The organism is Vibrio mediterranei, from assembly GCF_900088415.1.
Taxonomy (GTDB): Bacteria; Pseudomonadota; Gammaproteobacteria; order Enterobacterales; family Vibrionaceae; genus Vibrio; species Vibrio mediterranei.
In genome coordinates this window covers 57,672-115,342 of the sequence record NZ_FLLQ01000001.1, presented here as the reverse complement: position 1 = coordinate 115,342, position 57,671 = coordinate 57,672, and the positions used below count along the sequence as shown (strand labels likewise).

General features: G+C 43.0%; 58 protein-coding genes and 1 tRNA gene (2 of these 59 cut by a window edge). 18 read left to right on the top strand and 41 right to left on the bottom strand.

Annotated elements, in window-relative coordinates; translation table 11 throughout:
- From VME0621_RS00540 to yihU, 8 genes are all read right to left on the bottom strand, one after another.
- Positions 1–382, bottom strand: the beginning of a protein-coding gene (locus VME0621_RS00540) for an alpha-glucosidase (RefSeq protein WP_062461286.1). 1,637 nt of this gene lie to the left of the window's left edge; 382 of the gene's 2,019 nt are visible here — the first part of the coding sequence; its start codon is at positions 380–382; the stop codon falls past the left edge of the window.
- Positions 383–488: 106 nt separating this feature from the next.
- Positions 489–1,538: a TRAP transporter substrate-binding protein gene (locus VME0621_RS00535; RefSeq protein ID WP_062461282.1), complete on the bottom strand. Its 1,050-nt coding sequence runs from the start codon at positions 1,536–1,538 to the stop codon at positions 489–491.
- Between the two features lie 56 nt (positions 1,539–1,594).
- Entirely contained in the window at positions 1,595–2,884 is a 1,290-nt protein-coding gene (locus VME0621_RS00530) for a TRAP transporter large permease (protein ID WP_038221714.1), read from the bottom strand.
- 10 nt (positions 2,885–2,894) lie between these two features.
- Positions 2,895–3,434 carry a TRAP transporter small permease gene (locus VME0621_RS00525; RefSeq protein WP_006069616.1) on the bottom strand — a complete coding sequence of 180 codons (540 nt, stop codon included), beginning with the start codon at positions 3,432–3,434 and terminating at the stop codon, positions 2,895–2,897.
- Between the two features lie 166 nt (positions 3,435–3,600).
- Entirely contained in the window at positions 3,601–4,461 is an 861-nt protein-coding gene (locus tag VME0621_RS00520) for a class II fructose-bisphosphate aldolase (protein ID WP_006069615.1), read from the bottom strand.
- Between the two features lie 246 nt (positions 4,462–4,707).
- Positions 4,708–5,958 carry an AGE family epimerase/isomerase gene (locus tag VME0621_RS00515; RefSeq protein WP_062461279.1) on the bottom strand — a complete coding sequence of 417 codons (1,251 nt, stop codon included), beginning with the start codon at positions 5,956–5,958 and terminating at the stop codon, positions 4,708–4,710.
- 114 nt (positions 5,959–6,072) lie between these two features.
- Positions 6,073–7,113 (bottom strand): aldose epimerase family protein, encoded by a 1,041-nt coding sequence (locus tag VME0621_RS00510; protein ID WP_062461276.1) that lies wholly within the window; start codon positions 7,111–7,113, stop codon positions 6,073–6,075.
- Between the two features lie 17 nt (positions 7,114–7,130).
- The gene (gene yihU, locus VME0621_RS00505) at positions 7,131–8,024 is read right to left on the bottom strand and encodes a sulfolactaldehyde 3-reductase (protein WP_006069612.1); all 894 of its coding nucleotides are present in this window, start codon (positions 8,022–8,024) and stop codon (positions 7,131–7,133) included.
- Positions 8,025–8,290: 266 nt separating this feature from the next.
- On the opposite strand from yihU, the gene VME0621_RS00500 reads away from it, so the two are divergent.
- Together VME0621_RS00500 and VME0621_RS00495 are read left to right on the top strand one after the other, a co-directional pair.
- Positions 8,291–9,172 (top strand): sugar kinase, encoded by an 882-nt coding sequence (locus VME0621_RS00500; RefSeq protein WP_062461273.1) that lies wholly within the window; start codon positions 8,291–8,293, stop codon positions 9,170–9,172.
- 27 nt (positions 9,173–9,199) lie between these two features.
- Complete coding sequence (locus tag VME0621_RS00495; protein WP_038227024.1) at positions 9,200–9,958, top strand: DeoR/GlpR family DNA-binding transcription regulator; 759 nt, start codon at positions 9,200–9,202, stop codon at positions 9,956–9,958.
- 39 nt (positions 9,959–9,997) lie between these two features.
- On the opposite strand, the gene VME0621_RS00490 is transcribed toward VME0621_RS00495, so the two are convergent.
- From VME0621_RS00490 to VME0621_RS00480, 3 genes are all read right to left on the bottom strand, one after another.
- Positions 9,998–10,564, bottom strand: a complete 567-nt coding sequence (locus VME0621_RS00490; RefSeq protein WP_062461270.1) for a hypothetical protein — start codon at positions 10,562–10,564, stop codon at positions 9,998–10,000.
- 17 nt (positions 10,565–10,581) lie between these two features.
- The gene (locus VME0621_RS00485) at positions 10,582–10,947 is read right to left on the bottom strand and encodes a hypothetical protein (RefSeq protein WP_096442557.1); all 366 of its coding nucleotides are present in this window, start codon (positions 10,945–10,947) and stop codon (positions 10,582–10,584) included.
- Positions 10,948–11,100: 153 nt separating this feature from the next.
- On the bottom strand, positions 11,101–11,511 hold the full coding sequence (locus VME0621_RS00480; RefSeq protein ID WP_062461268.1) for a helix-turn-helix domain-containing protein: 411 nt from the start codon (positions 11,509–11,511) through the stop codon (positions 11,101–11,103).
- A 131-nt stretch (positions 11,512–11,642) separates the two neighbouring features.
- On the opposite strand from VME0621_RS00480, the gene VME0621_RS00475 reads away from it, so the two are divergent.
- Positions 11,643–12,836: a C45 family autoproteolytic acyltransferase/hydrolase gene (locus tag VME0621_RS00475; RefSeq protein ID WP_062461264.1), complete on the top strand. Its 1,194-nt coding sequence runs from the start codon at positions 11,643–11,645 to the stop codon at positions 12,834–12,836.
- A gap of 81 nt (positions 12,837–12,917) precedes the next feature.
- Here VME0621_RS00475 and phnD read toward each other — a convergent pair whose 3' ends face one another.
- The 11 genes from phnD to VME0621_RS00420 form a co-directional block, all read right to left on the bottom strand.
- A complete protein-coding gene (gene phnD / locus VME0621_RS00470) occupies positions 12,918–13,841 on the bottom strand; it encodes a phosphonate ABC transporter substrate-binding protein (protein ID WP_062461261.1) in 924 nt (307 codons plus the stop codon).
- A 97-nt stretch (positions 13,842–13,938) separates the two neighbouring features.
- Positions 13,939–15,153: a BatD family protein gene (locus VME0621_RS00465; protein ID WP_157769583.1), complete on the bottom strand. Its 1,215-nt coding sequence runs from the start codon at positions 15,151–15,153 to the stop codon at positions 13,939–13,941.
- Positions 15,154–15,221: 68 nt separating this feature from the next.
- Positions 15,222–16,838 carry a vWA domain-containing protein gene (locus VME0621_RS00460; protein WP_062461255.1) on the bottom strand — a complete coding sequence of 539 codons (1,617 nt, stop codon included), beginning with the start codon at positions 16,836–16,838 and terminating at the stop codon, positions 15,222–15,224.
- Positions 16,835–17,857 (bottom strand): VWA domain-containing protein, encoded by a 1,023-nt coding sequence (locus VME0621_RS00455; protein WP_062461252.1) that lies wholly within the window; start codon positions 17,855–17,857, stop codon positions 16,835–16,837. The genes VME0621_RS00460 and VME0621_RS00455 overlap by 4 nt, the downstream gene beginning before the upstream one ends.
- Before the next feature lie 9 nt (positions 17,858–17,866).
- Positions 17,867–18,343, bottom strand: a complete 477-nt coding sequence (locus VME0621_RS00450; protein ID WP_062461249.1) for a DUF4381 domain-containing protein — start codon at positions 18,341–18,343, stop codon at positions 17,867–17,869.
- On the bottom strand, positions 18,336–19,271 hold the full coding sequence (locus VME0621_RS00445; protein WP_062461248.1) for a DUF58 domain-containing protein: 936 nt from the start codon (positions 19,269–19,271) through the stop codon (positions 18,336–18,338). Before VME0621_RS00445 ends, VME0621_RS00450 begins: the two co-directional genes overlap by 8 nt.
- A 4-nt stretch (positions 19,272–19,275) precedes the next feature.
- Complete coding sequence (locus VME0621_RS00440) at positions 19,276–20,262, bottom strand: AAA family ATPase (protein ID WP_370736755.1); 987 nt, start codon at positions 20,260–20,262, stop codon at positions 19,276–19,278.
- Positions 20,263–20,281: 19 nt separating this feature from the next.
- Positions 20,282–21,250, bottom strand: a complete 969-nt coding sequence (locus VME0621_RS00435; protein WP_062461245.1) for a tetratricopeptide repeat protein — start codon at positions 21,248–21,250, stop codon at positions 20,282–20,284.
- An 83-nt stretch (positions 21,251–21,333) separates the two neighbouring features.
- Positions 21,334–21,882 (bottom strand): hypothetical protein, encoded by a 549-nt coding sequence (locus VME0621_RS00430; RefSeq protein WP_062461242.1) that lies wholly within the window; start codon positions 21,880–21,882, stop codon positions 21,334–21,336.
- Positions 21,883–21,891: 9 nt separating this feature from the next.
- Positions 21,892–23,196, bottom strand: a complete 1,305-nt coding sequence (locus tag VME0621_RS00425) for an anaerobic sulfatase maturase (protein ID WP_062461239.1) — start codon at positions 23,194–23,196, stop codon at positions 21,892–21,894.
- A 191-nt stretch (positions 23,197–23,387) separates the two neighbouring features.
- Positions 23,388–24,965 (bottom strand): arylsulfatase, encoded by a 1,578-nt coding sequence (locus VME0621_RS00420; protein WP_062461236.1) that lies wholly within the window; start codon positions 24,963–24,965, stop codon positions 23,388–23,390.
- 330 nt (positions 24,966–25,295) lie between these two features.
- Here VME0621_RS00420 and VME0621_RS00415 point away from each other — a divergent pair, with 330 nt between their 5' ends.
- Positions 25,296–25,619, top strand: coding sequence for a DUF3302 domain-containing protein (locus tag VME0621_RS00415; RefSeq protein WP_006069592.1), 324 nt, complete (start codon positions 25,296–25,298; stop codon positions 25,617–25,619).
- Between the two features lie 4 nt (positions 25,620–25,623).
- Positions 25,624–26,817 (top strand): HlyD family secretion protein, encoded by a 1,194-nt coding sequence (locus VME0621_RS00410; protein ID WP_062461234.1) that lies wholly within the window; start codon positions 25,624–25,626, stop codon positions 26,815–26,817.
- Positions 26,818–26,873: 56 nt separating this feature from the next.
- Here the strand turns inward: VME0621_RS00410 and VME0621_RS00405 are convergent, their stop codons facing one another.
- Positions 26,874–27,182 carry a hypothetical protein gene (locus tag VME0621_RS00405; protein WP_231892893.1) on the bottom strand — a complete coding sequence of 103 codons (309 nt, stop codon included), beginning with the start codon at positions 27,180–27,182 and terminating at the stop codon, positions 26,874–26,876.
- Here VME0621_RS00405 and VME0621_RS26745 point away from each other — a divergent pair.
- Complete coding sequence (locus tag VME0621_RS26745; protein ID WP_197498247.1) at positions 27,181–27,411, top strand: hypothetical protein; 231 nt, start codon at positions 27,181–27,183, stop codon at positions 27,409–27,411. The genes VME0621_RS00405 and VME0621_RS26745 overlap by 2 nt on opposite strands.
- A gap of 38 nt (positions 27,412–27,449) precedes the next feature.
- Here VME0621_RS26745 and VME0621_RS00400 read toward each other — a convergent pair whose 3' ends face one another.
- The 6 genes from VME0621_RS00400 to VME0621_RS00375 all read right to left on the bottom strand — a co-directional run bounded on the left by VME0621_RS00400 (position 27,450) and on the right by VME0621_RS00375 (position 34,175).
- Positions 27,450–28,628, bottom strand: a complete 1,179-nt coding sequence (locus VME0621_RS00400) for an OmpP1/FadL family transporter (RefSeq protein WP_062461225.1) — start codon at positions 28,626–28,628, stop codon at positions 27,450–27,452.
- Positions 28,629–28,871: 243 nt separating this feature from the next.
- Positions 28,872–29,684 carry an SDR family NAD(P)-dependent oxidoreductase gene (locus VME0621_RS00395; RefSeq protein WP_062461222.1) on the bottom strand — a complete coding sequence of 271 codons (813 nt, stop codon included), beginning with the start codon at positions 29,682–29,684 and terminating at the stop codon, positions 28,872–28,874.
- A 195-nt stretch (positions 29,685–29,879) separates the two neighbouring features.
- The gene (locus VME0621_RS00390; RefSeq protein WP_062461218.1) at positions 29,880–30,656 is read right to left on the bottom strand and encodes a helix-turn-helix transcriptional regulator; all 777 of its coding nucleotides are present in this window, start codon (positions 30,654–30,656) and stop codon (positions 29,880–29,882) included.
- A gap of 179 nt (positions 30,657–30,835) precedes the next feature.
- Positions 30,836–31,894: a hypothetical protein gene (locus VME0621_RS00385; protein WP_006069586.1), complete on the bottom strand. Its 1,059-nt coding sequence runs from the start codon at positions 31,892–31,894 to the stop codon at positions 30,836–30,838.
- A 297-nt stretch (positions 31,895–32,191) separates the two neighbouring features.
- On the bottom strand, positions 32,192–33,586 hold the full coding sequence (locus tag VME0621_RS00380; RefSeq protein ID WP_062461216.1) for a coniferyl aldehyde dehydrogenase: 1,395 nt from the start codon (positions 33,584–33,586) through the stop codon (positions 32,192–32,194).
- Positions 33,587–33,737: 151 nt separating this feature from the next.
- Complete coding sequence (locus VME0621_RS00375; RefSeq protein ID WP_143696319.1) at positions 33,738–34,175, bottom strand: glycine zipper family protein; 438 nt, start codon at positions 34,173–34,175, stop codon at positions 33,738–33,740.
- Positions 34,176–34,350: 175 nt separating this feature from the next.
- Here VME0621_RS00375 and VME0621_RS00370 point away from each other — a divergent pair, with 175 nt between their 5' ends.
- The 3 genes from VME0621_RS00370 (at position 34,351) to VME0621_RS00360 (ending at position 38,492) form a co-directional block, all read left to right on the top strand.
- Positions 34,351–35,067: a GntR family transcriptional regulator gene (locus VME0621_RS00370; RefSeq protein WP_062461210.1), complete on the top strand. Its 717-nt coding sequence runs from the start codon at positions 34,351–34,353 to the stop codon at positions 35,065–35,067.
- 91 nt (positions 35,068–35,158) lie between these two features.
- Complete coding sequence (locus VME0621_RS00365; RefSeq protein WP_062461207.1) at positions 35,159–37,147, top strand: peptidase U32 family protein; 1,989 nt, start codon at positions 35,159–35,161, stop codon at positions 37,145–37,147.
- Positions 37,148–37,304: 157 nt separating this feature from the next.
- The gene (locus VME0621_RS00360; RefSeq protein ID WP_062461205.1) at positions 37,305–38,492 is read left to right on the top strand and encodes a multidrug effflux MFS transporter; all 1,188 of its coding nucleotides are present in this window, start codon (positions 37,305–37,307) and stop codon (positions 38,490–38,492) included.
- 43 nt (positions 38,493–38,535) lie between these two features.
- Here VME0621_RS00360 and VME0621_RS00355 read toward each other — a convergent pair whose 3' ends face one another.
- Both VME0621_RS00355 and VME0621_RS00350 read right to left on the bottom strand, forming a co-directional pair.
- Complete coding sequence (locus VME0621_RS00355; protein ID WP_124942187.1) at positions 38,536–38,757, bottom strand: hypothetical protein; 222 nt, start codon at positions 38,755–38,757, stop codon at positions 38,536–38,538.
- A gap of 104 nt (positions 38,758–38,861) precedes the next feature.
- Entirely contained in the window at positions 38,862–39,329 is a 468-nt protein-coding gene (locus tag VME0621_RS00350) for an HAD family hydrolase (RefSeq protein WP_062461202.1), read from the bottom strand.
- 611 nt (positions 39,330–39,940) lie between these two features.
- Here VME0621_RS00350 and VME0621_RS00345 point away from each other — a divergent pair.
- The gene (locus VME0621_RS00345) at positions 39,941–40,372 is read left to right on the top strand and encodes a hypothetical protein (protein ID WP_062461199.1); all 432 of its coding nucleotides are present in this window, start codon (positions 39,941–39,943) and stop codon (positions 40,370–40,372) included.
- 215 nt (positions 40,373–40,587) lie between these two features.
- On the opposite strand, the gene VME0621_RS00340 is transcribed toward VME0621_RS00345, so the two are convergent.
- Positions 40,588–40,662: transfer RNA gene (locus VME0621_RS00340), tRNA-Gly, on the bottom strand.
- A gap of 468 nt (positions 40,663–41,130) precedes the next feature.
- On the opposite strand from VME0621_RS00340, the gene VME0621_RS00335 reads away from it, so the two are divergent.
- The 4 genes from VME0621_RS00335 (at position 41,131) to VME0621_RS00320 (ending at position 44,157) form a co-directional block, all read left to right on the top strand.
- The gene (locus tag VME0621_RS00335; RefSeq protein WP_006069561.1) at positions 41,131–42,294 is read left to right on the top strand and encodes a threonine/serine exporter family protein; all 1,164 of its coding nucleotides are present in this window, start codon (positions 41,131–41,133) and stop codon (positions 42,292–42,294) included.
- A 436-nt stretch (positions 42,295–42,730) separates the two neighbouring features.
- Positions 42,731–42,940: a cold-shock protein gene (locus VME0621_RS00330; RefSeq protein WP_006069560.1), complete on the top strand. Its 210-nt coding sequence runs from the start codon at positions 42,731–42,733 to the stop codon at positions 42,938–42,940.
- Positions 42,941–43,084: 144 nt separating this feature from the next.
- On the top strand, positions 43,085–43,621 hold the full coding sequence (locus tag VME0621_RS00325; RefSeq protein ID WP_006069559.1) for a YaeQ family protein: 537 nt from the start codon (positions 43,085–43,087) through the stop codon (positions 43,619–43,621).
- The gene (locus VME0621_RS00320) at positions 43,618–44,157 is read left to right on the top strand and encodes a hypothetical protein (protein WP_062461196.1); all 540 of its coding nucleotides are present in this window, start codon (positions 43,618–43,620) and stop codon (positions 44,155–44,157) included. The genes VME0621_RS00325 and VME0621_RS00320 overlap by 4 nt, the downstream gene beginning before the upstream one ends.
- Positions 44,158–44,184: 27 nt before the next feature.
- Here the strand turns inward: VME0621_RS00320 and hmpA are convergent, their stop codons facing one another.
- On the bottom strand, positions 44,185–45,384 hold the full coding sequence (hmpA, locus tag VME0621_RS00315; protein WP_062461192.1) for an NO-inducible flavohemoprotein: 1,200 nt from the start codon (positions 45,382–45,384) through the stop codon (positions 44,185–44,187).
- A gap of 303 nt (positions 45,385–45,687) precedes the next feature.
- On the opposite strand from hmpA, the gene norR reads away from it, so the two are divergent.
- A complete protein-coding gene (gene norR, locus VME0621_RS00310; protein WP_062461189.1) occupies positions 45,688–47,271 on the top strand; it encodes a nitric oxide reductase transcriptional regulator NorR in 1,584 nt (527 codons plus the stop codon).
- A 107-nt stretch (positions 47,272–47,378) separates the two neighbouring features.
- Complete coding sequence (locus VME0621_RS00305; RefSeq protein WP_062461186.1) at positions 47,379–47,738, top strand: glutaredoxin family protein; 360 nt, start codon at positions 47,379–47,381, stop codon at positions 47,736–47,738.
- 197 nt (positions 47,739–47,935) lie between these two features.
- On the opposite strand, the gene VME0621_RS00300 is transcribed toward VME0621_RS00305, so the two are convergent.
- Genes VME0621_RS00300 through aptA form a run of 3 tightly spaced genes read right to left on the bottom strand, consistent with a single transcriptional unit; the run spans position 47,936 to position 51,531 of the window.
- Entirely contained in the window at positions 47,936–48,676 is a 741-nt protein-coding gene (locus VME0621_RS00300) for a type 1 glutamine amidotransferase (RefSeq protein ID WP_062461183.1), read from the bottom strand.
- 7 nt (positions 48,677–48,683) lie between these two features.
- Positions 48,684–50,180, bottom strand: coding sequence for a CoA-acylating methylmalonate-semialdehyde dehydrogenase (locus VME0621_RS00295; protein ID WP_038227039.1), 1,497 nt, complete (start codon positions 50,178–50,180; stop codon positions 48,684–48,686).
- A gap of 4 nt (positions 50,181–50,184) precedes the next feature.
- A complete protein-coding gene (aptA, locus tag VME0621_RS00290; RefSeq protein WP_006069552.1) occupies positions 50,185–51,531 on the bottom strand; it encodes an omega-aminotransferase AptA in 1,347 nt (448 codons plus the stop codon).
- Between the two features lie 237 nt (positions 51,532–51,768).
- Here aptA and VME0621_RS00285 point away from each other — a divergent pair, with 237 nt between their 5' ends.
- Positions 51,769–52,317: a cupin domain-containing protein gene (locus tag VME0621_RS00285; protein WP_038227041.1), complete on the top strand. Its 549-nt coding sequence runs from the start codon at positions 51,769–51,771 to the stop codon at positions 52,315–52,317.
- Positions 52,318–52,334: 17 nt separating this feature from the next.
- Complete coding sequence (locus VME0621_RS00280) at positions 52,335–53,822, top strand: aldehyde dehydrogenase (RefSeq protein ID WP_062461180.1); 1,488 nt, start codon at positions 52,335–52,337, stop codon at positions 53,820–53,822.
- A gap of 54 nt (positions 53,823–53,876) precedes the next feature.
- Here VME0621_RS00280 and VME0621_RS00275 read toward each other — a convergent pair whose 3' ends face one another.
- The 5 genes from VME0621_RS00275 to potG form a co-directional block, all read right to left on the bottom strand.
- Entirely contained in the window at positions 53,877–54,407 is a 531-nt protein-coding gene (locus tag VME0621_RS00275) for a hypothetical protein (protein ID WP_143696320.1), read from the bottom strand.
- A 209-nt stretch (positions 54,408–54,616) separates the two neighbouring features.
- Positions 54,617–55,159, bottom strand: coding sequence for a cupin domain-containing protein (locus VME0621_RS00270; protein ID WP_006069549.1), 543 nt, complete (start codon positions 55,157–55,159; stop codon positions 54,617–54,619).
- A 50-nt stretch (positions 55,160–55,209) separates the two neighbouring features.
- Positions 55,210–56,052, bottom strand: coding sequence for an ABC transporter permease subunit (locus tag VME0621_RS00265; RefSeq protein ID WP_006069548.1), 843 nt, complete (start codon positions 56,050–56,052; stop codon positions 55,210–55,212).
- Entirely contained in the window at positions 56,049–56,966 is a 918-nt protein-coding gene (potH, locus tag VME0621_RS00260) for a putrescine ABC transporter permease PotH (RefSeq protein ID WP_006069547.1), read from the bottom strand. Before potH ends, VME0621_RS00265 begins: the two co-directional genes overlap by 4 nt.
- A protein-coding gene (gene potG, locus VME0621_RS00255; protein WP_031494535.1) for a putrescine ABC transporter ATP-binding subunit PotG crosses the window boundary here: on the bottom strand, positions 56,963–57,671 show its 3' portion. Its footprint extends 434 nt past the window's final position; the window shows 709 of its 1,143 coding nt (coding positions 435–1,143); the start codon falls outside the window, past its right edge; it ends in the stop codon at positions 56,963–56,965. Before potG ends, potH begins: the two co-directional genes overlap by 4 nt.

Genomic DNA, 57,671 nt, shown 5'->3' with positions numbered 1-57,671 from the left:
CACCACAACCGAAAACACGTTCTTCTTCAGTTGCTGAGATGCGCATCCAGAAACGGTTGAAGCTCTTATCAATCGCCTCAAATTCCGCTTTTAAGCGAGACTCAGCTGTCTCACCAACAATCATTTTAATGACTTCTTTACCATCAAAATAGAAACCGATGGTATGAAAGTCTTGGCCTTCACGAGTAAAACTGTCCACTTTGAATTGACGTAGTGGCAGGCGCTCAGTCACGTAATCCGTGATATCAAAATTACCGCGATACATGTCGAAGTTGCCTTCACCAATACCCAAATAAAGAGCAGGCTTAGACACGCTATGCTCGACAACCGTGCGGCCTTTATGTTGCAAGGTAAAGCCTTGCTCTGTAACGACTAAGTTCATCTTATTAACCCTAAAGAATTCAGAAATCTGAATCGAAAAATCATTTGAAGAAGGCGCTAAAGTCTGTGCCCTAGCGCCCTACTATCGTTAATCAAAAGCTGGCGTATTACTTGAACTGAACTTTGTATTCAGCATCAATCTTCGCTTCACACGTTTTGATCTCATTTTCAAAACGCTGTAGCCATTGCTCGCCTTCTTTACCAGCAGTACTTAGGAAGTAATCTTTCACTGGACCAGCCACTTTTTGGAACTCAGCACGTTCCTCTGCAGATGGGTTATAGATAGTCCCTTTCGCTTTGCGGAACTCTTCGTAAGCTTCAAACTCTTTGTGCTTCGGATAAGCACGTAGGTATTGGTTTTGTGCTGCAACACCATCAATGAGCACTGCTTTCAACTCATCAGGCATAGACTTGAATTTCATGTCGTTGAACACCCAAGCACCGCCCATGTACGCGTGACCGTCAAGGATGATGTAGTCCAAGCTTTCGTGGAACTTGTTTTGAACGATATCAACGATGCCGTTCTTAGTACCATCTACCACACCCGTTGATAGAGCGGTATACACTTCAGGCCATGCAATAGGTGTTGGTGAACCGCCTAGCTCTTTAACAAGCTCTTGTTGAATACGTGCAGGTACAGTACGTAACTTCAAACCTTTCACGTCGTCAGGAGTTTTCACCTGCTTCTTAGTCGTAGCAATGTTACGCCAACCACCAGAGTTCGATACCATCATTAGACGAACGTTAGGCGCTTTCTTAAGAAGCTCACCACGTACATCCCCAATGAACTCTTCGTTGTCGTATACACACTCAGCAACACGGTCATTTGGAAGCATGTAAGGTAAGTCGAATGCGCCAACAGGCTGCCAGAAGTTCGCTAACTCAGGAATTGTCGTTTGGAAATAATCAAACATTCCTGCTTGAACTCCAGCAATACACTCTTTCGCCGTACCACATAGCTGACCTGATGGGTAGATGTCTACTTCAATCGCACCGTTAGAACGAGACTCTACAAAGTTTTTGAAAACCAGTAGCGATTGATGGTTATAACTATCTAGGTTAGACACGTGTGGAACCGTCAGTTTATAGTCTGCTGAATAAGCGGCGCCAGAAGCAAGCATGGCTGTGGCAGCGACGGCTAGTAGTGTTTTTTTCATTCTATGTTCCTTTTATCTTTATAAATTTTTGTTTCACGTATTCTTTTGAATCAGCTCTACATCACGCCCAACAGCTTAGGTAGGCCTATCACTAATTCCGGGAAGAATGAGATGAGGAAGATGATCAAGAACTCTACAATCAAGAATGGAATGATCGCCTTCGAAATTTTCTGTAGGGGTTGTCCGGATACGCCCGAAGCAACGAATAAAACCAGTCCCATAGGTGGTGTCGCAAGACCAATAGATAGGTTGACACACATCACCACACCAAAGTGCACTGGGTCGACACCCGCATTGATCATGATTGGCGCAATAATAGGACCGAAGATTAGGATTGCTGGACCAGCATCTAAGAACATGCCTACGATGAATAGGAAGATGTTGATGATGAAGAACAGCATCAGTGGGTCACGAGTAATGCTATTAAAGAACTCTGTAACCGTATTCGAAATACCTGAGAAACTGATCGCTGACGCAAAGCCACTTGCCGCTGCAACAATGATAAGTACGGCTGCTGCGTTCACCGCTACTTTTGCAAACAACGCATAGGTAGCTTTAATATTGGTCACTTTGATGACATAAACCGACAGGAAGATGGCATAAGCTACTGCTACTGCTGCCGCTTCCGTTGGCGTAAAGATACCGCCATAGATACCACCGAGAATGATGACTGGTGTCAACAACGGCAGAATCGCCAGTTTCAAACTTTGACTGCGCTCTAGCTTAGTAGCACGAGGCAGAGTTTGTACTTCAGGATACTTACGAATTTGCATTCGGTTTACCAGCATCAAGCCAACACAGAAGATGATTCCTGGGACAATACCAGCAATAAACATAGCAGCGACAGAAGTATTCATTACGAACGCATACAACAGCATCAGACCAGAAGGTGGAATGATATTACCAAGTACCGTCGCCGCCGCCGTTAACGCCGCTGAATAGCTCTTGTCATACTTGTATTTGGACATTTCTGGAATCAGCATGTTGCCGATCGCCGATGTCGCAGCCACTGCCGATCCGGTTAGTGCACCAAACAGCGTGGAGGCAAGAATAACTACGTGTCCTAAGCCACCGCGTAGGTGCTGAACTCGAGTTTGAGCGAAAGAGATAATACGTGGCGTGATACCGCCGCTCGACATACACTCACCCGCCAACATAAAGAATGGCAGCGCTAGTAGAAGAAAGTTATCAAGACCAGAGTACAAGCGTTGATAAAGCATGTTGATGAACAGTACTTGGTCATTTTGAATAAATGTGATGATTGGCGACAAACCTAATGCCATCAGCACAGGCACACCCATTAATAGGAATGCTAGAAAATAAACTAGGAAAATTGGGGAAACCATAACGTTACCTCTACTCGGCCGCTTCTACTGCTGATGAATTATGTTCAGCAGGATCGAAATGAATCAGGTTGTGTAATGCGCCAAGTAACTTTTGGAGAGCAAATAGACACGAAATCGCCAGCATAATCGGTGGAATCGCATACACGACAAACATTGGAATAGGAAGACTGTCCGCCATTACCGACCCTGTTTTGTAAAATGCGTAACCGAAGTAAATCCAGACCGCAAACAAGATCAAGCTAGCGACGTGGCCAAATACCATCAAGAGTTCGAAGATACGCGTCCCTTTTAATTTGTCGGTGACGAATGTCATCGCGATATTACGCTCATCCAGGTAGATGATTGGTAGGCACAGGTAAGTCATGTAGATCATCAAGAAACGAGATGATTCATCTGTCCACCCCAAAGGAGTGTTTAAAATGTAGCGAAAGGCTACTTGAATCAATACGATGACAGTCATCACTAACAAGAAGAAACCTGCTATATTTGCTGTCCAGCGCGCTATTGGCGCATTAATCGTATTTAAAGCGTTTTCCATTGCTTTAAGCATAGAACCACCATAAAAAATAATAATTTTTGTTATTTAAACGACATATTGTCCACTCTATTTATATTGATAACCCAGTTAGTAATTTTTAACCGTGAGTGTTTTCACACTGAGCAACAATATGTCGTTTTTTGTAGGGTTAATGTCACATTATGGACATTTGGTCGTTTTAAGCTTTACCGTTTGAGCCAAATAGACGGATTTTGTGTTGAACAACTTCCATCATTGATTCAATACCTGTGTTCATGACATCCGCCAAAATGAAATCATTTTCATTCTGTTTCCAGTGAGCTTGAACACCTTTGATAAAGCCTTGACGTAGCTCAGTATCAACGTTGATCTTCGCTACACCGCGTTTCACAGCTTCGACCACTTGGTCATCAGGTACACCTGAGCCACCATGAAGTACAATAGGTTTTTTCACTGCTTCTTTGATTTCGCTTAAACGGTCAAATTTCAGCTCTGGTGTTGTTTTATATACACCGTGAGCGGTACCGATAGAAACGGCCAAATAATCAACACCCGTGCGTTCAGAGAAGTCCAGAGCTTCTTCAACCGTGGTGATCATTGCATCTTTCTCATCAACAGTGATGTCATCTTCCGTACCACCAATTTTGCCAATCTCACCTTCAGCACCTAAGCCAAGTGCATTAGCTACGTCGACGACAGCTTTAGTAATGCGAATGTTCTCTTCGAAAGGAAGTGCCGAACCGTCAAACATCAGCGATTGGAAATCACGGGTTGCTGCTTCCATGCACTGTTCGAACTTGCGGCTATGATCAAGGTGAATACAGATTGGTACTGAAATCTGGTGATGTTGTATTAGAGAGTCAACAGCATCGCGTAACGGTTTCATGCCCATTTCATTAATCGCTTTTTGGCCGATTTGAAGCATGATTGGTGATTGCTCTTTCTCAGCGGCAAGAAGCACTGCTTTAATTGTTTCTAAGTTGTGTGCAGTAAAAGCGCCGATGGCATAGCCATTGTTCCACGCTTCTTGAATCATTGTTTTACCTGACATATAAGGCATTGTGAGTGTTCCTCTGTATTTGTTCGTTACTGTAGTAATTTACCAGTACAAAACGTCCACTTCTGTTAGTTATGTATCACTTTATGACACAAACGCTCAATTAAGGACAAAAATGAGCTATAGAGCACATCTTTATGTTGTTTTTTGATTTTCTCTATCAAAATGTTAAAGACAAAAAAAAGATGACGGCACTACACCGTCATCTTTCGGAAAGACTTAAATTTAATATCTAATGATATTAGGATGTTATCTCATATCTTGGTCAAGCAAGCCTTGAGATAATGCAGGAGCTAACCCTGGAGTCAGTGGCAATCTAGGAATCACCAAACAATGCATTAAGTGGTAAATATCTTGTTTACCATCCCATACCTTGCTAGTACCAGCTTGGTTATTTACGTCCAGCTCTTGCCACCAAGAACATCCCTCATAATCAATCAAATAGGTACGGCAATAATCCCACCATGTACGATAGTAATCTTCGTACTTCTTATCACCCGTTACTGTATATAGAGCATAGGCAGTACCAATCGCTTCTACAGGAGCCCAGCGGATACGCTCACGAACTACTGGCTTACCATCCCAATCTACCGAATAAACAAAGCCCGGCGCACCGTCGACATGCCATGCGTCACGCACCGTAGCATCAAATAGTCCAATAGCGTCTTCTAACAACCATTCTGGACAATCTTCACCAATTTCAAGCAAGGTCGCACGTAAGTGACAAATCAAACGTCCCCACTCGATCCAGTGGCCTGGTGTACCGCCGTACGCTCTGAAATGACTTGCTGGCGTTTCTTTGTTGTAATCAGGAAGAGGTTTCCACTCAGAGTCAAAGTGTTCATTAACGCGGTAGCTTAATCCTTTCGCTGTTTTGTTGATCATAAACTCGGTGATATTAAGTGCGCGCTGCAACCACTTCTTATCTTTTGTCACATCGTAAACAATCAAGAAAGCCTCTACAGAGTGCATCGCCATATTACCGCCGCGGTAATCTTCTGTTTCAGTCCATTCTCTGTCCCAAGACTCGAAGCACATTTGACGATCTTCGACCCAGAAGTGCTTTTCATATACGGCAATGGCTTCTTCTAGAAGTGCTTGCGCACGAGGGTGACCTGTAGTGACTGCACTCGCTGCGCCAAGGAGCACAAACGCATGTTGGTAGCCTTGTTTTGACTCATCAACAATGCCTTCGCCTTCGTTATCAATTGTCGCAAACCAACCGCCGTGAGCCTGATCTTTCAACGGGCCTTCTAGAGCTTTAATACCGTGCTCGACAAGGTCATAGGCGCCAGGGCGTCCCATGAGTGCAGCCAAGGAATAACAATGGAGCATGCGCGCAGTTATCCAAAGACGTGTGCCCATCTCTTCGCGCACATTGCCGTTGTTACCAATCCAACCAAAACCGTTTGGTACCACAGAGTTTCTGCCAAACTCAAAAATGCGGTCAGTTTCGTTATCTAACCATGTGTTATGGGATCGGGTATTAATCCATTTCATAGGGTGTTTCCTCGTTATTTTTTGTTGCGACCGACCCTATCAGTCCATCGCATTGAATTCAGTATCATTATTGTTATCTAGCGAACGGCAATAGCGGTTCGCTGATTTTTAGGTCTATTTCACCTCAAAACGGTGAATAGTTTTTTCTTCGAACAGTTCACCAGGATTCAAACGTACGGATGGAAAATGCGCTTGGTTAGGGCTATCCGGATAATGCTGCGTTTCCAAACATAGTCCTTCACGATTTTCATACTTATGACCGTTGCGACCATACCAAGGCTTATTCGACAACTTGAAACCGTTATAGAACTGCACCGCAGGTTGAGTAGTAAAGACCGTCATTGCTCTACCACTATTAGGTTCATACAGTTCAGCAGCAATTCGATAACCTCGTCGGTCTGTATCGCCGTTTAATATAAAGTTGTGGTCAAACTCTCTGTTGCCTACTTCTGTGCGGGAGGTAAAGTCGAGATCACTGCCCGTTACCGAACAAATTTCTCCCGTTGGAATCATGGTTTCATCCACTGGAGTATAGAACTCTGAGTGCAATGTTAGTTGATGATTATCAACGGTTCCTGAATCATGCCCACCAAGATTGTAATAACTATGATTGACCAAATTGACGACCGTTGACTGATCGGTATGAGCAGTAAAGTTGTAATGGACTTGGTTCTGTTCATCCAGGCCGATTGAATGTGTCACGACTAAGTTGCCACCAAACCCTGACTCACCGTCCGGAGAGATTCGACTGAAATGAACGAAAATCGCTTCACTTTGCTCTTCTAGCGTGTAATTCCAAACGTATTTGTCGAACCCTTTTGAGCCACCGTGCAAATGCTGCCCCGTCGGAAGCTCATTCGTTTCTAACTGAAAGACTTGTCCATCTAATTGGTAACGGCCATCTCTGATTCGATTTGCAAAGCGCCCCGCGACTGCTCCAAAAAACGGGTGGCCAGCAACATACTTTTCAAGGCTTTCATAACCTAGAACCACATCAGCAATCTGGTCGTTACGGTCTGGGACTTCAATGGAAGAGACAATACACCCGTAATTTGTTACACGTATCTTCATACCGTGTTCATTCGCCAACGTAAAGAGCTTAACCGGTACCTCTTGACCCTCAATGTGGCCCCAGTTTTCTTGAGTCAGTTTCACGTGATTGCCTCTATCCGTTATTTAATTTTTGCTTCAAGACCTGAAGTAACGCGTAGCTGCTCAAATACCGCAGTCCAATCCTGACGACCTCGGCCTGCTGCACGCGCAACACTATATAGCTCGCGAGATGCCGCACCACAAGGCATTGGTACATTCACTTGGTTAGCAAGATCCAAAGCAATTCCTAGATCTTTATGCGCTAAATCCAGCATAAATGCAGGGCTTAGGTCGCCTGCTAATACTTTGCCCGGCCATGTTGTTGTAAAGTGACCCTTACCAGCTGGAGTACCACTCATGACTTTCAATGCTGCATCAAACTCAAGACCAATAGCTTCAGAAAGTGTCGCCGCTTCTGCAGACAGTGCGTTAAGAGCAATGCTCATATAGTTGTTAATGATTTTTACGCGAATACCTTTGCCTGGGCCACCAGCATCAATTGTTTCAGAGCCCATGCAATCAAATAATGGTTGCGCTTTGGCGATTTGCTCTGGAGTACCACCAGCAAGAATCAACAGCTCACCTTTGATCGCATGGTCAGATGTTCGACCTACTGGTGCTTCCATCATTGAGAAGCCTTTTTCCGACATCTCGTTAATAAGCGCATCAGTTTCAAACGGGTGAATGGTCGACATGTCGATAAGTAACGCCTGCTTATCTAAGCCTTCTGTAACGCCACTGTCACCAAAGAGTGTGCTTTTGACCAGTGCGCCATTAGGCAGCATAGTAATAACAAACTCAGCGTCAGATGCAGCGTCTGCTGGTGATGTAGCGGCTGTAGCACCTAACTCAACCATCTTTGCGACAGCAGTTTCGCTGATATCAAACACGCGTAAAGAGTGGCCACCTTTAATAAGGTTTGCTGCCATTGGGCTGCCCATTTGACCTAGACCGATGAATCCTACTGTTGACATGAAAAAGTCCTTAGTTCTGTTATTGAATTGCTACTTACTATAATCATTCGAGATTTAATAACCACAACATTTGTCACATTTTGTTGTTTTATGTCCATTTATTATCTTTTTGTGAGAATACTCTCATCGCAAATCTATTTAGTCCTTATAATGAGCCCATGAGTTGTGAAAGCACTCGATGGTTTTCGACGGAGATTTTTCCTTAAAGCTAACGATAGTTTCACCGCTTTTTTTCCAATGATGTTTGAAACGATAAGAGATATAAAATGGCGATAGCTTGTGTTGGTATTACAGTATTAGACCGAGTGCAATTGGTTTCCCAACTCCCGACTCAGGGCGGCAAATATGTTGCACACGATTACTTTGAAGTTGGTGGTGGACCAGCCGCTACAGCTTCGGTCGCAGTGGCTAAGTTAGGCCATGACGTTGACTTCATAGGTCGTGTTGGTTGTGACAGCGTTGCTGATACCATGTTGACCGAATTGGCCAGCTATGGTGTTGGCGTAGACAAGATGGTGAAAATCGAAGGTGCATCCTCTGCATTTTCAGCCGTCATCGTCGATGAAGAAGGCGAACGAATGATAGTCAACTATCAAGACAAGTCTCTGCTGCGCGATGCTACCCCTCTTAAAAATGTTGATTTTTCGACATATTCCACAATTCTTACAGATGTTCGTTGGATAGATGGCGCAAAATATGCACTACAGCAAGCAAGAGAACTGGGTATTCCCTCGGTTTTAGATGCAGACATAACTCCCGAACCCATTGATGAACTTGTAGAATTAGCAGATCACGTCGCTTTTAGTGAGCCAGGTCTCGAAAAATTCACTGGAACAAGCGATCCTGTTGAAGGTCTCAAAATCGCTCAAAAAAAGACAACTGGACGAGTTTATGTTACAGTCGGTTCAAAAGGATGTTATTGGCTTGAAAATGGCGAACTCGCACATCAAGTAGGTCTGAAAGTAGATGTTGTTGACACCACAGGTGCAGGCGATGTCTTCCACGGAGCACTTGCTGTCGCTGTTGCAGAGCGTATGGAAACGCGTCAATCCATTATCTTTTCCAATACCGTAGCTGCGCTGAAATGTAAGAAACTTGGAGGCCGCGAAGGTATTCCAACCCGAAAAGAAGTGGATGACACTATATAAAACCAATAATAAAAAAGAAGGGTTATCGTGACTAATCCAAGACAAGATAAATTATTACAGTTCGTTAACGACAAAGGTTACTACACCGTCGAAGAACTCGCAGAAATGCTCGACGTTTCGACTCAAACGATTCGTCGTGATATTAAGAAACTCAGTGAAGAGCGCCTTGTAATACGTCACCATGGTGGAGCAAGTTCTCCTGCTACCAAAACGAACCTAGATTACGAAGTCCGTAAGGTGTCAGAGACCGAACAGAAAAACGCTATTGCTAAACGTATTGCGGAGATGATTCCTGATAATTCAACGGTATTCATCACTATTGGTACGACCGCTGAAGTTATTGCGAGTCATCTGCTTAACAAGAGTAACTTGCAGATTATTACTAACAGCTTACGTGTTGCGAATGTGTTACACGGTAACAAGACATTTGATGTTCTGATACCAAGTGGCAAGGTCAAGGCATTTAACGGTGGTATTGTCGGGACTGAAGCATTGGACTTTATTTCCAACTTCCGTTTTGATTTCCTTATTACCAGTGCAGCATCTATCGATGTTGATGGTACCTTATTGGAATATGACTTAAGCGAAACTCTGATTACTCAAACAGTAATGAAATCGGCTCGACATGTGTTGGTCGCTTTGGATTCAACTAAGTTTATCCCAAAGGGGTCCATTGAATTAGGTCCAATTAGTGATGCAAGTTGCTTATTCACTGATGCGCCTCTGACTAAAGAATTAGAGGCTATTGTGAATAAAGGCGATACAACAATTGAGATTTGCGATTAATCTACGTTTGCGCAGCTGAAAATTAAACGGTCAACTTGTCTAAGACAAGGTGGCCGTTTTTATTTGCAGCATCCCACTAGATGTCTTGATTAAGTAACATGACCTGCACTCTAATCCAATCGCATCGAAGCACTCTATAGCACTAACGAAAGCACTAGTAATAAGCGAACTACTTGGCGTGCCTGTTCGTTTCACCATGTTACTAAGCAAATACAAGATATGAATGAGCGTTTGGCGCTTATCTCCCCCCTCTCCCCACATAGGTTCAACATCAAGCGTCTCACCGTATAATGCTGGCTTAATTAGTAAACCATTGCCTTCAAATTCCAAACGGTGCTTTATTACCAAACTGCTGACGATTAAAATTTCACTGTAATGCAGAGCACTATATCGAGAACATCCGCTTAGAAGATCATCTAACCAACCGCAGCCGTGGCTCGGCTCTTGCAGAATCGACTCTTGAAGAAATAGGTTTCGAACATACGTTAACGCGGAATTCACACACAAAGCAGGTACCTTGGGTCGAGATGCTACAGTTCTATTCCGCCACAGCTCAGCCTGCTTATCTACGTCAGTCATCGAAACGTTTATTACTTTGCTCATCATACGCACAACCTACCTACTTACTGATGCGCTGTACGCTTCATTACAGCGGTAAACTTGCTCTCCGTCGTGGCTGTAGAAACAAGCACCCACCCCTGACTATTCATGTAATTTAGAGCATCCATTGGCGAGTTAAACGCAATGGTTTTGCCATTTTCGTCGCGTAATAGGTCTTTGTTCCTAACGCCAATCTCCAGTTCTTGCCCAAAGTCGACTTCAACTTTCCATTTCGTCAGACTTAAGAGTTTTCCGGATGCGATCACCATAGCGTATTGTTCGGTTTGGGACTCACGAGCAGTAGGTTCGGGAGATGAAGCAGCGTGACTTACGGTCAACGGTAACAGCAATAATAAAGACAGTGGGACAGTTCTAAATAAGGTTTTCATACAAGATCTCCGATAACATTTCGGCAGGCACACCAACTGTGCCAACGACAAAAATCGTATCAAAGACAATGTCCATTATATGGAAAGCATAGCCCCACTTTGTCTGGAATATGGAAAGACGTTTCTACTTACGACCTGATGAACAAGTAATTGCTATGCTTTCTGCTCGTCTCGTTTTTTCAATGTACGGTAGAATTCTGATAAGTACTCAACATCTTCTTTCGGAGCTGCCAGCATAAGATCCAGAAACTTCAACGTGCTGGCAGATAACGGTAATTGCCCGCCATGAAGTCGCTCTAAGCTGGTCATGGGGAATAGCTGAAGAAGACTAACATCGAGTGCTTTCGCAATACGGAAAAAATCTAGAATAGTAAAATGGCTCTTTCCTTCTCTATCCATTTTCTCATAAAGCGCAGAGCGACCAATTCCGGCTTTTTTTGCCAGTGAGTTCTTGGAAAGCTGGGTCTGAACCATCAATGCTTCTATTCTCTCTACAACCATTTTTCGGAACACCTGTTCCTCGACCCCAAAAAACTCAAAACCTTCTGTTTCAATCTCTGCCATTTCGATTTGTCCATTATGTGGAATTTACATACCCATCCTATCCGAATAACGGATATATCAAATGATAAGTTTATACCAGGTTACACACAACACTAGTTATCAAACCTTATATTTTAACTGAGGGCACCTTTATGCAAACTACTCATCAAGCTTTAATCATCGCTGCACTAACGCTGTCTAGTGGTGCAAACGCAATATCTCTCGAGCCTGCGCAAGGTTTGAATGTTAACCAACCCTATTACGCTCCAGAGACATTTGTACAACAGAGAAGCTTGCCAGTTGTGGATATTCGAGGTCTTGACTCTAAAAGCTATGTCACGGTTTTTGAAAAGCAAATTGGCGATGAGGTGAGACGAGGCATTAAAGAGGCAGAGTATGTTTACAAATTGGCGGGAATTGATGTTGTCGAATTCGAAAAAGACTCCATGAAAGTATTGGAGAACTCAAGAAAACTCAATCCCGAGTACTTTGAAGTAGTAGAAGCATTGGCAGAAGTAGGAGGTATTTCTGTAGAAAGGATGTTCACATTATCTCAACTTGACGCCGCGTTAGCATCAGCAGCCCAATCATCATTAAGTGGCTGTACAACCATTAGTTTTGCAGGTACTGGGGTGGTTGGGCAAGTCAACGATACCCCTTCTTTATCTGGCGGCAACTATTGGGTTCTTCAAGCTGACGATTACGTTCAAGTCATGGCATCCGGTTTTTATGGCTCTGGCCAAACGCTTGGCAAAGACATTGGTGTGGTGATTAACTTTCAGGGTACTGACTCAAAAGGTGTAGGTCTTCAATCTAATAGTGCAATCGAACTTGGCGCTCTTCAAAACTACTTAGCTCGTCATGCCAAAAGCGTGGAAGAAGCAGAGAAAATTCTAGAAAAACACCGAACGGTTGTTGCATCGCATTTTAACTTTGCAGATGCAAATGGCGATACCATTGGTATAGAGATGCTAGAAGGCGATAATTACGTCATAAAACGTCCAGCAGGTATCGGTCATGCAAACCATTCCGAACGTCCGGGCGTGATGCAGTCTTTTGCTGAATCAGTAGGGTTAGGCGAGAAAAGCAGAAAACGCACCATCGCTACTGCCTACACTGAATGGCGCGCAGAGTTTGCTCAACAGTTTATCGATAATAGCCCTGAGGGAAATGTAGACGCAGCAAAGTACGTGCTTAATACCAAGCCTATCGCTCAACATGCAGCATATGGGTCGGATTTTATCTCTACGTTAACCGCAGTTATGGACACTAAAGAAGGCTGCTTAGAAGTGGCTCCGGGGGTGGGTGAATGGAATGACTTTCAGAAAGTGTGTCTAGAAAAGTAGCTAACTGAAAGAACTAGGCTCATCGAATGAGCCTAGATATCACTGTGTTAAGCGTTCAACAAGTCTGCTTATTAGCAGGTTTTATCGCTGCACAAATTTGGTCGCGTAAACAAGGTCAATAACGGACTGGTACTCTTCAATGCTGGTGTCGGCAAGATGTCTTAAGCCACCAGCTGCTTTCGAGAAGCATGCATTGTCTTCTTTATCTAGTTTTTTTACTGCAGCAACAAGCTTGGCTTTAAATTTTGGGTCTAAATCATTACTCACGATAGTAGAGCCATTGGCAATCAGTGGTGATTGCCAAATAATACGAATCTTGTCCATCACTTCAGGATCGTGCTTGGCGTATCGATGAAGCGCACCAGCTGAATAACCACTCGCTCTGTCACCGACCATGCTCGAAGCGGAGACCGCTGCATCAAATTGACCGTTGATAACTCCGACAATGTTCTGTTCGTGACCTCCAGAAAAACTTAGTGACTCAAAAAAGCCATTAAAGCGGTTATCCATAGTTCCACCAACTTGACGTTCTAATTGGTTGTTGGGAATCAGGTATCCTGATGTTGAGTTAGGATCTGCAAAAGCAAACGAGTGGCCGCGTAAATCATCAATATTTTGATAAGGGCTATCAGCCTTAACGATGACTACCGAGTGATAGCCTCTTGAGTTATCTGTGTTGTCTGCAATCAAACCAATGATATCGATGGCTTCAGGATCATTGAGATATACCTCAGCAAATGCCTTCGGCGACATGTTAATCACTAAGTCGATTTTCTTCCCCAGTAAGCCTTGAATCACTGAGTTATAGTCACTCGAGTTTCGTATGTTGGTTTTGACGCCCAACTCCTCCTGCATAAACTCTACAACACATTGGTTATTACCGATTTGTGCTTCGGCGTTTTCCCCTCCTAAGATACCGAGGTTAATGGCTTTAGGCATAGAGGCATGTAGGTTTTTAGAGGCTAAGCCTGCGAGTAATAGAGCTCCTATCCAACGGTTTTTCATTTCATTTTCCTTAATGTCGACAGATATTCGTGTTTAGAGTCGACACTATTGGAACTGTTTCTGCTTATGAGGTTTTTACAGTTCCGTGAAAGTCATATTAATCCGGTTGATAGATACGTTTGCTAGATGAACGACCAGTAAGAGGAAGCTTTGCCTTAGGCGCGCGCTCAATTCTGTACCAAATGGTCAACCAATCAAACTTGGACAATGGGGCTTGTTGGCTTATGTTTATGATGTAGCGGCTCTGATTTATCTTGTTGATTATTCTTACGAAATTAACATCTGACGATATTTGCGTCAGCTCATTACACCCTAGTGTCATAATCTTAAGGTAAACGACATTCTCTAGCCGGACATTATCCTTGGTTCGAAGAGCTAGAAGGAAAGACCACAGCAATGGTAACCGCCCCCTTTCTTTAGCCATTTTATAACGCCGAAAACTCACATTCCCGACAAATCCTAGTACGCAGATTGTAATAACTAGGACGAACAACTCGATCCAATAAGTACTCAAGTAACTTCTAAACGTATGCTTGATAAAAACGCTCTTACCGGGTAGTTCATGCCGCGCTAATTGCTGTGTTTTCGGGTTCCATTGGTATACATCGATAGAAGGTAAGGTAAACTTTCCAGCAGTGTCGAACACAACAGTGTATTGTTCCTGCAATACGGCAGTGTATTCCCCCCGATTTGCAAGGTCTTGCTTGTTGATGGCTTCAAAGTAAACCTGATAATCGGTAGTACTTTGTATCTCACTTAACCGCTCTGGCAGAAGCATTATGGTGCTGCCTTGCACCTGAAGTTCGACATCTCGCTGAAGCGCACTTCCCACGACAAACTGATCTTTGGACGATGGTGATGACCATTCCTGTTGCAAAGATATGTTGGAACTCACTAACCAAGTCTTATCTGGCACCATCATTGCTGACGGCTTGTTGACCTCAAAAGTTACTGGCTTTGTTACAAGGTAACCTGCCACATCAGGATCGCCGTTGTCCCCTTTCACCTGCAATTCGACAATAATACTTGGAATGGCTAGCTTCCCCGTTGTTAAAGGGTAAAGGGTCACTTCCCATTGTTGTATCGCGTAAGTTTTACCATATCGTCGCTGAGTACCATTAATCGCAAACCGACTTCGATTGGCAATCAGCGCATTTTCTACTTCAAAACGATGTACTCGAGTTCCTTTGGTAAACCATGTATCCGTGCCAACCTCTATCGTAATGGTTGTTTGTTGACGAAGGGAGACGGTGTCTGTTGGAGTGACCGAAGCCTTGATAAATACTCGTCCCTTTTGTTGCAATTCACTCATAGTTGTCGCCTGGCAACTCCACGTTATTAAGACCAGTACAACAAAAGATAAAAACGACCACCTAACTCTCATTGATTTCCCTTCTGCTCTACGTAACGTTGCGTAGCAACTCCCATCTCCAACTGTCGATGAAATTTATAAGTAAGAAATACGCTGAGGTCACTATTGACGCGTTTCATCCATTTATCGTGAACGGAAGAATCGGCAAGCAAGTCTTCTGCTGTGAGTTTTTGCTCTTGTAACAACGAAGGATCAACTTCTTGAGTCACCCCTTCCGCAGTTTGTGGCTTATCTCCTAACTCCTTGCTAGCTTCCATTTCACCACTGGTTAATTGGCCTTCTGAAAACTCATTTATGTGTTGTATGATCCTCTCCATGAGTTCTAGGTTTTGAGTCGCTGTCACATTTGCAGGCTCTCGATCCAATATGTCACGATAAAGCTGACGAGCGGCCATATATTCCCGTTGATGTGCAAGTGATGCTGCCGCGCCAAGCTGTGAAGCCGTAGTATCGACTCTCATGTAGTACTGTTGAGCACTAATGTAGTCGCCTGATAGATAATAAGCGGTTGCTCTCCAATATGGTTCCTCAAAAGTCTTAGCCGCCAACTCGTATTGCTGCTGAGCAAACAAGCGTTGACCTTGTTGATCCTTAGTCAGCCAAATATCCATCCAATGTATCGAATCAGCATAAGTAGTAGGGCTATATCCCGAGCCTAATAACATTACGATGACCATCCCCCATTGAACTAACCACCCACGTCGGAACCACAACAGATACAGCAGCATCAATGGCACAAGTAAGTAATAGCCAGAGTCATACCATGGCTCACTCTCTTCTCCATAAAACTGAGCGTGTTTCGCAATCAATGAAGCAAGTTCAACGACATCTTTGTTATTTAGCGAATACATCACCGACTGACCGTCAACGCGATTTGCTAACGACGCAAGCTTCCTCTCCTCTAAAGGAAAAACAACATCGGTATCGCTATGACCGATTCCCCAAATCAACAATTGATGATTGTGACTAGAGAAGTAATCTTGGTACGCAATTATCGCTTCGTTACTTAGCCCATCTGTTACTAATAATACCGTGCCCGATGACTTTGCTTTACTTAACACTTGGTGGATTGGTGACAAGGTGTATTCGGCAAATTTTCCGTCTCTTGGTACCACGTTAAGCTTAATCGCGTTTAGTAGCGGTTCGAATAGAGCTAGATCTTGCGTCGGAGGCATAACCAGATGAGCACTTCCAGAAAACACGACTAAAGATACTTTCCCCTTATTGTGCAACTTGAGCAATTGGAGTACTTTCTGCTTTGCAATAAACAGTCGGCTTGGAGCAACATCTGACTGCGACATTGAGCTAGAGACATCCAAAACAACAACCAGTGGCGCTGTATCTTCTGCAAAAGGAGAGGCTTGTCGATACCAACTTGGGCCAGCAACAATGATAATCGCGATAACGCCCACCAACGTCAGCCCCTTTAAAGGCAATTGGCTAAACCAGTTTGGCCTCCCCACCAGCAATGCATCACGCAGGTGAATGGGCAAACGCGTCATCCATTCACTTCTCTTTGCTTCGTTACGCCAACGCAAATAAACCATACTAAGTAAAGGGATCAACAACAGCAGCCCTAACGGTCGAAGAAAATGAAACTGCTCTATTAGCGCCTGACCAGTCATAGTTCCCTCTTAGGCTGTGCTTTTACTCGAAAACGAAAGACTCTGGTTTGAAACATTAGCCGATAGAGCATAAACATAAGATGATTCAGAACTCCCAACAGCACTGGCACAAAATGCAAGCTAGTTTTAGGTTGATAAGTAAAGCTCTGATATTCCTTAGGTTCCAACACCGAAATGGTCTGATATACAGCGTCCAAATCTTCTTGGGACATAGCAAGAAACGCTTGCCCGCCGGTGACTGTAGCCATTGTCTCGATCGTGCTAAAATCTATGGCTTGATCGCCTGTCGTATTTGGGCTGCCCATGACAACTATATACAGTCGAATACCGTATGCCTGAGCGACTTTTGCAGCGTCAATGGGTGGCACTAAACTGTCTGTATCATTGCCATCTGTCAGTATGATCGCGACTTTCTCTACCGTCTGATTCTCAGGGTTATCTATATATGTTTTTATCGTTAGACCGACCGCATCTCCCAAGTGTGTGCTCTCTCCAGCCATTCCTACTTGGGCCTGATCGAGCAAAGCAAGCCACGCCTCATGGTCAGCAGTAAACGGGGATTGAAGATAGGCGGAATCACCAAAAAGAATTAACCCCAGTCGGTCACCTTCTCGTTTTGCGGCAAATGTTTCGAGCACCGATTTGGCAGCGGTTAAACGATCTTGTTCTTTTCCAGAATTATCTAGAAAGTCCCTTTCCGACATAGAACCTGACAAATCCACCACCAACATGAGATCACGGCCGCTAAGCTGGTAGGTTTTAGGTGTGTCCAACCACATTGGTTTTGCAATTGCTATCACCAACATTAACCACGTAGCGATAATCGACACACGCTGCCAACGACTGGCTCTAAGACTGGCTGCCCCTTTAGTTGCACGAAGGTTTAGTCCATTGACCAGTCGCGTAAAAAAGGGAACAGAAAGTGCCTGCTGTGTTGTCTTATAACTTGGAGCCCAGAGATAAATGAAATATGGCAATGGAAGCAAAATCATAAGCCAAGGATATTCTAACTCGATCATTGTCTTACCTTAACGATGCTGTTTAATCCAGTCACAGGCCATTAACTCAAGCTGTCTTAATTGACTGGGTGTCCATTCTTGATTCCGGTTTTTTGCATAGATTGCCTGCTGCCATTGTTGAGCAATTGAACTCGAGAACATATTTGAATTGCTCTTAGACTGTAAAAACAACAGCCATGCTTCGCCATACAAGGAAGCAACACTCGAATGCGGATAGCAATGACACGCGGTTTGTTTCAAAACGCTATTGAGTACCGTTAAGTAGTAATTCGGCTGATTCTTGGGTAAGCATGCGATGGCTTTCAATGCGATACGTCGATAACGGTTGGCTTGATAACTTCTCCACCACCTCAACAAGACGAGCAAGCTACTGAGCAATATAAAAACTCCGGCTATTTTCCAGCCGATTGTCTGCGGGAAAAATGGCGTCATCTCGGGTATGGCTGGATCAATTAAATCTCGTAGTAATATGTTGTTTTTAGACATGTACTTTCTCACTCAACTGTTGCTTTAATTGCGAGAAATGTTGTCCTGACGTATCGAGTTGAAGATAAGGTATCCCCAGAGATTGCAATTCCTGTTTAACACTGAGGTGATGTTGTTGCCACAGAGTATTGTAGTTGTCGACTTTCTCTTGAAAACTGCTATCCACTGCGACTTGAAGTTCACCGTCACTGAAGCAAATCGCCTCCTGTATTAATAGTTCTTGCTCCATCGGGTCTTGAATTGAAACACATACTAGGTCGTTGTTTGCTTGCAGTCGACGAATCATAAAACGTGTTTCAGAGTCATAGTCGGAGAAATCTGAAATCACAACAATCACTGCACCTTTTAATTTTTGACGCAGCAAGCGTTGTACAACACAGTTAAAAGTCACTCTCTCAGTTTCACTATTACGTTTTACCAGTTCATTATTTTCTTTTTCTAGTAAGCGAAACAATCGTAGAAGCTCACTATGTGATCGCCTAGGTTTAAACCAGCTTAGACCTTGAGTCCCAAATACAAGGGCGCCGGCACGGTCGCTTTGCTGAAGAACCTGCCAACTGAGTGCAGCAGTCACTTGTGCCGCCACAACGGATTTCATTATCTCGACGGTAGAAAAGTACATGTTGCTTCTCTGATCAACACAGAGCAGTACAGTTCGATCTTTCTCTTGTCGGTATTCTCGGACGTGCGGTTGATTTGTTTTGGCCGTCACTAACCAATCGATATTTCGGACATCATCACCCGCTTGATAATGACGAAATTCTTCAAACTCCAAACCTCGTCCTCGAAATCCTGATAAATGTCCTCCAACAAGCCGACTTGCTACCTTTTTCGATGGTGGAAACTGAAACGCATGTAAACGGTGTTTGACTTGCGTGAGCTCCTTTAAGGTAGTTGCGATTCTTGGATCCACAGCAGTCGTCTTCATGAAACTAACTCAACGGCACTTGACGTAATAGCTCATCGACGACGTGCGTTGTGTTTATGCCCTCAGAAACAGCGTCAAAGCTGAGAGATAAGCGATGGCTTAATACGAACGGAGCAACGGCTCTGACATCGTCAGGCGACACAAAGTCCCTACCTGATAAAAACGCATGAGCACGACTACAACGATCCAATGCAATCGATGCCCTTGGGCTTACACCAACATCTATCCAATCCGCTAAGTCGCTTTGTGGATAAGCTTCAGGGCAACGAGTCGCGACCACTAAATCAACCAAGTACCTATCTATCGCATCCGAAACATGGATTTGCTTTACAGCTTCGCGCGCGGCATTTAATGTCTCAACTGAAAACCATTCGTTGCCTTCAAAGGTCGCGTTAATCTTTGTCGCCGACTTGTGCTCGTTTCTATCTTCATCTCGAACTAAACGAATAATATCCATCTCTGATTCGCTACTCGGATAATCCACAGTGACTTTCATAACGAAGCGGTCCATTTGTGCTTCAGGTAAAGGATAGGTTCCTTCTTGTTCTATGGGATTTTGCGTTGCTAGCACCATGAAAGGTTGAGGCAGTGACTTAGTTTCCCCTGCGACAGTGATGGTCCCTTCTGCCATCGCCTCGAGTAACGCCGCTTGTACTTTCGCCGGAGAGCGATTGATTTCGTCAGCAAGTACAATTGAACTGAAGATCGGTCCTGGCTGAAATTCCAGTTTTCCTTCTTCGTGTTGGTAGATTTGAGTCCCTGTAATATCAGAAGGCAATAAGTCCGGAGTAAATTGAATCCGGCTAAAATCAAGATTCAAACAATCCGCTAAGGTCTTTACCGCTCTTGTTTTTGCGGTACCCGGTAATCCTTCCAATAAAATATGACCACCAGTTAACAACGCTATCACCATAGATTTCGTTACATGCTGCTGGCCAATGACATTTCGATTTACCTGACTAATAAGCCTAGTAAGTACTGTGTGTTGGATATCTTGAGTCATCATTATTCTAATTAGCGTTCTTTGCTTGAGCGTGTTTTTTGGTGAGCGGCATCAAGGCCTCTTCAGGGTAGAGTTTGCGTAGCTGTGTTAAACAAGTAGAGGCGTCGGCGCCCATGGCTAGCTTTGCTTCACAAAGCGAGTACAGATAATGAGGTACACCTAACTGAACGTATGCTTGTTCAAACAAATCTAACGCCCTTTCAGGATTACTTTCGGCCAGCATAAGTCCGAGTAAATAAGTATATTGAGTGATATCTGGCTCTAGTTCATGGGCTCGCTGCATATGTTCGATTGCTAATTGGTTTTGCTGCTTTCGCCAATAAGTGAGCGCTAAGCTGTGGTGTAGTGTTGCTGATGTTGGATGAGCTTCAAGCCCTTGGCTCAATACACGTATCGAGTCGTGATCTTGTCCGATTGCTTTGTAGAGTTCTGCCAATTCAACCGCAACTTGAACGCTAGGCTCATTCTTCCATTCTTTAAGCAATAACGGCTTAGCTTCGTCGTATTGTTGACGCATACGGTATAGCCAGGCACTCTCAACTCGCCCATCCGTCGTATCGTCAGACACTGTTAGTTGCTGTTCTATCGCAGCGTCTAGTACTTGTTGATATTGGTTAGGAAGTGATGTCCATAATGGTGCTAATGCGCTTACCGCACGCGAACGCACTCTTGGTTCAGAGTCTTCTAGTAACGGCGAAATGAGATCCCACCTTGCTCTGCCCTGCCATCTTTGCGCAGCGGTAATACTTGCTATCCTGAGCTCGATATACTCTGACCTTGATGCACGACCTAGCGCTATTAACGCATTCGCACCGGAGTAGTTTCCCAACATCTGGGTTGCGGCGATACGCTGACTGAGCGGTAACGTCACATCCTGAGACATTTCAGATAACGTATTTTCTCTGCTGTACTCGTACGTCGTGTTTTGTGGCGATGAGACGTTAGCACTATCTTTTGTATTAGCCCTTTCTGTCATGTTAGTACTATCTATCGTGTTAGTACTACCTATCACTGGAAGCAAAACACTGGCGACCAGAAAAATCATATTAATGAGCGATCTCACGATGATAGGTCCTCATCACGTATCTGTTGGCTTAACGCTTCTGTCCTGATCATTAAGGCGTGAAGAAAATAGACGTGTTCGGTCTGCGGCATTTCATGCATATCGAGCCACTCATTTACAGCGTGTAAGGTGTCAATATAGCGTATATCGGAATTGGCGGAGGAATCTAAATATGCCAGTTCGCGTAAGGAATCAACTAAAGTTGGATAAGCCATTTCTGGCATAACCAATGCCTTCATCTGTTGATTAAACACCTGTTCCAGTACGTCATGATTGCCTTTTGCAATTTGATACTGCGTTCGCTTCTTCTGGTATGAATCCCCACAATCAGAGTGTTTAGGATGTTGTTGACAGTAGTTGAACTGAGTAGCAAAAACGGTATACCGAATACTCATATTCTCAAATGCCAAATCAATCATCTTTTCTACCTGTTCAACAGGGAATAAAGTCTCAATGTTTTCAGTTGTGTTCACGGAAGCGGCTGTTCCACTAGACATCAACGCCAATAAACTGGTGAGAACCATATTACGGATGGTATTCATCATTTCAGGTCCCTACTTAAACCGAATTTTCATTGCATCGGCATTGATGCGTTTGTGTACCGGATACCCCATCGTTGCAACAACCATTGAGATATATGGGTCGATATGGGAGAAGAACTGTTTCCAGCCACCACATAGATAATTAAGACCACTTTCCCCATCGAGTGTTTTGATAAAGCGGTTCTTTGGACATTCTCCAAAACATGCAAACTGATACTGACACTCTCTGCATTGTTTGGGAAGAGTGCCTTCCTTGGCGTTCCCAAACTCTTGTTGGCCTGCAGAAAACTGTAAATCTTCTAACGCCACGTCATTGATATTGCCCAGTTTGTATTCCGGATAAACATAATGGTCACAGGCAAACACATCGCCGTTGTGCTCAATGGCTAAACCTTTACCACACATAGGGGCAAACACGCAGAGTGGGTTAATTCGTCCCATCCAGGACTCAATGCATGCTTCGAAGTACGGAACATTGACCTGACCGATATCGTTTTCGAGCCATTCATCAAAAATAGTGCAAAGGAAATTGCCCCATTGGCTTGCCGATACGCACCAAGGTTCTAGTATCGAATTTGGATGGCTTGGCTCTGTTTCGGGCATTCCTTGGAATAGTATTTCTGATTCCGGCCAATGTTGAGGCGCGGTTTCTCGAAAAGATTTGGGTTCAACAATAGGTATGAATTGCATCTGTGGCGAGCGCACTTCATCACGTAAGAAACGATAAACCTCTAACGGATTAGAACCAGATATGTTGTTCACACAAGACAATGTAGCAAAGTTAACTTTATGCTTGTGCAAGATATCCACACCTCGCATAGTTTGCTTGAAAGTCCCCTTGCCCGAGCGATTTGTTCTGTAGGTATTGTGGATCATTTCTGGGCCATCAATACTTAGTCCAACCATAAAGTTATTCTTACTAAGAAACTTACCCCACTCGTCATTCAGTAAAGTGCCGTTAGTTTGCAGATTATTTTCTATTTTCACGCCTTTCGGACGATACTTTTTCTGTAAACGAACCACATCACGAAAGAATTTCACACCCAGTAATGTTGGTTCCCCACCTTGCCAGTGAAAGACGATTTCAGGGAAGTTTTGTTGTTCAATATAAGACTTAATATAATGTTCCAACATTTCCCGTGACATTTGACTGCCACACCCTTTTTCATGCCCCAACAGCTCTTCTTTGCTCAAGTAATAACAGTATGAACAGTCAATATTGCAGGCTGAACCAATAGGCTTAGTCATAATATTCATACGCTTAGCAGGTTGCTTTAGCGGAAGTGTTTGGCCGAGATGCTGTGTTTTTTGGGACATATTGAAGCCTCGCGTTGGTGTCACAAACCTTGTGATAAGCGCTTCCCTGTGTTGATTGAAGTGCCATTATCCCGCCACTTTAATTCACCGTAATCGGTAATTTTACTGCTTAGTTGCAAAGCAATTTCTTATATTTAGATGTAAAAAAAGCCCGACATTAATGTCGAGCTTTGATGAGCATAACAATGGCTTTATTTATATTGAGCTCTTTGCCAGATATTCATTTTCTCTACAATTTGGTCGATAGAGAAAGATCCAGGAACCTGTCTAGGTGGGAATTCTTGGAACGTTTGAAGGAACTGACCTGTGGTCGCAGCACCTAAGTATAGGTAAGGCAAGTGTTCGATGTACCATTGAGTATACATGCCTTCGTGATCAGCGACCTCATATGGGTCTTGGCGTAGGTTATACATTTTAGGAGCTCGTAGCTCTTCAAATGAACAGTTCCAAGTTTCCAAGCCATGACAGTTGTTCACACTGAACATAATCTTGTAATCACCGACGCGAACCGCCGAAATATCACCAACATCTGTTGCATAGATATAGTAATGGCGCGGCCACGTTGTTAAGTTGTGCTGCGTAGTCGCCTTGCCTGTTTCTAATGCAGGAAGCAAATTGTAGCCATCAAGATGTACCTTGTACTCTTTACCATTGATCTTCTTACCTTTCTTCAGATCTTCTACAATCGTAGTATCCCCTGCTGCTGCAACAAATGTTGGCATCCAGTCATTGTGCGCTGCGATTTCGTTTACAACAGAGCCAGCAGGAATTTTCCCTGGCCAGCGCATCATGGCAGGGACACGGTGACCACCTTCCCATGATGAGTTTTTCTCGCCGCGGAAACGAGCTGTACCACCATCTGGCCAAGACAGTTTCTCAACGCCATTATCTGTTGTGTAACTTACGATAGTATTGTCAGCAATCTTTAGCTCATCTAGTTTGTCTAAGAGCTCACCAACCATATTGTCGTGCTCTACCAAGCCATCGCCATAAATGCCGCCGCGCTTTGAAAGACCCTTTGATTCTTCTTTAAGATGAGTCCAAACGTGCATACGAGTCGCATTGAACCAAACGAAGAACGGTTTATTTTCTTTGTGAGCTCGGTCGATGAAATCGAGAGCTGCCGCAAGAAACTCTTCATCCACTGTTTCCATGCGCTTTTTCGTTAATGGACCCGTATCTTCGATCTTGCCGTCTGCATAGGAGTGAATCACACCGCGCGGTCCAAATTTCTTCTTGAACCAAGGCATTTTTGGATAATCTTGATGCTCTGGCTCTTCCTCAGCATTTAAGTGATATAGGTTACCGAAGAATTCATCAAAGCCGTGATTAGTTGGTAAGTGCTCATCCAGGTCACCAAGGTGGTTTTTACCGAACTGGCCGGTCATGTAGCCTTTTTCTTTAAGCACAGTCGCAATCGTTGGGTCTTCACCTTTTGAGCCTTGCTTGGCTCCTGGCATACCTACCTTAGTCAAACCGGTACGCATTGGGTGTTGACCTGTAATAAAGGCCGCACGACCGGCTGTACATGAGTTTTCACCGTAGAAATCCGTGAATAAGACACCTTCGTTAGCAATACGGTCGATATTTGGAGTCCAGTGACCTGCTTGGCCCTTCGTGTATGCACTTAAGTTATCAATACCGATATCGTCACCCCAAATTGCCAAAATATTTGGACGTGAAGTGTCGGTTGTTGCGAAACTTGTCATTGACGTCGCAGCTAACGCTGCACCTACCGCTAGTTGTAGGAACGTTTTCTTTTGAAACATAGTTCAGACCTTGGATTAGAAATAAATCAGAACTATTATTTAAAAAGCGATGTATTGGGTAATCAGTATAATTACTGCTTATTTAATTCATAGATAGTTAAATAGCGCTACCCGTCACTATAAACCATAAGTGCCAATAATAATCGATAAAGAAAATTGACCCTAATCATAATTTACTAGCTTTTTAATGGTTGTAGTTCAAATGTCCTATTGGTTCAGTACATTTACTGTATTTCACTCTATTTCCACTCCCTATCATCCCTTCACCTATTCATTTCAGAGTCGCCATTTTGAGCGACATAATATCTTGGTCCAAACTCAGGTGTCTTTATGTTAGATTACTTTGCTCTATTTCTGGTTTTTTTTGTATTTATTACAATATTTTATGGAATAATTGTCATTCATGACATTCCCTACGAAATCGCTCACAAGCGTAACCACCCACATCAGGATGCAATACACGTAGCAGGTTGGGTTAGCCTCTTTACACTCCACGCCATATGGCCTTTTTTATGGATTTGGGCCACGCTGTACAAGCCTGGCACCGGGTGGGGATTCACTCAACAACAAAAACTTCAACTAGAGTCTGAGCTCGTTCATCTAAAAAATGAAATTGCTGAACTTAAACAGCACATAAATAAGGCAGAGGGTTAATAATATGGACATGCTGATTATTCTAACTTATACGGCTTTATGTATTGGTATCTTTAAACTGTTTAAGATTCCTCTTAATAAATGGTCGGTTCCTACAGCCGTTTTAGGCGGGATTGGGATTTTAAGTACCATTATGATTGCGATGAACTACAACCACCCTTATGCTAAATTTTCTAAAGAAGTGTTTGTCTCAGTCCCTATCATCCCTCAAGTCACGGGGACTGTTAAAGAAGTTCACGCCAAAGCCAATGTGCCTGTTAAAAAGGGCGATATTCTATTTACTTTGGAAAATGACAAACAGCAGATTGCGCTCCGTAAAGCGAAAGCCGCTTTAGAAGAAGCGAAAAGTATTGCCTACCAGAAAGATCAGGGATTAGTTTCAGCAATTGCAAACACTGAAAAAGCACAAGCCGCAGTACAAAAAGCAGAAGCCAATTTAAACCGTACCTTTTCAACCTACCAACGTTACACCGAAGCTCATACGAAAGGCGGCGAAAACTCTCCATTCACAGATGGTCAAATTGAACGACAGAAAGAACTCTACAACTCGGCAAAAGCCAGTGTTGATATCGCTCGTTCTACCCTAGATGCCGCCGAATCAGAGCAAGAGCGAGTTCGCCTAGATGCAGACTCAAATATCTATGGCGAAAATACTCGTGTGGCACAATTAATCGAAGCAGTAAAACAAGCAGAGCTCGATTTGGAATACACCATCGTTCGTGCCCCAGCCGATGGTATACCGACTCAAATTGCCTTAGCTCCGGGTTTTCGCTCTGCATCGATCCCGCTACGCCCCTCAATGGTCTTCATTCCAGATACCGGAAAACGTCAAATTGCCGGGATGTTTTGGCAGAACTCTTTACGAAGACTCCAACCAGGTTTAGAAACTGAAATGATCTTAGATTCACAGCCTGGTAAAGTGTTTACAGGGAAATTGGTCAGTGTGTTGCCAGCAATGCGAGAAGGTGAAGTGCAAGCAAATGGTACCTTAGTATCAGCCAGTACTTTAACTCGACATGGTTTTGCTGTTGGAATTATCGAGCTTGACGAAGACCTGGATAATTATGAACTACCAATGGGTGTTCAAGGCCAAGCTGTCGTATTGAATCATGAAGGAGATATTCTTCATACTTCAATCGTACGTCGAGTTTTGTTGCGTATGATGTCTTGGTTAAAGTATGTTTGGCCAATGAAGTAAACTACTCTAGATGTAACAACCTCGGCTTTTGCCGAGGTTTTTTTGTAACTTCAGATTTATCGCATCAAAGCTTTTTTTGCCTTCCAGTTCTCAAGCCAATAGCCCAATGTATAAGTACAAATAGTGATATCTGTTATCGCAAATGGAATAAAGCTGGCATTTAGATGTACAGTTTCAGGGTTAAAGAAGTTAGATACATACAAGTACACCATGAACAACTTCTCCAAAAACGAATAGAGAATAATAGATTCCCTCCATTGTGGTTTAAACGCTGATGCAGCGATAAAGAAACCCATTAAGCCAACCATGATTCCCCAGTGTCGAAATAGAAACACATAATTAGCATCATAAGGAAGATTATTCATGTCTCGTAAAGCCGACTCGGGATTGACGGCGTATATCCCCGCATACATCGTAATTAAGCCACCAACAACGAGAAACGGTTTTAAGAATCGATTAAAAAACATAATGCACCACTTTGCTAACGTTAACGAAAATAATTTGACGAAAAATCAATCTATAACGGGAGTCTATCCAATGGCAGCTGCTGAGTATTCAGTAAGAATTACGGTATATAACGAGCGAATTGAGTAGAAGTAGCGCTAGAATAGCGCTACTTGAAAGGTGAGAGTTTAGAAGCTTAGATTAACGCCTACAAAATGGATATAGCCTTTAAAAGTACCATTAAGGTCTGGTAGTGGCGTATTCAACCCGTTATCTGGTGCCCCGACTTGTCGCTCCACGGGTATAGAACCAAAGTCTGCAAACTCATAAAAGAAGTCGACTGTTTTGTCCCCCCATTCAGTGCTCGCGCCGAATGAATAACGATATTGCTCACCAACTGGCAGATCTACCCACTGCAAAGAGGGCTCATCTTGTGGCGAAGTTTCATAGGAGAATCCAGCTTTTAATGCCCAACCGTTGTTGAGTTTATACTCTGTACCCACTGCAAATTTCCAAACATCCTGCCACTGTCTATCTACTGAACTTGTTAGGTTGTCGGTATATAACGGCGTTTCCTCAAAATCACTCCATTGATGGAACTGAATTGAGCTCAAAATAGCGATTTTCGAGTTAACATCATAACGACCACTCAGGTCAACAATGGCGGGTACTAACAACTCAGTTTGAAGTGGTAACGACATTGCAGGGTCAACAGATGTTGCCGTAACAGCAAACTCGTGTTCCAATTTAGAGCGATAGCTAAGTCCGATGGACCAATCTTGCTGCTTATGCATAATACCTGCGGTATAGCCATAAGCCCAGTCAGTATCCAGGTCCGTTTGCAATGAAGCCGTGGATACTTCAAGTAATCCATAGCTAATCTGAGCACCTAGTGCGATAGACCAGTTTTCATTCAACTTGTAGCTCATATTGGGATTCAATTGAACCCCAGTCATAAATGCCTTATCTAGATACGACGCCCCTGCCCACTCACTACCGTATTCAATTGATGAACCACCAACAACACCAAAGTTCACACCAAGATGAAGCGAATCATTCAGTTGTCGCACATAAAATACCCCAAGTGAAGGCATCGTAGTGGTCGCTTCTCCGTCACCATTGGCTATACCAGATTTATCGTCATAATCCATTTTCAGGTTGAGCAACATTGCATTGACCGTCGTCAATTGCTCACCCATAAAGGCCATTGAGGCAGGGTTAGTCCATGTGGCGGCTGCAGATTTAGTGTAAACACCATCACCAGCACCAGCAGCACCCGCGTTGGCCGTAACGGCCTCTTGCAATAACAAACCACTTGCTTGAACTGTCGGCGCTAGTAGCAACAATGCGATCGTAGATTTCTTCATGTGAATTCGCTCTAAAAGAAAGTATTAGAAAATTTCCATGTGCAGTTAGCTGCACTTTTATTGATTATTTAACTAATACAATTTTAAAAAACTGAGCTTGTGAAATGATCGGTAAAAATACTGCACCGGAAAGAACGAATGGTATTTTGTGAAGGCGGTATGTTGAAAGAAATTAATGCCGCACCTATACCAAAATATACAGTGAGGTACGGCTTCGAATTGAGTAACTATAGACAGTGTTTATTATTTTCTACGAGTATCATTATGCCCGGCCATAAAGTCATTCGTGCCAGTGATCTTAGAGATCCAATCCCAACCACGAAAACCAACCAAACCACGAATAAAGGGAATAACACCTACAGCACGTGGTCGTGCTACGAGTATTTTGTTCTTTTTAATCCCCTTCCAAACCGCATCGACCATTTCATTTGTTGAGATCATTGGCATTAACTTAGAATGTGCACCTGCGAACATTCCTGTGTCAATGTGGCCAGGCGTAACTGTGGTCACTTTGATATGCGGTAGCGTCTCAGCCAGTTCGACGCGCAATCCTTGAGACCAGCCTAACATTGCCCATTTGCTAGCACAGTACACTGTGATTCTTGGGCAGTACATGAAACCGGCACCAGATGAAATATTGACGATATGACCCTCATCTACTTCCGCCATTGCAGGTAAAAAAGCACGTGCAATATGCATAGGTGCAGTACTATTTATTTGCATTGATAAATCAATTTTCCTTGGGTCGTGGTCAATAAAGTGTTCCGACACAACAATACCCGCATTGTTAATTAAGAGCTCGACCGCACCGATATTTTTCAGAATGACCTCCGCAGTTTGATAAACCAACTGAGTATCCGTAACGTCAACTTGAAACGTGTATATTTGAGTCTCGCTGTTATGAAACTCTTGTTTAACCTGCTCCATTGCATCTCGGTTTAAATCCCAGATTATGACGGCTTTTGCACCCTCTGCGACTGCACGCTCCACATATGCTTTACCCATGCCACTCGCACCACCCGTTACAAGCACGGTCTTGTTCATAATGCTTTTCATACGTTGATTCTCTCTCGATAATTGAAATTCGATTTATCTTTAGAACTGTTGCTCTATTATTGAGAGGAAGTATACGAATTGACTATGCAGGAATATGCAGTAATTAATACTGCAATAGTAGTACTTAAGGGGTAACGGATTATCACCCCTTATAATCGATAAGATAATTGTCTAAGAATTTGCAAAATATTTTAGTTAGCGGTCAACGGATTCGATGCCTAAGCCATTCCTAAGCGCAAATTGCACTAGTTCTGTATGATTATCCAAATCCAATATATCGAGCATTCGATATTTATGCGACTCTATCGTTCTTGGGCTCAAGAACAGCTTTTCGGCACACTGTTTTGCGGTATAGCCCTGGGCAAGCAAAGTAAGTACCGTACATTGTTTTTTGCTCAAAAGTAGAAGCTTTTCGCTCTCATCGACTGCATTGCTATCATCAAGACTTAGATTACGGGTCATAGTCGCATGCTGCCAGAAGCATAACCAAATATCACACAACAAGCGCAGTCGCTTCAGGTTTTCCTCTGATAATGGCGGTTCATCTAGACTAAAACGGGAAAAGGCAAGCGCTCCCCACGTCTGACCAAATAGTTCCAAACGAATAATGCCATGCCATCTAGCACCTTCACGATAGAGTTCTTTTACAGGATCAAGTGAGTGCTTGGCTAACGCTTCGCTGTCAAATATCTGCCATGTTTGTTTTGAACGTAAAATTCTTAGGTAGTCCTTGTAATTACCTTTAAGAAATCGTTGCTTTTCGAGTGGAGGGATACCTTTTCGAGATACGGAGATCGTCTTACCATCATTGAGAAGAATCATCGAATTGGGAAACACTGTTAGCCTATCGAGCTTGAACCACTCTAATGCTTCTTCAGCAAGTTCTACAAAATTGTCCAGAAACTCATTAGGTTTTGAGGCCGTCAGTCGCTCTGATTGACTCATTAACAACTCTTCAAAAGTACTCTTCATTCTAATTCTCGCGATACAACAGACTAATAGTTATAGTTTTTTAAAGCTAGCCCATCTGGAAAAAGTGTCAACGTGTGGGCTAAAAATTGGGATTTTATTAAATGTTAAATCTTGGCAAAAAAAGGCCAGTAGCTAATGCTACTGGCAAAGGGTTAAATAGAACAGTGTCAAATACTAAATTAGATGTTTACGTTAGCGCGTAGGAATAGCTTGTCATCATCTTCAGACGTGAATTTGTAATCAGTCACTAACTCAAGGTGTTCGTTAAGACGGTATGAAGCACCGATAGTGAACCAGTCATCTTTATCAAATGTACCACCTTTGTTGCTCTCTTTATCGAAATTGTAGTTTTCCGAGTTATATGTCGATGAGATAGAGAGGTTCATTGTCGCTTGGTAAGCGATACCTAGTGCATAACCCTCTGTTTCCTCATTATTTACCGCATTTGTACCATCTGACTCAACGTCAGCAAAATCGTATTTTGCAGCAAAGTTAAACTTGTCAAATACTGCTACCGCACCAATCGTGTAGACTTTTTCGCTGCGGTCGATTGCGTCTGTTGAATATTCACCTTTTGCGATATCCACATAAGTACCACCGATAACAACTGGACCTACCGTTGCAGAACCACCAACAGCCCATGCATCATTAGTGTGCTCCCATGCCGCACCGATATCGAAGTTTTCACCAAAATAGTGGTGGTTAAGTTGTTCGTCAGTACACGCCGCTTCGTCAGCTTCTGCACCTAAACCGTACTCTTTAGAGATATCACCAAAGCCAAGGTATACATCCGCAATACCACATTGTTTACCAAATGTCGTAACACCTGCTACCGTTTTAGTACCAAATACAAAGCGGTCGACATAGTTTGTCGCTTCTACTTTTGTATCTAATCCACTCCAAGCATAGCGAGCTTCACCACCCATTAGAATCGAAAAGCTATCTGTCACCGAATAACTTAAGTCCGCACCTACTTTAAACATATAAGTTTGGTCAAAGTTTCCATCTGCTTGGTCATCAAATAATACGTTACCGCCTAACTCTGCCCCTGCGTAAGCGACGCCAGACAATTTATCGTTCTCAATAAAATCATACAGGTTATTTGGTTTATCAGCAGTAGAAGACAGATCTGAGATATTTGCTGCAGATGATTGCTCAGCAGAGATAGTTGCTGCGTCTGATTCTGCTAAAGCAGGTGCCGACAAAATCATAGCGATTGCAATGGCCAGTTTTTTCATTTTTTGTATCCCGATAGTAATGTTGGTTTGCTTATGTTTTTGAACGTAAGCGTCCTTTCGATGGGGATAATATTGAATCAACCAACATGGTATAAATACGGTAATATTACTGAAACTTTATTTCTCCACGTGCGGCACTTCACATTAATTAATTTATCAAAAAAGAACATTACTACTAAGTCAAATTATCCGATTTTAAACAACCAATTCACTAAGGTTTGGTACCGTAAATTTACTGAATTTAAGCTTTGACTGATTATAAAAAAACCAGCTTATTGCAAGCTGGTTTTTTATTATTTAGCTGGATAATAACGTTGATATCATCTGCTTGACTTCATTATCTCCTGGTATAAACATCTGTTTTACTAAAGATACATCACCAGTCTTAAGTACTGTTTTGGCATGAGAGAAAGTATGAAAGCCCTCTATACCGTGATAAGCCCCTATTCCTGACTCTCGAATACCGCCAAATGGCGCATCATCAACAGCAGCGTGGAATAAAGCATCATTAATACACATCCCGCCAGACTTTATGTTCTTCGTCACCCAGTCTTGTCTTTCATCTGACTCACTCATTAAGTAAAGCGCCAGCGGGTTCGGATTGCATTCGATAATATCAAGCGCCTCTGTCAATTTTTGATAAGTGATTACAGGTAATAGTGGCCCAAAAATCTCATTCGTCATTACCAAAGAATCTGCAGCTGGATTGATAATAAGCTGAGTAGATAACAATCGATCTTCAAAGCGATATCCATTAGGGTGGCATGATACTATCCGCTCTGCTTTTCTTTGCGACTCTTCCAAATAATTATGAATCCGCGTCATTTGACTTTCCGTTGCCAGTGACGTCATCTCTAATGAATCGACACCATCAACGAACAGCTCTTGATATTGTGCTACATATTCAGCAATAAAAGCCTCTAGTTTATCCTCTGGCAATAAAACGTAGTCCGGAGCTATGCAATACTGGCCGTTGTTCGCGCTCTTACCTACAACGATACGTTCAACTGCTTTGGCAATAGTAATGGTTTCGTCGATCAACACTGGAGACTTACCGCCAAGCTCGAGCGTGACTGGTGTAAGATTCTCCGCTGCGGCTTTCATGACCAATCTTCCAACTGTTGTTGAACCAGTAAACAAAATATGATCAAAAGGTAGTGCACTGAATTGTGCAGCAACATCCGCCTCCCCTTCGATTACACACACTTCATCTTCACTAAATTCAGTCGCTAGTACATTCCTCAAAGCTGAGTTTAGATTCGGTGTAAACTCACTCATCTTGATTAACACGCGGTTACCAGCAGCCAATGCGGTGGTCAATGGATTTAGCGTCACCATTAATGGTGCGTTCCATGTACTAATGATGCCAACCACACCTTTAGGTTGATACACTACTTGCGCTTGCGAAGTACTCGCTAATAAAACTCCCGGATGGCGCAGTGACGGTTGCATCCACTTCTCTAGGTTATCGATGGTGTAATTGATATTGTTGATGATAGGTAGGATTTCGAGCATTGTGTCTTGTAAACTACGCTGTCCAAAGTCTTTGCCGATACTTTCAGCAAAAGTATCAATGTTACCAACAAGAATCTGCTTCAATTTCTGAAGCTTTTCTAATCGTTCATCTAAGGTGGGGTTAGTATTCGCTTTATACGCATCAATTGAGTTTTGAAATAAGTTATTTATGTTCATAGGATGTTCCACGTTGTTAGCAAGCTTTTACTACACAATAAATAACCGACTTATGCATCGGTAAAATATACTGCAAATTACTGCATAAAAAAAAACGCCAAGTCATTCATAACCTAGCGTCTTTAAAATAAGCTTTAGATAAACATCCTATTTAGTTAAGTGCTTCATACTTTCTCTCAATCATACAATTGCGAAGCACAGTCTTATAATTTTCTAAATTCTTTTGCTGTTGTGCATTCTCATTTCCTTTGCCCGCTACACGACCGACCAAGAGTCCACCCGCCGCACCGATTTTTGCAGCGTCAGAACCACTACCACCTGCAATTGCTCCTGTCGCAGCACCAGCGGCAGCACCTTTAAGCAACCCTCTAGCTCCGCTGCCTCGCGAAGAGGCCACTTCTTCTTGAGTTTGATTTGCTAAGTTTTGACAATGTGCTAATTCCTGCTCCGCAACATCTTTTGTGACATTATCATAGTTGAAAATAAGCTTGGATTTTTGGTCAATAATGTCTCCACCTTTCACTGGTTCTTGTGCCATTGATAAAAAAGACGCGCTCATTATCATTCCTGCTGCTATTAGCTTCTTCATATTTTAACTACTCTATTTGTCAAACATTGAAATAGCATGCACATTAAAAGTTGCGAGTCGTACCGTAATTTTACTGAATCAGAATTAGCCTTAATTAATCATTCCGTAAAATTACTCTATTTACTTCGAGGTTAGCTAAACATAATTGAAGAAATTCTTTTATAAATTAACAATCATGAGCAACATAAAAGTAAAAGCACAACAATACCTCGAAAAAGACATCATAGAGCAACTTCTTAGACCATCAGAAAGATTAGTAATTAAAGACCTCGCTAGACGCTACTCACTGGGCTTATCGCCTCTAAGAGAGGCTGTTCAAGCATTATCACATACTGGTTTTATTCACTATCGTCCTAATCATGGAGCATGTGTTGCTCCTCTATCAATGGACGAACTAAACAGCATTGTTGACTTCCTGTGTCACCAACTATTACCTAAAAAAGGAGTAGCACCCGAGAAAGAAAACGATGGCGTAGTTCAGGAGTACCAGTTGCTTTATCACTTTCGCAAATTTGGCGAGAGCACTAAACTGAATGATCCAGACCTGCCCAGTTTTTACCATATCGATGAACATTTAGTGGGAATGTTTGAATTGCTTATCCCAACAAACAAAGCTGTGGTGGTGCAGCGCGCTATCCATCAGTCGCTGCAAAACCTGAGGCGTTACTTACGACTTTATACTATTCATCACTGCCAACAGTGGCGCAGTTTGTATGCCCCGGGTGAACTCGACATGGTAGTGCACAAAGCGATCTATTCAGCACGTTCCGATTATCGTGAGTTATTAACCACCTACCTCATCAATATTCATTCGGTACTCGGGGAATCTATGGTGCTTGGTTCTAATCCACTTTTCACCTATGAATCGGTCGCGGTTTCACTCAAACGTTAACACCTTGCTTATCCTTACAGTTAATAAGGTGAGAAATTCTGCTTAAGTTCCCGTAGAATACGCCCTCGTTTTTATTGGTAGGGTATAAGTTGTGACACGAGATCAGTTTGAGCTTTTAGCACCTGGTGGTGATGTTGAATCTATTAAAGCAGCAATTGCGGCAGGCGCTGATGCCGTTTATTGCGGACTAGACCGCTTTAACGCTCGAAACCGCGCAGCAAACCTAACCTTAGAAAACTTAACAGGTGTTTTGGCACTCGCACACGCTAACAACTGCCAGATTTTCCTGACGCTTAATGTGTTGATCCTGGAGAGTGAGATTCCAGCAGTCATGCGACTGCTTGCTCAGTTAGCACAAACTGATATTGACGGCGTCATCGTTCAAGACTTAGGACTCGCTTACCTACTCAAGCACCATTTTCCTGAATTAGATGTGCACGCATCGACTCAGCTTAATACCCACAATACTGGGCAAATTGAGTTCTTAAAGCAGATGACGGTAAGTCGAGTTAATCTTTCGCGCGAGTTGAATATCAAAGAGATTGGCCATTTAGCCAAATTCGGCCACCAGCACAGCGTGTTAATGGAAGTCTTTGTCCATGGTTCATATTGCATTGGATTCTCTGGCCTTTGCTATATTAGCTCTGCTCGCAATGGTGCGTCAGGCAACCGCGGACGTTGCAGTCAGCCATGTCGTGAGCAGTATGAGACGACAAAAGTAGGTTCCGATTATCCATTAAACTTAAAAGACAATTCCGCTTTTAATGACCTGCAAGCATTAGCCGATGCTGGAGTTTATTCTCTCAAAGTAGAAGGCCGTATTAAGAAGCCTCATTACGTCTATACTGTCGTTGATAACTGGAGAAAACAAATTGACCGTCTGTGCGACGGCAAAGCACTCTCCAATGATACAACCGATCTTTACACCGTATTTAATCGTGATTTTTCCAATGGCTTCCTGCAAGGTGAGTTTGGAAAAAACATGTATATCGACAACCCGCGTGATCACGCAGTAAAGCACTTCTCAACGGTCTATCAATGCACTACCAGTGATGAAATTCAGTCCGTAAAACGTCGTCTTTACGATAAGAAAACCAAAATTATTCAACATGTTGAGTCTGAAGTTTCGGCGATGGACCTCGGTGCAACGAATACCGTAACCAGCTTAAAAGGCTCCATTGAAGCTCCTAAACTAGCGCCTCTACTTGAAAACCCGACAATTGGTAGTAAAAAGCGCCTTTCCATACTTGTTTCATCGGAACACGACGTCAGTCTAACGCTTAACGATAATGTCGATGTCTACTATCAATTGCCGATGGGTTTAAAAGCCGAGTTAGCATCACTCATTGCGCTCTTTGAAGCTAATCCTAGACTCAAACCATGGTTCCCTGCCATTTTAATTGGTGATGATTTTGAGGCGGCGAAACAGCTGTTAGATGCCATTAATCCATCGATACTGGTAACTAATAATTCAGGTGTCGGCTTTTACGCACAAAGTACTGGGTTGAATTGGATCGCCGGCCCTCAGATGAACACTGCGAACTCTTATTCGCTCAAATGTTTAAACGAAGAATACCAAGCCAGTGGCGCGTTCTTATCGAATGAACTGAGCAAAAAACAGCTCAAGTACATCCGTCGTCCAACTACGATGCGAACGTTCTACAGTGTTTATCACCCAAATACGTTACTTACCAGTCGACAGTGCTTATTCCAACAAACTGAAGGATGTAAAAAGATTAAGGTAAATAATGGCTGTTTGAAGCGCTGCAGTAAACGAACGTCCATCATTAACTTAAAAGACAACCCATATGTGGTCGATAAACAAAAAGGTTCGTTTAACAGCCTTTATAGTGAGCTGAATGTTCTAAACCTAGAAGTACTCAATGACCACAACGATCTAATTACGGATGTATTCATTGATATGCGCAACATTCAAACTGAAACTAAGGTCAACGACGATAAGCAGCTAATTATCAACACTTTTTTGCAGTGGCTGGATGAGCCAGAGCATACATCAGGTGCTGTTATAGCGACTCTCATCTCGCCAACAACTAACCACCAATATTCGAAGGGTATTTAGGCCCTAGCTAACCAACGGTAGCCCATTGTTACCGTTGGTTTTTTACCAAGATTTACATTCAAACCTAGCGCATAATCGAAATAAACAGAGTATTATGTAATACAAATTCAACTCCCAACTCCTCTATCTAGTCTTAGAGTCTCTTGATGGAACACCAATGACAAATGGAATTCGCTACAAAGTAATACTACTCGCCTGCCTAATTATTAGTGTTGGTCAGTTGAGTATGGGCTTAGTATTCCCATCACTGCCTTGGATTGCTGCGGATTTTGATATTTCTTTGGACCAAGCACAGCTTCTGGTCGGTATCTATTTATTGGGTTTCGGACCATCTCAATTCTTGTATGGTCCCATTTCAGATGCTGTGGGACGAAAAAAAGTCCTGTTATCGGGACTCATCATCGCCTTAATGGGGCTAATAACAATAATTGTCTTTCAGAGTACGTTTGAAGGGATGGTATTAGGCCGATTTTTACAAGGCTTAGGGACGGGATGCTGTGCCGTACTCGCTAGAGCATCAACCAGAGACCAGTTTAACGGTGCTGATCTTCCAATTGCTATGTCCTACATCGCAATGGCCGCTTCCATAACCCCTGTCATTGCGCCAGTCCTCGGTGGTTTCATCAACTTCCATTTCGGTTGGAGCATGGTTTTCGTTTCCTTGTTTAGTTATGTTGCATTGGCATGGATAGTTATTGCTTTCCAATTCAAAGAAACAGTAGCTCAAAAATCTTCAATACCATCTCCACGAAAAATGCTGTGTCAATACTGGGAACTGATGCGTTCGACCTACTTTATGAGCTTCGCCAGTATCGGATGGCTGAACTTCAGTTTAATGATCACTACCGTATCCGTTATGCCTTTTATCATGCAGAATCAAATTGGTATGAATTCTGATGAGTACGCATTATGGGCGCTTATCCCGGCTTTCGGTATGATTTTAGGTACGACACTATGTAATCGAATACGTCCTATCATCGGTACAAGAAACATGCTCTTTTGTACGCCTCTCATACACCTAATTGCAGCACTTTGGTTATTTCTATCTCCCCTCGAACCTATCTATTTAATGTTAGGTCAGTTTTTGATGATTTTAGGTAACGGCATCGCACTCCCTTGCTCTCAAGCAATGGTCCTTCTTCCATACAAAAAACAAGCAGGTGTCGCCGCCGCTTTATCTGGAGGTGGGCAGATGATTGTATCATCCCTGGTTAGTATGGGATTGGTTCGGATAGGTTTGAGTGAACCTTGGCATTTATCAATGGTGATAACGCTCTTCGCAGCAATTACATTCACAAATATCCGCAACGGATTTAATGCAGAGCAATCATCTTCATCTCCCTAAACCCAAGAAATCACTAAAGACATAACATCAGCAAGTATTATGATTAATAGTCCGGTTGATGATCTTGAAAATAAACCGTCGCATCCATAATATTGCCATCTTCGAGTTTGCACTCATTAGAAGCGGATATAAAGCTACCACCATTCGCCTCACAATAATGCTGAACCTCAGTTTTCACCGGTTTAGGGGCTTGGTGTATGTTGTTTGCACAACCAAATAGAGTTAGTGGTGCAACTAATATCATTAGTACTAATTTTCTTTTCATTTCTCGTTCTCACGTGGTTATTAATTCGTATTCAACTGGTAAGCAGTTAACTTTCCACTGGATTGCTCCGCATATTAGTTATGTTGAATATGTTGCTAATGAACTTATATACGACAACCAGATACCAATCTTTTCGGATTCAAAAGTAAATCGATGGCTTCGTGAATGCTGTTAGAGATTAGTTCTGCTCGCATAAGTGCTTTTGGGTGAACACCTTCCGCTGTCTGAACGACAATGCCTAACGTCACTTTTTCAAGCATAAGTACATCGTTTAGACCTCTACCAATAGCAACAGAGCTTGAGGATGGTGTAAACATAGACTCGCTTTTCTGTCTTTGAGTATTACAGTGGTCTAAAGTGACTACGTTAACGGGTAGAGACGACAAAACGTCTTTGGCGGTGCCAAATGTATCCGCAGTTAGCACGTAAATATCTACTAATGAAGCAAGCTCTCTTAGCTTATTTTCGACGCCCCCAATGAGCTTTCCATCCTCAGCTAACGTACCATCAAATCCAAAATATACCGTTTTAATCGTTTTAGGCCAATTTGGTATAGGTATTTCAATACTCATATTTATTCCTCGAAGAAGTTTCTTTCATTTAAACTACTATCAAAAACAAACCCTCAATAAAATACAGGTTAATTATAAATCTCAACAAACAAAACAAAATTAATCACAATACGATTAACTCGTACTAATTGTAAATCCAAGTAATCTAATGCTTAGTGGAAATATCGTGATTTAATCTTAATGCGAAGATATCACAACGACTACTGAATTATACTTCAAAGAGATTTTAGCATTACTAAATCAATAAAAACTCTGATTATCAATACGATAGTAATTTTACACGTATAAAGGACACCTAATTAACGTTTAAATAGATTACTATTCTGATGAGTGGATTTAGAGTTAGCCAATTATTTATTCACTTGAGTATTTATTAGAGTACGGATTCTAGAGATAAAAAACACGATAGCATTTTGATTTAATGCATTTTTAACTTAGCACTGCCCAATATCATTCTATAAAAAACGCCTTGTCACCCTTCAACCCGTAAAATAACGGCCATAGATAAAATCAACCAATGGAACTACTCATAATCTTACCTATAATATAGCTGTCAGTAACATTCTGACTAATGACTAAATTAACACTAAAAAGGAAGTATGAGGTTAAATATGTATAAATCTATTTTCAGACTCATGATGCTCGTATCTTTTTCTATACTAACCATCGCTTGTACTGCAACACAAAGCTCAGATAAAGAGAACATGGATGCGTCCATGGAATCATTACAAAGTGGCACGTTGGTTGTTAATGATTTTGGATATGAAGTATCGGATGGCGATGAGGTTAGACAGCAGTTTGATTCTTACTTATCTCCCATCTATCGAGAAACTTACATTACGAGCAAACAAGCTAAAGAGATGAACCTAAAACCTGGTTACACTTTCCATGTATATGACTTCCAGTCTGTTGAGAATTTAGACAAGAAGATTGCTGAAAAAGTCAAAAAGGACAAACCTATTTACTTTACTGTTGACTACTACAAGAATGTTGTGGGCGATGATGACCAAGTAGAATATAACGCGAAGGTAACGTTCTATTGATATTCTGATGTGCCGCCTGTTTGCAAGTCGGGCGGTACTATCATCACTTGCAACATAAGCAGACACGATTTTTGAATACCCTAGATGTCCAAGCAGACGATTTTTGATCTAAATGGTGTAGTTCATTTATGGCGAGCGAAAGCTTAGGAATGTAATTCTAGAACACTTAGTTGTTTCAGGTGTTATGTGAAGAGTAAATAACATGGGGGAGAAGTTGGAGCGTGCAGCGGGAATCGAACCCGCATCATCAGCTTGGAAGGCTGAGGTAATAGCCATTATACGATGCACGCATCATCGTGGAACGAGAGTTAATATGCCATATCTGAGACAAAAGAAAAGCACTAATTAGGACTTAAGTGTTTGTTTGCACATTTTTTATTCTTAACGAACGAATTTTACTCTCTTTAGATGTCCGATTCACGTTAAACTGTGACAGACCCGACAAACGTTTAGAACTTGTGGTGATTTAAACTGAATTTATGTTGCTGATCCTAGCAGTCACCTGAGTTCGTCGTTTAGTAATGCTGAAATCAGTACATCTCTATTTGCCAATAATAATTCAAGTAACACTGTCGATAATCTGCTGCTAAGCTACCTATATGGGGCAGCTAGCGCAATCGCTTGCACTTTTCGCAGTTCTGCCATTATAAAACTGCATAGAATTGACAATATTTCGAATATTCACTCTCGATAATTCTATTAAGCTCTGTTACCTTTACGCCATTAAATCGAGTGCTTTTAATTGATTAGACGGAACTATGCCTTCTCCACAAACCATCAGAAAAATCGTAGAAATTGGCGACACACTTCATCGAAGTGGTTGTGCTCCATATAAAGTGGAAAAGTACGCGCAATACTATGCTCAAAAGCACGGACTTGATGTAATGGTTCAAGCAACACCTACGGCTATCAACTATCAGTTTCCGGACAAAAACAATACGGTAGTAATGAAGCGTTTAAAGCCAGCATCCATTAACCTCAGTTTGCTCGCTAATACTATTATCCGTATCAACCAACCAAGTAACGAAGCGCTTCCTGAGCCCGTTGGTTACCCTAAATGGGTGGTTGCCCTAGCCAATATGGGGATTCCACCAGCCTATCTTATGCTGGTAGGAAGTACGCTTGAAGCGATTGGCTTCTCCATCTTATTGGGTTTGATGGTTTGGATATGCCAACTTATTTATAAAGGTCGCAACTCCATTGCTGTTGAGTTTGTGTCTGCGTTATTGACAGGCGTGTTGGTTGCCTTCATTGCAAGTACAGGTGCGGCCATTCCTATTTGGGCGTTATGTATTGCGTCGGTGGTACTATTTGTGCCCGGCCTATCCATTGCTAACTCTTTAGAGTGTTTGGCGTTCAATGATCTCGTTTCAGGTACTGCCCTTTTAGGACAGAGTGCCCTTACCCTCATCAAACTGTTCATTGGTGTGATAATGGGCTTGAATATTGGTGAAGCTTTATGGGGGCAAACAGAATCACTCTCTTATACCAATGAGGTGCCACTCTGGCTTCATTGCTTTGGATTACTGCTTATCTCTACCTCAATCGGTGTGATTTTCAACGCTAGACCTAAGGATATTTTGTTGGGTCTTCCCGTTGCTGTATTAGGTATGTGGGGGCCATTTTATTTAGGCTTTGATAGCGGCTGGATCGTCGGTACTTGGGTCACCACTGTATTGATAACGTTATACGGTACATGGGTAGCGAAACGCTTGGATCTAACAGGCTCAATTTATATTGTTCAAGGCATTATTATTCTTGTTCCTGGTAGCCGTGTTCTCGTTAGTGCAAGTCAATCAGTGTTCGAACAATCGATTCTTCCGATACCAAACATCGGTTTATCCGCATTATTTATGTTTTCTGCTATCGTAGCCGGACAAATAACCGCATATTCAATCTACTCACCAAAGATTGAGCGATAAAATACTTAATAAGAAGATTATTTTATAGAACTCCACTGGGGTTCATAATAATAGAATTGTTTGCAAAATCTTTACAAAACTATTAATTCACTAGTCGAAATAATGTTTTATATCAACAAGTTATGGCAATAACACCTATCTTGACTTAGATCATAAAAATAAGCTCGTTTGTTTGAAATGTCATGTAATTGACACTTAAAAACGAGCTGAACTTCAAATATTCAGCAACTTTCCAAGTAACTATCTTTGACTTAGGTAAGAACTACCTTATATTCATGACTGGCTAGAAAATTAGTTCCATTGTTTACAAAAGGCATTCGTTGAATTCTCGGAATTCCCCCGACGCGTTGTACGCAATAGCAATTTACTTTTCCACGCTATAGCTGCCGGATTTGGCAAACAAGAAACAAAAGATAGTAAAATTTAGGATATAGATATGTCTAACACAGTTACTGGTACAGTTAAGTGGTTCAACGAAACTAAAGGCTTTGGCTTCATTCAACAAGAAAATGGTCCTGACGTGTTCGCTCACTTCAGCAACATCAAAGCGGACGGTTTCCGTACTCTAGCTGAAGGTCAAAAAGTGGCATTCAAAGTGACACAAGGCCAAAAAGGTCCTCAAGCTGAAGAGATTACTTTGGTTTAACTGCCAGTAAGCAATACCTTCGATAAATAGCCAGCCTAGCTGGCTATTTTTATATCACTTGAAGCACATTCGCTCTATTGTTTATACCCTTTTGCGCCCAGAAGCGTACTATAGACACTACTATTCTACGAATTAGACACTCCCATGGCACTAAAACCAACCATATATAAGTTTCGCGTAGCGTTAACGGATATGAATCGAGATTATTATGACTCTTTTAATCTGACCGTAGCACTGCACCCTTCTGAAAACCATCAACGTATGATGGCAAGGCTCATGGCTTTTTGTCTCAATGCCTCTCCTGATCTGCAGTTCACAAAGGGACTATCGACGATTGAAGAGCCTGATATCTGGGAAAAATCTCTCGACGATCAAACCTTACTGTGGATTGATATCGGAGAGCCTGACGTTGAGCGCGTCAAAAAAGCGACACGTTTGGCTAAAAAGACCAAAGTTTACAGCTTCAACACTAAAAGCGACGTATGGTGGCAACAAAACCAAGGTAAATTCGGTTACCTCGATGCCAGTGTTTACCGTTTCAATAATGACTCGATTGAAGCCCTCTCTTCGCTGGTCACTCGCACAATGGACCTCTCAGTCATGATTACCGGTACCTCATTATTTGTCGACGCAGAGACTGGATCAGCAGAAGTGACGATTGAGGAGTTGCAAGACAAATGATCGAATTGAGGGAAGCGCTTAACAGTATTAAGGTTAATCAAATTCAGCTTGTCAATGTTCAATCTGAAGCACTGGATAATTTGTGTGAACGAGAAAACTTGCTGTTCGCAACAGCTCAAGAGAATAAGCCAGAATCTAGCCCAACTCACCTGCTTCTTGGCCTTTTCACTAAGTTAAACGTTGAAGCCCTTTCCTCAGTTGAATCTCATATAGAGCAAATCTCTGAAATGAAATCCATTTTTGATCAACAGCTTGAAGAGAAACATGCGAAGGCTTTTCGGCTACCGGTGCTGGAAGAGTTGCAACTCGTCACGCATATATGGCTATATATTCAAGGTTATCTTGGTATGGATTATAGTTTGGCCAATGATCACGCGACACAAACCAGTAACGCAATTAGTGGACTGCTCGATCAAAGCGCTGATGTTCTACGTACCGACTTTAACCAAAGCTATTATCTTGGTTTTCGAGAGTTTGAAGCAAACAAACCACCGTCTTCTGGATGGAAACGGTGGTTTGAGAAATGGTTCAACTAGCGAGCTGAATCAACTCGTTAGCGGCGATTAAAGGTTGGCGTGAGGTCCGAATACCTCGTAGTGAATTCTGTCTCGCTCAACGCCAATCGATTCAAGTTGCTTCACAACATGGTCCATAAAGACTACTGGGCCGCAGGTATAGAAGTGCCCAAAGTTCGTTGGAAGAGAATCTTTGATTTGTGCTAGATCCATTAAACCTGTGCTCGAATTATTGATACCCTCTGCATTAAGTGGTTCACGATACCACACTCTATGGTTCCAACCTTTTGCTGATACGATGGTATCTACCTCATCAATGAAAGAATGTTGCTGTTCGTTTTCACAGGCATGCAAATAGGTAACAGGATCGGACTTGCCATCCTTTGCCAACTGTTGAAGCATTGCTTGCATTGGCGTACAGCCAACACCTGCAGAAATCAGAACGACCGGCTTATTAACTTCTTTGTAGAAGAAGTCCCCTGCAGGAGGCAGTATTTCGATCACCGTACCCACTTCCACTTCATCATGCAAATAGTGAGATACCAAACCTAACTGGTCGCTGTTATTACCTTCCTTCTTGACAGAAATTCGGTAATTTTCACCATTTGGAGCTTGGGAAAGTGAATACTGGCGAATTTCTACATTCTCACCTTTTGAAGGTGTGACCTGTACACCTAGGTACTGCCCTACTTCATAATCAAGGACTTTGCCGCCATCTTCTGGAGTAAGGACAAAACTCATAACCAACTCAGATTCAGGCTTTTTATCAGTTACCACAAATCGGCGAGTACCGCGCCATCCACCGGTCGCCTTTTCACGCAACTGGTATAGCTCTTCCTCACGATCAATAAAGATTTGCGCTAAGAATAGGTAAGCTTCAGTCCAAGCTTCTTCAACTTCTTTGGTAAACGCATCTGGCGCCAGCTCTCTTAAGGTCTCAATGAGGTGGTGACCAACGATTTGATAGTGTTCTGCTTTGATATTAAAACTAGTATGTTTGTGCGCGATACGTTCAACGGCTGTAGTAAGCGCCGCTAAGTTTTCAATATTTTTAGCATACGCAGCAACAGCTTCGAATAGAGCAACACTTTGACGCCCTGTCTTTTGGTGCGTCATATTGAAGATGTCCTTCAGCTCAGGGTTGTGAGAGAACATTCTTTGATAGAAATGCTGAGTTAAAGCAGGGCCTGCAGACTCAAGTAATGGAATTGTGCTCTTGATGATTTCGATATGGTTGTTATTTAGCATATACGCTCCCTAGAAGGCTTAGACTTTTACAGTACGAACTTCGACTGCCTCATATTGTTTTTTTATAGTTTTAGTTGTATCCCTTGAGATATTTCTCTCAGGTATAGTGCGAGTTGAGAATCACACTTATTTGTTTTTCAACGAATACCTACAAAGCACAGAGCGTGCCAATTTTGAAATCCTTAAAAACTCTCGCTTATTCAAGAGTTAACTATTAAATATCAGTCAAAATGACTGCTTTAATTTAGGTCAATATGACTCTATAATGCCTAGCATACTCATTACCATAAGTTGTAATCTCCTATGCAAGACATTTCTCCTTCCAACTTAATGGAGCTGACTATTGGCCTAGCCAGCAGCAATAACGACCAAGAACGCTTCGATTCGCTTATCAATACCATCAGAAAAACCATCATGTGTGACTGTGTTGCCTTGTTATCACTTCAAGGTGATACGCTTGTTCCTCTCGCGATGCAGGGCTTAGGCCGCGATACTCTAGGGCGCAGGTTCGTTATTCGTGAACATCCAAGATTCGCTCAGATTTGCGCATCCACATCTCCGGTTATCTTTGACGCCGATTCTGAGTTGCCTGACCCATTTGACGGCTTGCTCATTGACCACCATGGCGATCTTCCAATGCACTCTTGTATGGGTTTGCCTTTGATTTTTGGCGACAAGATGTTGGGAGCCCTCACCCTCGATAGCCTAGGGACTAATGCTTTTGACCACATTCCAACGCGCAGCCTAGAAGTATTATCTGCCATTGCTGCATCCACATTAAAAATGGCACTAACTTTCTCTCAGCTGGAATACCAAGCCAAACAATCCAAACAACTGCTTGAAGAACTCAACGTCGAAGCTTGGGAACGAGATGGCAGCGATATGATCGGTGATAGCGAGTTAATGCGCGTGTTGAAATCCGATATCGAAATTGTCGCGCCATCAGATTTTAATATCTTAATTCATGGTGAGACCGGTGTTGGTAAAGAGTTGGTGGCACGTAATCTACATTACCAATCAACTCGCCGACAGAACCCGTTAGTCTATGTTAACTGTGCGGCAATTCCTGAAAACCTCATCGAGAGTGAGTTATTTGGTCATGTAAAAGGGGCGTTCACGGGTGCAGATAAAAATCGCATGGGTAAATTTGCGCTAGCCGATGGCGGGACACTATTTTTGGATGAAATTGGCGAGCTCCCACTTGCTGCACAGAGTAAGCTTTTACGAGCATTACAGAATAACGAAATACAACCCGTTGGTAAGGATGAGATTCAAAAGATCAATGTTAGAGTCCTCGCCGCAACCAACCGTGAACTCAAGGAAGAAGTTGAACAAGGTAAGTTCCGCGCAGACCTTTATCACCGACTCAGTGTTTACCCAATTTCTGTACCGCCATTGCGTGAAAGAAACGGCGATATAGAGTTACTGGCTGGTTTCTTTCTGGAGCAAGCTCGACGTAAGCTTGGCATTAACCAAATCAAGCTAAGTCCAAATGTCGTATCTCATTTGAACCGCTATTCATGGCCCGGTAATGTTCGAGAACTAGAACATGTTATTAACCGAGCAGCTCTGAAAGCTAAAGCAAGGCTGTTTGATAAGAAGGTGGTCACCGTAAGCATTGACGACTGTGGACATTTTGACGATGAAAGCCGCATCACTCCGACCAAACAAAGTAAAACAAGCGCTCCAGTGATTGACCACTCGAAAGGCATTCGAGAGTCCACCGAAGAATATCAAAGAAGCTTGATATCCAATGCCTTAATTGAATGCGAGTATAACTGGGCTAAGGCAAGCAGGGTCCTTAAAACTGATCGAGCTAACTTGATTCGCTTATCGAAACGATTGGGAATTAGTGTGACCAAAAGCCATACCCTTTCTCGCAGTTAATGTTAACCGTACCAGAATCGTAAATAAGATGTTAATATTCGACGGTATGTCTCGCATACCGTCATTATAATTTTCTAAAAACAACAAGACTGCTCAACAGGTTATTTATGAAGTTCATCCGTATTATTCTTGGTAAAATCATACTGCTATTAAATTTCGTTTTCTCTCCGCGTGGCGTTAAACGCACGCCTGAAGCACAGCAACAAGCCGATCAAAAAGCGCAAACTATGCAGCTCTATCAATTTGAAGCGTGTCCCTTTTGTGTGAAAGTACGTAGAGAAATGAAACGTCAATCAGTCAACATTGCGTTGAAAGATGCTAAAAATGACTCAGTTGCGCGTGACGAGCTGCTAGCGGGTGGCGGTAAAGTAAAAGTACCTTGTCTGAAGATCACTCAAGGTGGTGAAGAGAAATGGATGTATGAGTCTTCCGACATTGTTTCTTATCTGCAACAAGAGTTTGCTTAGGCGTCGTTATACAAACCGTTATTCCACGGTACGTTTAGTAATTAAGATAAGAATGCTCAGAGCCCGACACGAGTTGTGAGTGGCTCCCTGCCTGCGAAGGGGTGACGCCTATTTCAGCGACGGAGTCTAAAACTCGCTTTTATAACTTACCTAAAAAAGAGCTCATAATGAGCTCTTTTTTACTTTCCTAATTGCCGCTACACGGCTTGTTGCAAGTTTTCAGCATATTTACCTTGCTGCGCCATTACAAAGAAATTATCAATCCAATGCAGTATTAACGCAGAGTCTTGTGCTTTGTTTATTTCAATAAACGCTTGGTCATAATGCTGAGGCGTTAGGAGATGCTTACGCTTCTCCACCAATTTTTCTGTAAAGCTGGAGCTAAACTCAGGATGTCCTTGGACTGTGAATATATGATTATCCTTCACAAGCATAAAGTTGGGGCAAAAATCATTAGTAGCAATAACTTTCACGCCGCCAGGGACAATAATCACTTGGTCTTGATGACTCACTAATAGACGCGCAGAGTCTACAGAGAGATTCATCCATTTCTTCTGAGCGGTAATTTGAACTTCATAGCTGCCAAGTCCCCACCCTTTTTCCGATTTTTGCACCTTGCCGCCGAGAGCCCTCGCAATAACCTGATGTCCAAAACAGATGCCTACTAGTGGACGTCGACGAGCTTCACAGCGCGTTATCCAGTCCATGAGTTTGAGAATCCAGGGATGATTATCGTAAGCATTGTGTACACTACCTGTGATTATAAACCCATGGCATTCATCATGATGAGGTAACTCTCCTTTTGTCGCATCGTAGTTCTGAAAAGTGAACTCATTGTTGACCTCATAGAGAGAGGCCTCAATCATGTCTGCGTATTGACCATGGTCATCTGATAATGGCGAGTCCACATGGCCGCACGTTAATATCCCTATCTTCATCTATCACCTACTTCATTGTTGGCATTACAAATTCACTTTCTCTTTGCCCTTTAGGCCAGCGAGCAGTAACCGTCTTCATACGAGTATAGAAGCGCACGCCATCATTGCCATGAACATTGAGAGGTCCAAAGATTGAGCGCTTCCAACCACCAAAGCTATGAAATGCCATTGGCACTGGAATTGGCACGTTAACCCCTACCATACCGATTTCTACTTTTTCTGAGAAGTCGCGCGCGGTATCACCATCACGAGTGAAAATCGCAGTACCATTACCGAATTCGTGCTCATTAATAAGTTGCAGTGCTTCTTGATAATCTTTGGCACGCACTACCGACAATACGGGACCAAAAATCTCTTCGTTATAAATGGTCATGTCTGGAGTAACATTGTCAAATAACGTCCCGCCTACAAAGTAACCTGGAGCAGAGGTATTGATGCCACGCCCGTCCACTACAAGCGTTGCGCCTTGGTCAACACCACTTTGAATGTATTCCGTAACCTTGTTCATGTGAGGCTCGCTCACCAATGGACCCATTTCGTTTTCAGGTGATACTCCCAGCCCTGGGCCTACGCGCAATGCTTCCACTTTTTGTTTCAGCTGTGCCACCAATCGGTCGGCAGTTTCATCACCAACAGCAACCGCCACGGAGATAGCCATACAACGCTCTCCCGCCGCACCATACGCCGCTCCCATAATAGCATTTGTCGCCCCTTCAAGGTCAGCATCAGGCATAACAACTAAGTGGTTCTTAGCTCCGCCTAACGCTTGAACTCGTTTGCCATTTGCACTTCCTTTGCTGTAGATAGCTTCAGCGATCGGCGTGGAACCTACGAAACTCACGGCTGCAACGTCTGGTGACTCAAGAAGCGCATCAACCACTTCTTTATCACCTTGGACAACATTGAAAACGCCATCAGGAAGACCTGCTTGTTTCAGCAACTCTGCCAGCTTCAAAGACGCACTCGGATCTTTTTCAGATGGTTTGAGGATAAAACTGTTTCCGCAGGCAAGCGCTACTGGGATCATCCATAGCGGCACCATTACAGGGAAGTTAAATGGTGTAATACCGACGCAGACGCCAACTGGCTGCATTAACGAATAGCTGTCTATCTCGCGTCCAACATTAAGTGAATGTTCACCTTTTAGCAGATGTGGGATACCACAAGAAAACTCAACCACTTCTAATCCACGTGTCAGTTCTCCTAGTGCATCGCTGTGTACTTTGCCATGCTCGGTAGAAATTAACGTAGCGAGCTCATCTGCGTTTTCTTCAAGCAAAGCTTTGAATCTGAACATAACTCGAGCACGTTGCAGTGGTGGTGTTGCTTGCCAAGCCTCTTGCGCCTTTTTCGCCACAGCCACGGCTTCTAGCGCTTCATTAGCACTTGATAGTTGGACTTGTCCTCGCAACTCACCATTTGCCGGGTTAAACAAGTCTGCGTTTCTTCCGCTGTGGCTCTCTACCATTTGGCCGTTGATAAAATTAGATACCAAAACTGACATAGTCTTATTCCTTGTAATCAATATTCTGCAAAACGTCTGCAATCAGAGTAAATAAATCGTCGATATGCTGCTTCTCAATAATCAGCGGCGGAGAAAGCGCGATGATGTCCCCAGTGACACGAATCAGTGCGCCCTTCTCGAAACACTTGGTAAAGACTTGGAACGCTCTAGATCCTGGCTTACCCGCAATTCCTTCCAACTCAATACCAGCAATCAAACCATAGTTGCGAAGGTCTTTTACGTGAGGTAGCCCTTTTAAGCTATGGACTGCTTGCTCCCAATAGTCTGAGAGCTCAGCCGCTCGTGTATAGAGATTCTCATTGCGATAAATATCTAGTGTCGCTAAACCAGCCGCTGCGGCTACTGGATGGCCGGAATAGGTGTAACCATGGAACAACTCGATAGCTTGACTATCTGGAGCCACCATCGCTTGGTAAATCTCGTCACTGACAAAAACGGCTCCCATAGGAATAGCACCATTAGTTAAGCCTTTAGCGGTAGTAATAATGTCAGGCTTGACGTCAAACTCTTGCGCTGCGAAAGGACTACCGATGCGACCAAATCCAGTAATAACTTCATCAAATATTAATAGGATGCCATGTTGAGTACAGATCTCACGAAGACGTTTCAAGTAACCTTTAGGAGGAAGAATTACCCCTGTAGATCCTGCAATCGGCTCAACAATAACCGCAGCAATGTTACTTGCATCATGCAGAGTAACGATATTGTTTAGGCTTTCTGCCCAGCCGGGATCATAATCAGGTAACCCTTTACTAAAGCCGCTATTTTCAATGCTCAATGTATGTGGAAGGTGGTCGACACCAGTTAACAAGCTACCAAATGTCTTGCGGTTATTTACAATTCCACCTACGGAAATACCACCAAACCCGACACCGTGATAACCACGCTCTCGACCAATTAGACGCGTACGAGTCCCCTGACCAATGCATCTCTGATAAGCCAACGCGATTTTTAATGCGGTATCAACAGATTCTGAACCTGAGTTAGTGAAAAATACGCGATTCAAACCTGATGGCGCTATTTCTGAGAGTGATTCAGCAAATTCAAATGGCAATGGGTGACCCATTTGGAATGTTGGCGCAAAGTCTAGATTGTGAATCTGACTCGCCACCGCTTCACTGATTTCATGACGCCCGTGTCCTGCATTACAGCACCATAGACCTGCTGTACCATCGAGTATCTTGCGTTTATCTTCTGACGTGTAGTACATCCCTTCAGCGGAAACTAACATGCGTGGCGCTGATTTAAACTGCGAGTTAGCAGTAAACGGCATCCAAAAAGCATCCATATTTCCTGAACTAGTTGTACCTTGCTTGTTTATACCTTGCATCGTGCACTCCAACTAAAAATGCTGAACAGCATTGTTTCTTTTACTAAACACCGCTAGACACTCGAACTACAACATGTAAATGCAATGTTATTAAATAATGAACAAAATTGACTATATAACGTTTTATTTGCCTATTCAATGATTAAATTATAAACATTTGCTGGTTTTTTCTGTTTAGTGAGCTAGGATTGTGTTTAGTTTACTAATCACAAAGGGAAGAGTTGGAGATTTCGCCTAATGGAAACAGAAATAGGACCAAGGTTTAAAGCACTAAGAGAACGTGCAGGCTTATCACAGCGTGAGTTAGCCAAAAGAGCCGGCGTGACCAATGGATTCATTTCTCAGATTGAAAGTAACGCCGTAAGCCCTTCTGTCGCGTCGCTGAGTAAACTACTTAGCAAGATCCCTTCATCTATGGCGGAGTTTTTTGCTGTTGATGAACCAAAGCCTGATCAGTTTTTTTCACGCAAACAGCAACAACCAGAAATAGGCCGAGGAAAGATCAGCTATCGCCAGATAGGTCACTATCACGACGACAGGCAAATTGGCATGTTGAGAGAAACCCTCGCTCCAGGTGCAGACACCGGAGATGAGATGCTCGCTCACGAAGGTCAAGAATGCGGTGTTATTGTTCAAGGCGAGTTAGAGCTCACGGTCGACAGTGAAGTCGTCGTTCTACATGAAGGCGACAGCTATTATTTCGACAGTACACGTACTCACCGATTTAGAAATACTTCTGATATTGATTGCATCATTGTCAGTGCAAACTCACCAGCCAGTTTTTAAGGAAGAAGGTAAACAATATGGACACTATGACTTGGCATGATAAAGCCGAAGCGTTGAGTTTTCGTACTCAGGCCTTTATCAACGGACACTTTGTTGATTCAGTCTCCGGCGATACGTTTGAAATCATTAACCCGGCAACAGGTCACCTATTGGCGCATGTCGCCCGCTGCACAGATAAAGATGTTGAGATTGCCGTAAATGCTGCTCGCCAAGCGTTTGAGAGCCGTGTCTGGTGCGGTCTACCACCAGCAGAGCGTAAAGCGATCCTACTTAACTACGCTAAGCTCATTGACGAACATAAAGAAGAGTTTGCCCTTCTCGAGTCACTCGATATGGGTAAACCGATATCAGATGCAATGGGATATGACGCGCCGGCTACCGCGCGCTGCATTCAATGGAACGCAGAAGCCATAGACAAAGTATATGATGAAGTAGCCCCAGTAACAGAAGGAGCATTAGCACTTGTGACTCACGAGGCACTAGGTGTCGTTGCGGCAATCGTACCTTGGAACTTCCCTACAGTTATGGCGGCTTGGAAGATTGGGCCCGCATTAGCAACCGGTAATTCAGTTATTGTGAAGCCTTCTGAGAAATCACCTCTCACCGCTATTTTGCTCGCCGACTTGGCCAAACAAGCAGGTATTCCAGACGGAGTGTTTCAAGTACTACCTGGCTTTGGCCATGAGGCAGGACAAGCATTAGCGCTTCACAACGATGTCGATTGTATCACTTTTACTGGTTCAACCGCCGTAGGTAAAAAGCTGTTATCTTTCGCGGGTGAATCCAACCTAAAACGTGCATTTATGGAATGTGGCGGCAAGAGCCCCCACATTGTACATCACGACGTTAAAGATATAGAAAAAGCTGCTGCAACCGCCGCCTCCGCTATCTGTTACAACCAAGGGGAAGTGTGTACAGCAGGTTCACGACTTTTGGTTCATTCCTCTATTAAAGATGAGTTTATTGAACTGGTTAAGAAATACATGGCGAATTGGCAGCCTGCCGATCCTCTTGAGAGTGATACGCGGGTCGGTGCGATAGTAGATGCTGCACAGTATGAGCGTGTATTAAGTTACATCGACATTGGTCAGACAGAAGGAGCAACACTAGCTTACGGTGGTAAGCCCGCAATGAGCAACACCGATGGTTTCTTTATTCAACCCGCCTTGTTTACTGATGTCACACCCAATATGCGCATCTATAAAGAAGAGATTTTTGGGCCCGTTCTATGTGTTACTAGTTTTGACTCGATTAATGAAGCGATCCAACTTGCTAACGATAGCGAATACGGGTTGGCGGCAGGTATTTGGACATCTGACATGTCAACAGCCATTAAATGCTCTCGTGCATTAAGAGCGGGAACGGTATTCGTAAATAACTGGGACGGTGGTGACATGACCATGCCGTTTGGTGGCTACAAGCAAAGTGGTAACGGTCGTGATAAGTCGCTGCATGCGCTGCATAAGTACACTGAAGTAAAATCAACTTGGATTGAATTAGACTAAAATGACAAGGCCTAGCTAACGCTAGGCCTTATTATTAAACTCTACCAAAATAACCTAACGCTGAGCGTAAGCTGTTTGACCATTGTTACTCATATGACAGTAGTCATGAATCTCTTTTAGGAAATCGGCTAAGGGGCTGCCCTGCAACTTATGTTGCTTTTTCGACTTTCCTTCGATAACTGACAAATAAGCGGTGTCTAGGGTTGGCAATGCATCCAGATCGGCACAGCTGAGTTTAAACGTGTTACGAACTTTTCCACTCTTGGTTGATGACGCCCCTACTCGTGGCATCACAATCACCGATTTGTTCCCCTCGTCAGACAGCTCAAGGTTCTTCACGCGAAAGGGGGTAGTATCAAATTCAAATGTGAGGTTTGCGTGTGAGCCTTCATACACTAGACCTCGAACAAGTTCGATTTTATGTTTATTGTTAACCGAAGTGGAATACCCACCCTGCCAATGAAACGAAGTCAATGTAGTGTCATAGACAAACGAGTGTTTCTGGTACTCAACAGTAGACGCAGGTGGCGTCGTAGAGCAACCAAATAGCATGAACGACAACAAAGTGAATATGTATTTTTTCATTGTTATTATTTATTAATGTAAATGATAGGTTAAATGTCTATATAGGTTCGCAGCTAACTATACGACGGCATAGGAATAACAATTATTATTTACAAATCAATAAGTGAAATATACTTATTCTTTGTCCTGCTTTGAATGAGTTCGTAATAGTTTGTAGGAATGAAAAATGGCGAAGCATAGCTTCGCCATAAGTAACAGGAGGGATAGATTTAGAAAGTTGGAGGTGTCGCCGCACTAATAAGTTCACATTCGACCTTTCCCTTGTTGCGGAAGCGATGTGGTTTGCGAGTTTCAAAGTAATACGAGTCGCCCGCCTTCAATACTCTGGTATGGCTACCAACCGTAATCTCAATCTCTCCGCGAATTATGACGCCACCCTCTTCTCCATCATGCTCAATGAAGTCAGTACCAGTATCTGAGCCTGGCGGATAGATTTCTCTTAAGACTGCTAATTGGCGACCTTCTCGCTTTGCACCAACTAGCAACATTTTTATCTGTCCATCCCCTAAATCCGCCATCTGCTCCGCACTAAAAAAGATGTCATCTTTAGGCTCAACGTCGAGGGTGAAGAACTCTCCCATTGAGATTGGTATAGCGTCGAGGATCTTTTTCAAAGAGCCAACGGAGGGGTTTACTAAGTTCTGTTCTATTTGAGAGATCATGGAGTTGGTGACACCACTTCGTTTAGCGAGTTCACGCTGTGACATCCCTCGCATGGTACGAATTGTTTTTAGTTGCTTACCTACATCCATGTCTTTCTCCCAAATTAGAACCGATTACTTAGCATCAGCTACTTGCTGAACTATTGTTGACTCATTTTCATTTCAAGCAGCCTACGCTTTTCCGCCTTTGCCATCAACCACCACGCAATAAACGTGGCACAAGACACTGCTAATATGGTCAGTGTTGCTAATGCATTGATTTTAGGGCTAACACCTAAACGGACACTTGAGAATACCACCATAGGTAATGTTGTCGCACTCGGACCAGATACGAAGCTCGCAATCACTAAGTCATCTAATGACAAGGTAAACGCTAATAACCACCCCGCCAAAATAGCGGGTGCAATCGAAGGCAGCGTTATCTGTAAGAACACTTTCCAAGGTGGCGCTCCCAAGTCCATAGCAGCTTCTTCGATAGAACGATCGACTTCTTGAAGTCGAGAACTCACTACTACCGTGACATAAGCCGTACAGAAAGTTACATGGGCAATCCAAATGGTCATCATGCCTCGCTGGCTAAAGAGGTCAAACACTTGTCCCATTGCAATGAATAACAATAGTAGAGAAAGACCTGTAATAACCTCTGGCATAACCAAGGGTGCCGTGATCATAAAGGCAAACCCAGTTTCACCTTTAAATTTCCCAAAGCGGTTCAATACAAATGCAGCAATAGTACCTAGAACAACAGCCGCGCTGGCTGATAAAAAGCCTATCATCAGGCTCAGCTTCACACCGCCCATGAGCAGATCATCTTCTAACAGCTCAAAATACCATTTGAACGAAAAACCAGACCATACGGTAACCAATCGGTTTTCGTTAAATGAATAAACAATCAGAATCAGGATTGGCAGATAGAGAAAGGTAAAACCCGCCGCCAAAATACACCACTTCAGTTTACTGTTATAGACCGGAATGTCGTTCATGCTTGCGCCTCCAGTTCACGTTTTTGATAACGATGGAACCATAAGATAGGCAACATCAAAATAAGCAACATTACGATAGCTACGGCCGAAGCGACTGGCCAATCTCGGTTGTTAAAGAACTCTTGCCACAAGACTTTACCGATCAGTACTGTATCAGGCCCGCCAAGTAGTTCAGGTATAACAAACTCTCCCACAGCAGGGATGAACACTAACATCGACCCTGCGATAATACCGGCACGTGTCAATGGTACGAGGACCGTGAATAGTGTTGTTACTGGTTTCGCCCCGAGATCACTTGCCGCTTCCAGTAAGGAGTAATCCACTCGCATCAATGCGGTATAAAGAGGCAAAACCATAAAGGGTAAGTAGGTATAGATAATACCAATATAGACTGCAGTATCTGTGTGCAATATCTTGAGCGGTTCCTCAATAACACCAAAGGTCATCAACATATTGTTCAGAAGGCCGTTATTCTTAAGTATTCCTATCCAAGCATAAACACGAATCAAAAAGCTGGTCCACGATGGCAATATGATCAGCATTAATAACACATTTCGAGTTGACGGCTTCGAATGAACAATAGCCCAGGCAATCGGAAAACCAATCACTAAGCAGAGTAATGTAGAGATAAGTGCAATACGAATCGACTGTAAATACGACGACGCGTATAAGTCATCTTCTATCAAATATTGATAGTTGCCGACGTTGAGTAACAGCTGCAACTGCTGCTCAGCATAACTAAGCAATTCAGAATAAGGTGGAATCGATATTTGAGCTTCAGCAAAACTGATTTTGAATACGATTAGAAACGGCAATAGAAAGAACAGCAGTAACCATCCGTAGGGAACAGCAAGCAATAAGCACTTTGGCGTGGGAACAATACGCCAAATATTGAGTTTGGCTTGTTTCTTCATAGTTTCAGTACCACGCAGCTTTCCATGTCCCAGCAAAGATTGACTCTTTGCTCCCACGTTGGCATACCTTTTCTCACACGGCTCGTGTTTTGTAGCGTTGCAGTGACCAACTTGCCGGAATCCAAACGAACATGGTAAATGGATTGGTTGCCCATATAGGCGATATCTTCCACCACCCCACTACAAGAATTACTAGAGTGATGGGTATGGTCACATAGCGTCATTTTTTCTGGTCGAACAGCTATCATCAAAGGGATACCCGGAGCACCTGAAATACCATGATTAATAGTAATCACATTCGATAGGTCTGGGGTTCGAACCGTCGATTTATCGCTAAGATTGGTTTCTAGAACACCCTCAAAAATATTGACCGAGCCGATGAATTTCGCGGCAAACTTCGAGTTCGGATGCTCGTAAATAGCTTCTGGAGAACCAATTTGCACAAACTGGCCTTTGTTCATAATTGCGATGCGTGTTGCCATGGTCATCGCTTCTTCTTGGTCATGCGTGACCATCACACAAGTAACACCCACACTTTCAAGTATGTCGACCACCTCAAGCTGCATTTTTTCGCGTAAGTTTTTATCCAGAGCACCCATTGGCTCATCTAGCAAAAGTAGTTTTGGTTTTTTAGCTAAGCTTCTGGCGAGTGCAACACGTTGTTTTTGACCGCCAGATAATTGGTGCGGTTTACGCTTCGCGAAA

Coding starts and splice junctions, on each gene's coding strand:
- VME0621_RS00320 (WP_062461196.1), top strand. CDS start 43,618: ATGATCGAATTGAGGGAAGCGCTTAACAGTATTAAGGTTAATCAAATT.
- VME0621_RS00420 (WP_062461236.1), bottom strand. CDS start 24,965: ATGTTTCAAAAGAAAACGTTCCTACAACTAGCGGTAGGTGCAGCGTTA.
- VME0621_RS00360 (WP_062461205.1), top strand. CDS start 37,305: ATGACAAATGGAATTCGCTACAAAGTAATACTACTCGCCTGCCTAATT.
- VME0621_RS00460 (WP_062461255.1), bottom strand. CDS start 16,838: ATGACTGGTCAGGCGCTAATAGAGCAGTTTCATTTTCTTCGACCGTTA.
- norR (WP_062461189.1), top strand. CDS start 45,688: ATGCAAGACATTTCTCCTTCCAACTTAATGGAGCTGACTATTGGCCTA.
- VME0621_RS00515 (WP_062461279.1), bottom strand. CDS start 5,958: ATGAAATGGATTAATACCCGATCCCATAACACATGGTTAGATAACGAA.
- VME0621_RS00285 (WP_038227041.1), top strand. CDS start 51,769: ATGGAAACAGAAATAGGACCAAGGTTTAAAGCACTAAGAGAACGTGCA.
- phnD (WP_062461261.1), bottom strand. CDS start 13,841: ATGAAAAACCGTTGGATAGGAGCTCTATTACTCGCAGGCTTAGCCTCT.
- VME0621_RS00535 (WP_062461282.1), bottom strand. CDS start 1,538: ATGAAAAAAACACTACTAGCCGTCGCTGCCACAGCCATGCTTGCTTCT.
- VME0621_RS00300 (WP_062461183.1), bottom strand. CDS start 48,676: ATGAAGATAGGGATATTAACGTGCGGCCATGTGGACTCGCCATTATCA.
- VME0621_RS00355 (WP_124942187.1), bottom strand. CDS start 38,757: ATGAAAAGAAAATTAGTACTAATGATATTAGTTGCACCACTAACTCTA.
- yihU (WP_006069612.1), bottom strand. CDS start 8,024: ATGTCAACAGTAGGATTCATCGGTCTAGGTCAAATGGGCAGCCCAATG.
- VME0621_RS00530 (WP_038221714.1), bottom strand. CDS start 2,884: ATGGTTTCCCCAATTTTCCTAGTTTATTTTCTAGCATTCCTATTAATG.
- hmpA (WP_062461192.1), bottom strand. CDS start 45,384: ATGCTAAATAACAACCATATCGAAATCATCAAGAGCACAATTCCATTA.
- VME0621_RS00435 (WP_062461245.1), bottom strand. CDS start 21,250: ATGACAGAAAGGGCTAATACAAAAGATAGTGCTAACGTCTCATCGCCA.
- VME0621_RS00395 (WP_062461222.1), bottom strand. CDS start 29,684: ATGAAAAGCATTATGAACAAGACCGTGCTTGTAACGGGTGGTGCGAGT.
- VME0621_RS00380 (WP_062461216.1), bottom strand. CDS start 33,586: ATGAACATAAATAACTTATTTCAAAACTCAATTGATGCGTATAAAGCG.
- aptA (WP_006069552.1), bottom strand. CDS start 51,531: ATGCAAGGTATAAACAAGCAAGGTACAACTAGTTCAGGAAATATGGAT.
- VME0621_RS00410 (WP_062461234.1), top strand. CDS start 25,624: ATGGACATGCTGATTATTCTAACTTATACGGCTTTATGTATTGGTATC.
- VME0621_RS00485 (WP_096442557.1), bottom strand. CDS start 10,947: ATGAAAACCTTATTTAGAACTGTCCCACTGTCTTTATTATTGCTGTTA.
- VME0621_RS00325 (WP_006069559.1), top strand. CDS start 43,085: ATGGCACTAAAACCAACCATATATAAGTTTCGCGTAGCGTTAACGGAT.
- VME0621_RS00305 (WP_062461186.1), top strand. CDS start 47,379: ATGAAGTTCATCCGTATTATTCTTGGTAAAATCATACTGCTATTAAAT.
- VME0621_RS00270 (WP_006069549.1), bottom strand. CDS start 55,159: ATGGATGTAGGTAAGCAACTAAAAACAATTCGTACCATGCGAGGGATG.
- VME0621_RS00330 (WP_006069560.1), top strand. CDS start 42,731: ATGTCTAACACAGTTACTGGTACAGTTAAGTGGTTCAACGAAACTAAA.
- potH (WP_006069547.1), bottom strand. CDS start 56,966: ATGAAGAAACAAGCCAAACTCAATATTTGGCGTATTGTTCCCACGCCA.
- VME0621_RS00475 (WP_062461264.1), top strand. CDS start 11,643: ATGCAAACTACTCATCAAGCTTTAATCATCGCTGCACTAACGCTGTCT.
- VME0621_RS00275 (WP_143696320.1), bottom strand. CDS start 54,407: ATGAAAAAATACATATTCACTTTGTTGTCGTTCATGCTATTTGGTTGC.
- VME0621_RS00390 (WP_062461218.1), bottom strand. CDS start 30,656: ATGAAGAGTACTTTTGAAGAGTTGTTAATGAGTCAATCAGAGCGACTG.
- VME0621_RS00450 (WP_062461249.1), bottom strand. CDS start 18,343: ATGTCTAAAAACAACATATTACTACGAGATTTAATTGATCCAGCCATA.
- VME0621_RS00335 (WP_006069561.1), top strand. CDS start 41,131: ATGCCTTCTCCACAAACCATCAGAAAAATCGTAGAAATTGGCGACACA.
- VME0621_RS00500 (WP_062461273.1), top strand. CDS start 8,291: ATGGCGATAGCTTGTGTTGGTATTACAGTATTAGACCGAGTGCAATTG.
- VME0621_RS00350 (WP_062461202.1), bottom strand. CDS start 39,329: ATGAGTATTGAAATACCTATACCAAATTGGCCTAAAACGATTAAAACG.
- VME0621_RS00520 (WP_006069615.1), bottom strand. CDS start 4,461: ATGCCTTATATGTCAGGTAAAACAATGATTCAAGAAGCGTGGAACAAT.
- VME0621_RS00280 (WP_062461180.1), top strand. CDS start 52,335: ATGGACACTATGACTTGGCATGATAAAGCCGAAGCGTTGAGTTTTCGT.
- VME0621_RS00465 (WP_157769583.1), bottom strand. CDS start 15,153: ATGAGTGAATTGCAACAAAAGGGACGAGTATTTATCAAGGCTTCGGTC.
- VME0621_RS00295 (WP_038227039.1), bottom strand. CDS start 50,180: ATGTCAGTTTTGGTATCTAATTTTATCAACGGCCAAATGGTAGAGAGC.
- VME0621_RS00445 (WP_062461248.1), bottom strand. CDS start 19,271: ATGAAGACGACTGCTGTGGATCCAAGAATCGCAACTACCTTAAAGGAG.
- VME0621_RS00525 (WP_006069616.1), bottom strand. CDS start 3,434: ATGCTTAAAGCAATGGAAAACGCTTTAAATACGATTAATGCGCCAATA.
- VME0621_RS00345 (WP_062461199.1), top strand. CDS start 39,941: ATGTATAAATCTATTTTCAGACTCATGATGCTCGTATCTTTTTCTATA.
- VME0621_RS00430 (WP_062461242.1), bottom strand. CDS start 21,882: ATGATGAATACCATCCGTAATATGGTTCTCACCAGTTTATTGGCGTTG.
- VME0621_RS00405 (WP_231892893.1), bottom strand. CDS start 27,182: ATGAATAATCTTCCTTATGATGCTAATTATGTGTTTCTATTTCGACAC.
- VME0621_RS00400 (WP_062461225.1), bottom strand. CDS start 28,628: ATGAAGAAATCTACGATCGCATTGTTGCTACTAGCGCCGACAGTTCAA.
- VME0621_RS00265 (WP_006069548.1), bottom strand. CDS start 56,052: ATGAACGACATTCCGGTCTATAACAGTAAACTGAAGTGGTGTATTTTG.
- VME0621_RS00455 (WP_062461252.1), bottom strand. CDS start 17,857: ATGATCGAGTTAGAATATCCTTGGCTTATGATTTTGCTTCCATTGCCA.
- VME0621_RS00370 (WP_062461210.1), top strand. CDS start 34,351: ATGAGCAACATAAAAGTAAAAGCACAACAATACCTCGAAAAAGACATC.
- VME0621_RS00375 (WP_143696319.1), bottom strand. CDS start 34,175: ATGAAGAAGCTAATAGCAGCAGGAATGATAATGAGCGCGTCTTTTTTA.
- VME0621_RS00415 (WP_006069592.1), top strand. CDS start 25,296: ATGTTAGATTACTTTGCTCTATTTCTGGTTTTTTTTGTATTTATTACA.
- VME0621_RS26745 (WP_197498247.1), top strand. CDS start 27,181: ATGTCTCGTAAAGCCGACTCGGGATTGACGGCGTATATCCCCGCATAC.
- VME0621_RS00480 (WP_062461268.1), bottom strand. CDS start 11,511: ATGGCAGAGATTGAAACAGAAGGTTTTGAGTTTTTTGGGGTCGAGGAA.
- VME0621_RS00425 (WP_062461239.1), bottom strand. CDS start 23,196: ATGTCCCAAAAAACACAGCATCTCGGCCAAACACTTCCGCTAAAGCAA.
- VME0621_RS00490 (WP_062461270.1), bottom strand. CDS start 10,564: ATGATGAGCAAAGTAATAAACGTTTCGATGACTGACGTAGATAAGCAG.
- VME0621_RS00385 (WP_006069586.1), bottom strand. CDS start 31,894: ATGAAAAAACTGGCCATTGCAATCGCTATGATTTTGTCGGCACCTGCT.